Origin of the sequence: Candidatus Allofournierella excrementigallinarum (assembly GCF_944388085.1) — a bacterium.
GTDB classification, from domain to species: Bacteria; Bacillota; Clostridia; order Oscillospirales; family Ruminococcaceae; genus Allofournierella_A; species Allofournierella_A excrementigallinarum.
Genome location: NZ_CALXHK010000003.1, coordinates 1 through 57,671, shown reverse-complemented (window position 1 = coordinate 57,671; position 57,671 = coordinate 1). Strand labels below are relative to the sequence as shown.

52 protein-coding genes and 1 pseudogene (1 of these 53 running past the window's edge) are annotated in these 57,671 nt (G+C 64.7%); 32 read left to right on the top strand and 21 right to left on the bottom strand.

The genetic code is table 11. The features are described from left to right. The 17 genes from deoC to ACH2AT_RS00990 all read left to right on the top strand — a co-directional run. A protein-coding gene (gene deoC, locus ACH2AT_RS01070) for a deoxyribose-phosphate aldolase (RefSeq protein ID WP_394962840.1) crosses the window boundary here: on the top strand, positions 1–115 show its end. The gene continues 551 nt to the left of window position 1, outside the view; only the last 115 of its 666 coding nucleotides appear in the window; its start codon lies off the left edge, out of view; it ends in the stop codon at positions 113–115. A gap of 67 nt (positions 116–182) precedes the next feature. Beyond that, positions 183–938 carry a ZIP family metal transporter gene (locus tag ACH2AT_RS01065; protein WP_394962789.1) on the top strand — a complete coding sequence of 252 codons (756 nt, stop codon included), beginning with the start codon at positions 183–185 and terminating at the stop codon, positions 936–938. Between the two features lie 38 nt (positions 939–976). Then, positions 977–2,254, top strand: a complete 1,278-nt coding sequence (locus ACH2AT_RS01060) for a hypothetical protein (protein WP_394962787.1) — start codon at positions 977–979, stop codon at positions 2,252–2,254. A gap of 57 nt (positions 2,255–2,311) precedes the next feature. Next, positions 2,312–3,010: a response regulator transcription factor gene (locus ACH2AT_RS01055; RefSeq protein WP_394962785.1), complete on the top strand. Its 699-nt coding sequence runs from the start codon at positions 2,312–2,314 to the stop codon at positions 3,008–3,010. Between the two features lie 37 nt (positions 3,011–3,047). Next, positions 3,048–4,481, top strand: coding sequence for a sensor histidine kinase (locus ACH2AT_RS01050; protein ID WP_394962783.1), 1,434 nt, complete (start codon positions 3,048–3,050; stop codon positions 4,479–4,481). 46 nt (positions 4,482–4,527) lie between these two features. Continuing rightward, positions 4,528–6,414, top strand: a complete 1,887-nt coding sequence (locus tag ACH2AT_RS01045) for a hypothetical protein (RefSeq protein WP_394962781.1) — start codon at positions 4,528–4,530, stop codon at positions 6,412–6,414. 56 nt (positions 6,415–6,470) lie between these two features. Beyond that, positions 6,471–7,403, top strand: coding sequence for a DUF1385 domain-containing protein (locus ACH2AT_RS01040; protein ID WP_394962779.1), 933 nt, complete (start codon positions 6,471–6,473; stop codon positions 7,401–7,403). After that, complete coding sequence (gene prmC, locus ACH2AT_RS01035) at positions 7,400–8,266, top strand: peptide chain release factor N(5)-glutamine methyltransferase (protein ID WP_394962777.1); 867 nt, start codon at positions 7,400–7,402, stop codon at positions 8,264–8,266. Before ACH2AT_RS01040 ends, prmC begins: the two co-directional genes overlap by 4 nt. Positions 8,267–8,406: 140 nt before the next feature. Then, a complete protein-coding gene (recA, locus tag ACH2AT_RS01030) occupies positions 8,407–9,558 on the top strand; it encodes a recombinase RecA (protein WP_394962775.1) in 1,152 nt (383 codons plus the stop codon). Positions 9,559–9,567: 9 nt separating this feature from the next. After that, the gene (locus tag ACH2AT_RS01025; protein WP_394962773.1) at positions 9,568–10,227 is read left to right on the top strand and encodes a regulatory protein RecX; all 660 of its coding nucleotides are present in this window, start codon (positions 9,568–9,570) and stop codon (positions 10,225–10,227) included. Between the two features lie 31 nt (positions 10,228–10,258). Continuing rightward, complete coding sequence (gene rimO / locus ACH2AT_RS01020; RefSeq protein ID WP_394962771.1) at positions 10,259–11,608, top strand: 30S ribosomal protein S12 methylthiotransferase RimO; 1,350 nt, start codon at positions 10,259–10,261, stop codon at positions 11,606–11,608. Continuing rightward, complete coding sequence (gene pgsA, locus ACH2AT_RS01015) at positions 11,592–12,167, top strand: CDP-diacylglycerol--glycerol-3-phosphate 3-phosphatidyltransferase (protein ID WP_394962769.1); 576 nt, start codon at positions 11,592–11,594, stop codon at positions 12,165–12,167. The genes rimO and pgsA overlap by 17 nt, the downstream gene beginning before the upstream one ends. Positions 12,168–12,435: 268 nt before the next feature. Then, complete coding sequence (gene glgB, locus ACH2AT_RS01010; RefSeq protein WP_394962767.1) at positions 12,436–14,454, top strand: 1,4-alpha-glucan branching protein GlgB; 2,019 nt, start codon at positions 12,436–12,438, stop codon at positions 14,452–14,454. A 68-nt stretch (positions 14,455–14,522) separates the two neighbouring features. Beyond that, entirely contained in the window at positions 14,523–15,737 is a 1,215-nt protein-coding gene (locus ACH2AT_RS01005; RefSeq protein ID WP_394962765.1) for a glucose-1-phosphate adenylyltransferase, read from the top strand. After that, a complete protein-coding gene (gene glgD / locus ACH2AT_RS01000) occupies positions 15,731–16,855 on the top strand; it encodes a glucose-1-phosphate adenylyltransferase subunit GlgD (RefSeq protein ID WP_394962763.1) in 1,125 nt (374 codons plus the stop codon). The genes ACH2AT_RS01005 and glgD overlap by 7 nt, the downstream gene beginning before the upstream one ends. A 96-nt stretch (positions 16,856–16,951) precedes the next feature. After that, positions 16,952–18,370: a glycogen synthase gene (locus ACH2AT_RS00995; RefSeq protein ID WP_394962761.1), complete on the top strand. Its 1,419-nt coding sequence runs from the start codon at positions 16,952–16,954 to the stop codon at positions 18,368–18,370. A 215-nt stretch (positions 18,371–18,585) separates the two neighbouring features. Then, entirely contained in the window at positions 18,586–19,536 is a 951-nt protein-coding gene (locus ACH2AT_RS00990; RefSeq protein ID WP_394962759.1) for a serine hydrolase, read from the top strand. 68 nt (positions 19,537–19,604) lie between these two features. Here ACH2AT_RS00990 and udk read toward each other — a convergent pair whose 3' ends face one another. The 7 genes from udk to ACH2AT_RS00955 all read right to left on the bottom strand — a co-directional run bounded on the left by udk (position 19,605) and on the right by ACH2AT_RS00955 (position 24,979). Next, the gene (gene udk, locus ACH2AT_RS00985; RefSeq protein ID WP_394962757.1) at positions 19,605–20,231 is read right to left on the bottom strand and encodes a uridine kinase; all 627 of its coding nucleotides are present in this window, start codon (positions 20,229–20,231) and stop codon (positions 19,605–19,607) included. Positions 20,232–20,310: 79 nt separating this feature from the next. Next, positions 20,311–21,300, bottom strand: a complete 990-nt coding sequence (locus ACH2AT_RS00980; RefSeq protein WP_394962755.1) for a hypothetical protein — start codon at positions 21,298–21,300, stop codon at positions 20,311–20,313. Next, positions 21,297–22,028, bottom strand: a complete 732-nt coding sequence (locus ACH2AT_RS00975) for an SDR family NAD(P)-dependent oxidoreductase (RefSeq protein ID WP_394962753.1) — start codon at positions 22,026–22,028, stop codon at positions 21,297–21,299. Before ACH2AT_RS00975 ends, ACH2AT_RS00980 begins: the two co-directional genes overlap by 4 nt. A 9-nt stretch (positions 22,029–22,037) precedes the next feature. Continuing rightward, a complete protein-coding gene (locus ACH2AT_RS00970; RefSeq protein WP_394962751.1) occupies positions 22,038–22,454 on the bottom strand; it encodes a MaoC family dehydratase in 417 nt (138 codons plus the stop codon). 64 nt (positions 22,455–22,518) lie between these two features. Continuing rightward, positions 22,519–22,761, bottom strand: coding sequence for an acyl carrier protein (locus ACH2AT_RS00965; protein WP_177521839.1), 243 nt, complete (start codon positions 22,759–22,761; stop codon positions 22,519–22,521). 22 nt (positions 22,762–22,783) lie between these two features. After that, positions 22,784–24,562, bottom strand: coding sequence for an HAD-IIIC family phosphatase (locus tag ACH2AT_RS00960; protein ID WP_394962749.1), 1,779 nt, complete (start codon positions 24,560–24,562; stop codon positions 22,784–22,786). Between the two features lie 117 nt (positions 24,563–24,679). Next, complete coding sequence (locus ACH2AT_RS00955) at positions 24,680–24,979, bottom strand: BofC C-terminal domain-containing protein (protein WP_394962747.1); 300 nt, start codon at positions 24,977–24,979, stop codon at positions 24,680–24,682. Between the two features lie 90 nt (positions 24,980–25,069). Between ACH2AT_RS00955 and ACH2AT_RS00950 the strand changes: the two genes are divergently transcribed. The 12 genes from ACH2AT_RS00950 to glf all read left to right on the top strand — a co-directional run bounded on the left by ACH2AT_RS00950 (position 25,070) and on the right by glf (position 42,835). Then, positions 25,070–27,856 (top strand): transglycosylase domain-containing protein, encoded by a 2,787-nt coding sequence (locus ACH2AT_RS00950; protein ID WP_394962745.1) that lies wholly within the window; start codon positions 25,070–25,072, stop codon positions 27,854–27,856. Positions 27,857–28,105: 249 nt separating this feature from the next. Next, positions 28,106–28,531: an ACT domain-containing protein gene (locus ACH2AT_RS00945; RefSeq protein WP_177521897.1), complete on the top strand. Its 426-nt coding sequence runs from the start codon at positions 28,106–28,108 to the stop codon at positions 28,529–28,531. 48 nt (positions 28,532–28,579) lie between these two features. Next, a complete protein-coding gene (locus tag ACH2AT_RS00940; protein ID WP_394962742.1) occupies positions 28,580–29,809 on the top strand; it encodes a homoserine dehydrogenase in 1,230 nt (409 codons plus the stop codon). A gap of 15 nt (positions 29,810–29,824) precedes the next feature. Further along, the gene (gene thrB / locus ACH2AT_RS00935; protein ID WP_394962740.1) at positions 29,825–30,715 is read left to right on the top strand and encodes a homoserine kinase; all 891 of its coding nucleotides are present in this window, start codon (positions 29,825–29,827) and stop codon (positions 30,713–30,715) included. Between the two features lie 62 nt (positions 30,716–30,777). Further along, positions 30,778–31,986, top strand: a complete 1,209-nt coding sequence (locus ACH2AT_RS00930) for an aspartate kinase (protein WP_394962738.1) — start codon at positions 30,778–30,780, stop codon at positions 31,984–31,986. A 195-nt stretch (positions 31,987–32,181) separates the two neighbouring features. After that, positions 32,182–32,892 carry a LytR/AlgR family response regulator transcription factor gene (locus ACH2AT_RS00925; RefSeq protein ID WP_394962736.1) on the top strand — a complete coding sequence of 237 codons (711 nt, stop codon included), beginning with the start codon at positions 32,182–32,184 and terminating at the stop codon, positions 32,890–32,892. After that, a complete protein-coding gene (locus tag ACH2AT_RS00920) occupies positions 32,889–34,220 on the top strand; it encodes a GHKL domain-containing protein (protein WP_394962735.1) in 1,332 nt (443 codons plus the stop codon). The genes ACH2AT_RS00925 and ACH2AT_RS00920 overlap by 4 nt, the downstream gene beginning before the upstream one ends. 213 nt (positions 34,221–34,433) lie before the next feature. After that, a complete protein-coding gene (locus tag ACH2AT_RS00915) occupies positions 34,434–37,388 on the top strand; it encodes a glycoside hydrolase family 3 N-terminal domain-containing protein (RefSeq protein ID WP_394962733.1) in 2,955 nt (984 codons plus the stop codon). Between the two features lie 87 nt (positions 37,389–37,475). Then, positions 37,476–39,899, top strand: coding sequence for a glycoside hydrolase family 3 C-terminal domain-containing protein (locus ACH2AT_RS00910; protein WP_394962731.1), 2,424 nt, complete (start codon positions 37,476–37,478; stop codon positions 39,897–39,899). A gap of 67 nt (positions 39,900–39,966) precedes the next feature. Next, entirely contained in the window at positions 39,967–40,518 is a 552-nt protein-coding gene (locus ACH2AT_RS00905; RefSeq protein WP_394962729.1) for a GtrA family protein, read from the top strand. 191 nt (positions 40,519–40,709) lie between these two features. Continuing rightward, on the top strand, positions 40,710–41,723 hold the full coding sequence (locus ACH2AT_RS00900; protein ID WP_394962727.1) for a glycosyltransferase family 2 protein: 1,014 nt from the start codon (positions 40,710–40,712) through the stop codon (positions 41,721–41,723). Positions 41,724–41,734: 11 nt separating this feature from the next. After that, positions 41,735–42,835, top strand: a complete 1,101-nt coding sequence (glf, locus tag ACH2AT_RS00895; RefSeq protein ID WP_394962725.1) for a UDP-galactopyranose mutase — start codon at positions 41,735–41,737, stop codon at positions 42,833–42,835. Between the two features lie 85 nt (positions 42,836–42,920). On the opposite strand, the gene ACH2AT_RS00890 is transcribed toward glf, so the two are convergent. The 4 genes from ACH2AT_RS00890 to ACH2AT_RS00875 form a co-directional block, all read right to left on the bottom strand. Next, positions 42,921–44,816: a CvpA family protein gene (locus ACH2AT_RS00890; RefSeq protein WP_394962723.1), complete on the bottom strand. Its 1,896-nt coding sequence runs from the start codon at positions 44,814–44,816 to the stop codon at positions 42,921–42,923. Between the two features lie 97 nt (positions 44,817–44,913). Next, positions 44,914–45,744, bottom strand: coding sequence for a hypothetical protein (locus ACH2AT_RS00885; RefSeq protein WP_394962721.1), 831 nt, complete (start codon positions 45,742–45,744; stop codon positions 44,914–44,916). A gap of 4 nt (positions 45,745–45,748) precedes the next feature. Further along, a complete protein-coding gene (locus tag ACH2AT_RS00880; protein WP_394962719.1) occupies positions 45,749–46,273 on the bottom strand; it encodes a zf-HC2 domain-containing protein in 525 nt (174 codons plus the stop codon). Continuing rightward, entirely contained in the window at positions 46,263–46,766 is a 504-nt protein-coding gene (locus ACH2AT_RS00875) for an RNA polymerase sigma factor (RefSeq protein ID WP_394962717.1), read from the bottom strand. The genes ACH2AT_RS00880 and ACH2AT_RS00875 overlap by 11 nt, the downstream gene beginning before the upstream one ends. Positions 46,767–47,014: 248 nt before the next feature. Here ACH2AT_RS00875 and ACH2AT_RS00870 point away from each other — a divergent pair, with 248 nt between their 5' ends. Further along, positions 47,015–47,851, top strand: a complete 837-nt coding sequence (locus ACH2AT_RS00870; protein ID WP_394962715.1) for a glycosyltransferase family 8 protein — start codon at positions 47,015–47,017, stop codon at positions 47,849–47,851. 306 nt (positions 47,852–48,157) lie between these two features. Next, positions 48,158–49,969 (top strand): DUF975 family protein, encoded by a 1,812-nt coding sequence (locus ACH2AT_RS00865; protein WP_394962713.1) that lies wholly within the window; start codon positions 48,158–48,160, stop codon positions 49,967–49,969. 48 nt (positions 49,970–50,017) lie between these two features. Here the strand turns inward: ACH2AT_RS00865 and brnQ are convergent, their stop codons facing one another. The 10 genes from brnQ to ACH2AT_RS00815 all read right to left on the bottom strand — a co-directional run bounded on the left by brnQ (position 50,018) and on the right by ACH2AT_RS00815 (position 56,898). Next, positions 50,018–51,361, bottom strand: coding sequence for a branched-chain amino acid transport system II carrier protein (gene brnQ / locus ACH2AT_RS00860; protein WP_394962711.1), 1,344 nt, complete (start codon positions 51,359–51,361; stop codon positions 50,018–50,020). An 89-nt stretch (positions 51,362–51,450) separates the two neighbouring features. Then, on the bottom strand, positions 51,451–51,969 hold the full coding sequence (bilS, locus tag ACH2AT_RS00855; protein WP_394962709.1) for a flavodoxin family protein BilS: 519 nt from the start codon (positions 51,967–51,969) through the stop codon (positions 51,451–51,453). After that, positions 51,966–53,069 (bottom strand): bilirubin reductase, encoded by a 1,104-nt coding sequence (bilR, locus tag ACH2AT_RS00850; RefSeq protein ID WP_394962707.1) that lies wholly within the window; start codon positions 53,067–53,069, stop codon positions 51,966–51,968. The genes bilS and bilR overlap by 4 nt, the downstream gene beginning before the upstream one ends. Further along, a complete protein-coding gene (gene bilQ, locus ACH2AT_RS00845; protein WP_177522196.1) occupies positions 53,062–53,481 on the bottom strand; it encodes a bilirubin utilization transcriptional regulator BilQ in 420 nt (139 codons plus the stop codon). Before bilQ ends, bilR begins: the two co-directional genes overlap by 8 nt. A gap of 113 nt (positions 53,482–53,594) precedes the next feature. Then, positions 53,595–54,413: a MerR family transcriptional regulator gene (locus ACH2AT_RS00840; RefSeq protein ID WP_394962704.1), complete on the bottom strand. Its 819-nt coding sequence runs from the start codon at positions 54,411–54,413 to the stop codon at positions 53,595–53,597. A 330-nt stretch (positions 54,414–54,743) separates the two neighbouring features. Continuing rightward, positions 54,744–55,592, bottom strand: a complete 849-nt coding sequence (locus tag ACH2AT_RS00835) for a hypothetical protein (RefSeq protein WP_394962702.1) — start codon at positions 55,590–55,592, stop codon at positions 54,744–54,746. Positions 55,593–55,711: 119 nt separating this feature from the next. Next, positions 55,712–55,909, bottom strand: a complete 198-nt coding sequence (locus ACH2AT_RS00830; RefSeq protein ID WP_394962700.1) for a hypothetical protein — start codon at positions 55,907–55,909, stop codon at positions 55,712–55,714. 12 nt (positions 55,910–55,921) lie between these two features. Continuing rightward, on the bottom strand, positions 55,922–56,155 hold the full coding sequence (locus ACH2AT_RS00825; protein ID WP_394962699.1) for a hypothetical protein: 234 nt from the start codon (positions 56,153–56,155) through the stop codon (positions 55,922–55,924). 15 nt (positions 56,156–56,170) lie between these two features. Next, complete coding sequence (locus ACH2AT_RS00820) at positions 56,171–56,617, bottom strand: flavodoxin family protein (protein ID WP_394962698.1); 447 nt, start codon at positions 56,615–56,617, stop codon at positions 56,171–56,173. A gap of 155 nt (positions 56,618–56,772) precedes the next feature. Next, positions 56,773–56,898, bottom strand: coding sequence for a hypothetical protein (locus tag ACH2AT_RS00815; RefSeq protein WP_394962697.1), 126 nt, complete (start codon positions 56,896–56,898; stop codon positions 56,773–56,775). A 574-nt stretch (positions 56,899–57,472) separates the two neighbouring features. Between ACH2AT_RS00815 and ACH2AT_RS00810 the strand changes: the two are divergent. Continuing rightward, positions 57,473–57,601 (top strand): annotated as a pseudogene (locus tag ACH2AT_RS00810) (helix-turn-helix domain-containing protein); the annotation flags it as partial. Between the last annotated feature and the right edge of the window lie 70 nt (positions 57,602–57,671).

Sequence of the window (57,671 nt, the reverse complement as noted above, 5' to 3'; positions counted from 1 at the left end):
GGGCGGCATCTCCACCCTGGACGACGCGGTGCGCTTCATCCAGCTGGGCGCCGACCGCCTGGGCACCAGCCGCATGGTGAAGCTGGTGCAGGGGCTTTCCGGCGAGGGCTATTGACCGCCGGTTCATAAGGAAGGAACGCCTCCCATATCCTTGTAAAAAAGGGTATGGGAGGCGTTTTTGTATGCTGTACGCGATGGCGGCCACCACGCTGGCGGGCCTTGCCACCGCTCTGGGCGGGGCGCTGGGCGCGCTGCGCCGACCGGGGCGGCAGGGCATGGCCTTCGCCATGGGCTTCGGGGCGGGGGTGATGCTGGCGGTCAGCCTGATGGATATGCTGCCGGGGGCCCTGGGGCGGTATCTGGCGGCCTTTGCGCCCCTGCGGGCGGGGGCGATGGCGGCCAGCCTTGTGCTGCTGGGGCTGGCGGCGGGCTGGCTGCTGGAGCGGGCGCTGCCGGAGGAGGCGGCCTTCGCCGGCGGCGAGGAGGGCCGGGTGCTGCGCAGCGCCCTGGTCACCGCGATGGCGCTGGTGGGCCACAACCTGCCGGAAGGGGCGATGAGCCTGTTCGCCTCGCTGGACGACCCGGCGGTGGGGCTGCGGCTGGCGGTGGCCATCGGCCTGCACAACCTGCCGGAAGGGCTGGCAGTGGCGCTGCCGGTGCTGTACGCCACCAAAAGCCGGGGCCGGGCCTTCCTGGCGGCGCTGGCCTCCGGCCTCGCGGAACCTGCGGGGGCGCTGCTGGCCTTCGGGGCGCTGGGCGGGCGCATCACCGCAAGCCTCGTCACCGGCATGGCGGCGCTGGTGTGCGGCGTGATGTGCTGGGTGAGCGTGGCCGAGCTTCTGCCCACCGGCCTTTCCCTGGGCAGAAAAGAGGTGACGGCGGCGGGGTTCGGCGCCGGGCTTTTGGCGATGACCCTTGGAATCGCCCTGCTTTCGTGATATAATAAACTTCGCATATAAAAAAGGGGGTGGCAGCTGTGCGATGGTTCAAGGGGGCCGCCGCGCTGGCGGCGGCGTGCCTGCTGGCCGGGTGCGGCGCCGCGCCCGCCGGCGTGGAGGACCTGCTGCGCGCGCCCCAGCTGGACGGCCAGCAGAACGAGGTGGAAAAGGCGCTCATCGCCTATCTGGGCGAAACGCCCCAGATGAAGTACCCCACCACCGGCGGGAACCTTTCCCCCTTTGTGTTCGACGACTGGGACGGCGACGGCGCCACCGACGCGGCCGCCCTTTATGTGAGCACCGCCAAGGGCCAGAACGTCCATCTGGCGGTGCTGGAATCGGTGAACGGCGAGTGGGTGGTCACCCAGGAGCGGGAGGGCCTTTCCACCTCGGTGGAGAGCATCGAGACCGCCAGCCTGCGGGGGGCCGAGAGCACCCAGCTGCTGGTGGGCTACGCCGCCGCCTCGGGGGAGAAGTACCTGGCGGTCTACTCCTACCAGAACGAGACCCTGAACGAGGTGTTCCACCAGCCCTATTCCCAGTATGAACTGCGGGACATCAGCGGCAGCGGCGGCAACGACCTGGTCATCATCGGCCCCGAGCCGGAGAGCGGCCTGCAATTGCAGATGCTCACCGCCCAGGACGGCCAGTTCATCCCGGTGATGCCTCCGCTGGCGGTGGGCAACCAGTTCACCAGCTGCGAAGGGCTCTACACCAGCAAGGGCGACGACGGCAGCTATTACCTGATCCTGGACGGCCAGACCGGCAACGCCAACAGCCTGGCCAGCATGATCCTTTACTACGACGCGCGCCAGCAGCAGCTGGTGACCTACCACCCCATCACGGTGGACGACCTGTTCGCCGCCACCCAGCGGTATTCCAGCCTGCTCAAAAGTCAGGACATCGACTCCGACGGCACGGTGGAGATCCCCACCCAGCTGGACGGCGCAGGCATGGAGAACCTGGCGGTGAACCGGCTGAGCTTTGTGGCCTGGATGGACTACACCACCGAGTACGAGCAGGTGAAGAGCTTCGGCGTGGCCGACCTGGAATACGGCTACTATCTGGAACTGCCCGGCGAGTGGCAGGGCCAGATCATGCTCACCGACGGCGACGAGCCGGACAGCTGGCAGGTGCGCACCGCCGGCGGCGAGGACCTGCTGCTCACCGTGCGGGTGGTGAGCCCCAACGCCTCGCAGGGCGGCGGCTACTTCCTGCTGGGCAACCTGGGCGCGCAGAAGGTGCAGGCGCGGCTGGGCACCGCCGAGCCGCAGGCCCAGTCCGGCGACCTGATCCGGGGCTTCCGGCTGCTGTGAGCGCCCCCAAAAAGATGTGACGGCCCCTTTGGGGCCTGTTCAAAAGGAGGTCAAACCATGAGAAGAGTTCTGGTAGTGGAAGACGAGGACAGCATCCGCGAGCTCATCGCCCTCAACCTGCGCATGGCGGATTACGAGGTGCTGGAGGCGGAGAGCGCCGAAAAGGCGCTGGCGCTGCTGGGCAGCGAGGGCGGCTGCGACGCCGCGGTGCTGGATGTGATGCTGCCCGGCATGAACGGGTTTTCTCTGTGCGAGGCCATCCGCCGGGACGACGCCAACATCGGCATCATCATCCTCAGCGCCAAGAGCATGGAGCAGGACAAAATCCGCGGCCTGTCCATCGGGGCGGACGATTATATGACCAAGCCCTTCAGCGTGTCGGAGCTGCTGGCCCGCATCGACGCGCTCTGCCGCCGTGTGCAGCGCACCGGCCAGGCCGCCGCCGAGGCCGACGATTCCCGCCTTGTGAGCGGCCAGTTCGTGCTGGACCAGAAGAGCCGCGTGCTCTACAAAAAGGGCGAGCCCATCGACCTGACCCAGGTGGAGTTCCAGATCATGGAACTGTTCTTCCAGAACCCCGGCACCGCCCTGGTGCGGGAAAAGATCCTGGAAGGCGTGTGGGGCGAAAACTATTACGGCGACGTGAAGATCGTGGATGTGAACATCCGCCGCCTGCGCATGAAGATAGAGGACGAGCCCTCCAGCCCCAAGCACATCCTCACCGTCTGGGGCTACGGCTACCGCTGGAACGGCTGAAGGCCGCATCCCCATCCGCGCAGAAAGGAGGCGGGCTGTGAGCAGTATCACCCGACGCTGGCTGCGGGGCAGCCTGCTTGTGACCCTGCTGCTGGTGGCGGTGGCGGAAGGCCTTTTCATCTATGCCACCTGGTCCGGCTACTACAACGGCGCGCGGCAGGCCATCCTCAGCCGCATCTCCAGCATCAGCGGCCAGCTGAACATCGTGGCCGGCGCCAACCCCGCCCTCACCGCGGCGGGCCGCAGCCAGCTGCTGCACCGGGCGGTGGAGCAGTTCGACGCAAAGGATAAATTCGAGTTCATGCTGCTGGATTCCTCCGGCCAGCCGCTCATCACCTCCTCCGGCGCGCTCATCCGCTACGACGAGGCCCCGGCGGACTTCACCCAGGCCCTTTCCAGCGCCAGCGGCCAGGGCGAGATGATCTACACCGATTCGGGCGGCCACCGGGTGATGGCCATCACCGTGCTGGTGCCCTACGCCTGCGAGGACGCCGCCGCCATGCGCATGCTCACCAGCCTCTCGCTGGTGGACGAGGCGCTGACGCGGCAGGTGCTGCTGGCGCTGGGCGTGGGCGCGCTGATTTTGGTGTTCACCATCTGGAGCGGCCTGTTCTTCGTGGGCAGCATCGTCAAGCCGGTGCACCAGATCGAGGAGGCCGCCACCGCCATCGCCCGGGGCGACCTCTCGGTGCGGCTGCCCGCCACCCCCTACGACGACGAGATCGGCCGGCTGTGCCAGCGCATCAACGAGATGGCAGGCGAGTTGAGCAAGACCGAGCGGATGCAGAACGAGTTCATCAGCTCGGTGAGCCACGAGCTGCGCACCCCCCTCACCAGCATCCGGGGCTGGGTGGAGACCATCGCCGCCATCCGCGACCCCGAGGACGAGAACTACCGCAAGGGCCTGTCCATCATCGGCCAGGAGACCGACCGCCTTTACACCATGGTGGAGGAGCTGCTCAGCTTCTCCCGCCTGCAGAGCGGCGTCAAGCTGGAGTGCCAGCGGCTGGACCTGGTGGCGGAAGTCACCGACGCGGCGCTGTTCATGCAGCCCCGCATCGAAAAGGAGGGCCTGCGCCTCGTCTACGAGGAACCGGAGCTGCCCCTGCCCATCTGGGCGGACCCGGCCCGCCTGCGCCAGGTCTTCGTCAACGTGCTGGACAACGCTGTCAAATATTCCTGCCGGGGCGGGGCCATCACCATCGACCTCTTGCAGGAAGGCGAGAACGCCTATGTCACCATCGCCGACCAGGGCCGGGGCATCCTGCCCGAAGACCTGGAAAACGTCAAGCTCAAGTTCTTCAAGGGCAAGGGCGCGGTGCGGGGCAGCGGCATCGGCCTGGCGGTGGTGGACGAGATCATGACCGCCCTGGACGGCTCGGCGGACATCGATTCCCAGCCCGGCGTGGGCACCACCGTGACCCTGCGCCTGCCGCTCTACCGCCCCGGCGAGGAAAAAGAACGTTCATAAAGAAAGGAAGCGGCGCGGGCAAGGGCTGCGCGCCGGACGGAACCCTATGCTGATGTACCTTGCGCTGCTGTGCCTGCTGGCGTGCCTGGCGGGCCTGCTCACCCGGGCCATCCGGGCCCCCTTTGCCCAGACCCTGCCCCTGACGCTCACCGGCGTCTCGCTGGCGGCCTATCTGTTCACCGGGGCGGGGGAGAAGGAGTGGCTGCCCCTCTTCGTGCTGCCCGCCGCCGCGGCGGCGGCCTTCTTCGCCCTGCGCAGGGGCGCGGGGCCGCTGCGGCTGGGGCCGCCCTTTTTTGCCCTGCTGCTGGCCATGGGGCTGACCATGGCCCTCAGCGGCCAGATACAGCTCACCGTCTTTGACGATGTGGCCCACTGGGGCCTGTTCACCCGCCAGATCAGCGGCATGGACCAGTTCCCCACCGCGGCCCAGAGCGCCTCCGCCTTCAGCGATTATCCGCCGGGCCTGCAGATGCTCACGGCCTTTTTGCACCTCTACACCCCGCGGGTGACCGTGGCGGCGATGATTGACACCCAGATGCTCTGGTACATGGGCCTGACGCTGCCCCTGCTGGCGGACTTCGGCTGGCAAAAGCGCTGGTGGTCGAACCTGCTGCTGGTGGGGGGCGAGGCCGCCTTCCTGCTGGTGTTCCCCGCCTTCTACACCAAGTATCACCAGATGAGCCTTGTGGTGGAGCCGGTGATGACCCTGCTGCTGGGCTGGGCCCTGCTCACCGCATGGCGCAGCCCCCGCCCCGGCCTGTGGGACCTGGCGGCGGTGAGCGGCGCGCTCTCGCTGCTGGCCATCTCCAAGAGCACCGGCATCCTCTACGCGCTGTCAGGGATGGCGGCGGTGATGGCGCTGTGGGCCGGCCCTTTGCGGGAAACGGCGCGCCGGGGCGGCCCGTGGGCGCGCCTGACGGCGCTGGGGGCCGCGGCGGCGCCGCCGGCCTTCTGGCTCACCTGGCAGGTGCTCTGCCGCCTCAAGGGCACCAGCTCCTACTTCACCCAGGACGTGTCTGCCGGGGCCTTCGGCCCCGCCAACCTGCTGGAATTCTTCACCGGCGGGGGCCAGGCGGGCGAGGTCATCCCCCACTACCTGCAGTTCTTCTGCTTCGAACCCCTCAACCGCACCGGCGGGCTTTCGGCGCTGGGGGCGCTGCTGCTCTTCTGGGCGCTGGTGCTGGCGCTGCGCCGCCTTGCGCCGCGGCGGCGGGCGCTCACCGTGGCGGGGGCGGGGCTCACCGTGGTGTTTTTGGCCTACGCGGTGATGCTGTGCTACTCTTACCTTTATCTTTTCGATGCGGACGAAGCGGCCCAGCTGGCGGCCTACCACCGCTACATCGCGCCGCTGCCCATCGCCATGCTCTATCTGGCGCTGGGGGCGCTGGCCCCCTTCGCGGCGCGGCTGAACACGCCCAGGCGCCGGGGGCTGGCCCTTGCCTGCGCGGCGGCGGCCTTCGCCTTCGGCGTCAACTGGACGGCGGCCACCGAGCTTGTGCCCGGGTGGTTCCTGCAGCACCGGGCCCCCAACGTGGAGGAGGCGAACTGGGCCCGGGAGCAGACCGAGATGCAGCCGGTGTTCGACAGCTTCGTGCCGGAGATGTACAGCCGGGACGCCTCCACGCTGGTGCTCACCGAGGGGCCTCAGTGGGCCCACGACTGCCGGCTGTACAAGTTCGAGCTGGCGCCGGGCGGCACCCTGTCCCTGAACCCCGTGGAGTTCGGGGACGATGTGGCCGAAAAGTACGCGTGGTGGGCCGCCGGCGGCTGGCCGCTGAAGTATGTGTTCTGCACCTGGAACGGGCAGACCGTGGCGGACGTTTTGGCCCTCACCGACGCCGCCGGCGCGCCGCTGCGGGCGAACTGCCTCTACCGCATGGAGGCGGACGGCAGCCTCGTGTTTGAAAAGGAACTTGCCGCCCCGGCCCGCTGACCGGGCGGACAAAAGGCAAAAAGCCCCGGGCCGGCGGGCCCGGCAAAAGGAGAAATATGGAAAGACCCAAGGAATGTTTTAAGACCAGCGTGGGCGGGCAGGCCCTGATGGAGGGCATCATGATGCGCGGCCCCGAAAAGATCTGTGTGGCGGTGCGCAGGCCCGACGGCACGCTGGACATGACCTATGAAAACGTGAAGCATCACCGCTGGCAGAAGATACCGCTGGTGCGGGGCGCGGCGGCAATGATCGAGAACCTCGTGCTGGGCTACCGCTACCTGATGCACTCCGCCGAGGTGAGCATGCCCGAGGAGGCCGGGGAGGAGCCGGGCCGCTTTGAGACGTGGCTGGGCGAACATGCCGGCCCCGGGGCGCAGAACTTCTTCATGGCGCTGGCGGCGGTGTGCGGCGGCCTTCTGGCCATCGTGCTGTTCATGGTGCTGCCCACCGCCATCGTGGGTTTTGCCGACCGCTTCGTGCCTCTGGGCTGGGGCAAGGTGGTGCTGGAGGGCGCGCTCAAGATCGCCCTCTTCGTGGGCTACCTCTTCCTCTGCACCCGCATGAAGGAGATCCACCGGGTGTTCGAGTACCACGGCGCCGAGCACAAAACCATCGCCTGCTACGAGGCGGGGGAGGAGCTCACCGTGGAAAATGTGCGCCGCCACCGGCGGTTCCATCCCCGGTGCGGCACCAGCTTTATGATTTTGGTGCTCATCGTCAGCATCCTGCTGTTCAGCGTGCTGCCCTGGGGCAGCACCGGCCTGCGGGTGGTCCTCAAGCTCCTGCTCTTGCCGGTGGTGATGGGCGTCAGCTACGAGCTCATCAAGCTGGCGGGCCGCTACGACAACATTTTCACCCGCATCATCAGCGCGCCGGGCCTGTGGCTGCAGCGGCTGACCACCTTCGAGCCGGACGATTCCATGATCGAGGTGGCCATCGCCGCCGTGACTCCCGTTCTGCCCGACCACCCGGACGAGGCCAAGTGGTGAGAGCGCGGCAGGCGTTTGAGGCCGCCCGCCGGCGGCTGGAGGCCGCGGGCGTGGAGGACGCCGCCTTCGACGCGGCGGCGCTGGTGGCGGCTCAGGCGGGGGAAGGCTGGCGCTGGCAGGACCCGGCGCTGGACGAAAGCGCCCTGGCCCGGCTGGAGGAACTCACCGCCCGCCGCGCCGCCCGGGAGCCCCTGCAGTACATTCTGGGCCGCTGGCCCTTCCTGGACTTTGAGCTGGCGGTGGGGCCGGGGGTGCTCTGCCCCCGGGCGGACACCGAACTGCTGGTGGAGGAAGGCGCGAAACGGCTGGCGGGCTGGAGCAGCCCGGTGGTGCTGGACCTGTGCGCCGGCAGCGGCTGCGTGGGGCTGGGCGTCAAGCGCCTGTGCCCCGGCGCGCATGTCACCTGCCTGGAAAAAAGCCCCGAGGCCTTCCGCTACCTCAGGCAGAACGCCGCGTCGGCCCTGCCGGGCTTTGACGAGGCCCGCCCCGCCGCGGCCTGTGTGCTGGGGGATGTGTTCGGCTACCAGCGGCAGCTGGCCCCGGAAAGCCTGGACCTCGTCCTCGCAAACCCGCCCTATGTCACCGACGGCGAGATGGAGCGGCTGGCCCCGGAAGTGCGCCGGGAGCCCGCCATGGCCCTGCGTGCGGGCCACGAGGGCCTCGCCTTCTACGAGCACATCGCCCCGGCCTACCTGCCGGCCCTGCGGCCCGGCGGCTGGCTGGCGGTGGAGATAGGCTGGCGGCAGGCGGGGGCGGTGCAGGCTGTGCTTTGCGCGGCGGGCTACGAAAACGTGGCCTGCATCCCCGACCTTGAGGGCCGCGACCGGGTCGTGGTGGGTCAAAAACCGGAAAATGCGACATAAAAAGGATGATTTCCCGACATTTTACAACTGATGGTTGTAAAGGCCGGGGGCATCGTGTATAATAAGCACAGACGTTAGAACGAAGCGCGCCGCGGGGCCAAAAAAGCCCGGCGGGCGCGGGAACAAGGAGTTTTGAAGGTATGGCAGAGAAGAAGGCGGCAATGGCCTCCCCGGAGAAAAAGAGCGCGGCCAGCAAAAAAGACGCGCTGGAAACGGCGCTGGCCCAGATCGAAAAGCAGTTCGGCAAGGGCGCGGTGATGAAGCTGGGCGCCAACGTGGCCATGAAGGTGGACGCCATCAGCACCGGCAGCCTCTCGCTGGACATCGCCCTGGGCGTGGGCGGCGTGCCCCGCGGGCGTGTGGTGGAGGTTTACGGCCCCGAGTCCAGCGGCAAGACCACCCTGGCGCTGCACGTGCTGGCCGAGGCCCAGAAGCAGGGCGGCGAAGTGGCCTTCATCGACGTGGAGCACGCCCTTGACCCGGTCTATGCCCAGGCCCTGGGCGTGGACATCGACAGCCTGCTGGTCAGCCAGCCGGACACCGGCGAGCAGGCCCTGGAGATCTGCGAAGCGCTGGTGCGCAGCGGCGCCATCGACGTCATCGTCATCGACTCGGTGGCCGCCATGGTGCCCCGGGCGGAGATCGAGGGCGAGATGGGCGACTCCCACGTGGGCCTGCAGGCCCGCCTGATGAGCCAGGCCCTGCGCAAGCTCACCGGCGTCATCGGCAAGACCAACACCGTGGCCATCTTCATCAACCAGCTGCGGGAAAAGGTGGGCGTTACCTACGGCAACCCCGAGGTCACCACCGGCGGCCGCGCGCTGAAATACTATTCCAGCGTGCGCATCGACGTGCGCCGCATCGAGGGCCTGAAGGATTCCTCCGGCCAGTTCATCGGCAACCGCACCCGCGCCAAGGTGGTCAAGAACAAGGTGGCCCCGCCCTTCCGCGAGGCCGAGTTCGACATCATGTTCGGCGAGGGCATCAGCAAGGTGGGCGAGGTGCTGGACCTGGGCGTCAAGCTGGGCGCGGTGCAGAAAAGCGGCGCCTGGTTCAACTACGGCGAGACCCGCCTGGGCCAGGGGCGCGACAACGCCAAGACCTTCCTGAAAGAGAACCCCGCCGTCATGGCGGAGATCGAAGCGCTGGTGCGCGCCAACGCCGACAAGCTGCTGGCCGCCGGCAAAAAGCCGGTGAAGGGCGGCATCACCCCGGTGGCGGCTCCCGCCGCCCCTGCCGCCGCTGCCGCAAAGGTCAGCGAGGAGGACCTGGACATCATGGTGGAGGACTAAAGCCGCCCCATGGAGACCACCATCACCCGCATCAGCCGCACCAGAAAAGGGCGCTTTGCCCTGTTCTGCGAAGCCGGCTTTCTCTTCAGCGTGGACGAGGAGACCTTCTTCACCGGGCATCTGGCGGAGGGGATGACCCTGGACGACGGCCAGCTGGAGGAACTTGTGCGCAAAAGCGACGCCCAGCGCGCAAAGGACAAGGCCTTCGCTTATCTCGCCGCCCGGGAGCACGCCTCCGGCGAACTGTTCCAAAAGCTCTGCCGGGATTTTGACGAGCACACCGCCGCCGCGGCGGTGGCCAAGATGGACGAACTGGGCCTTTTAAACGACGGGGCTTTTGCCCGCCGCGCCGCCGCCTGGCTTTTGAGCAAAAGCAAATCCCGCAGCGAGATACTGCGCTGGATGGCCGCGCGGGGCGTGGACCGGGACCTTGCCCGGCAGGCGCTGGAAGAAGCGTATGAAGAACGTCAGGCGGACGCGCCGGAGGGCCTTGGGCCGGACGGCGCGGCCGCGCTGCGTCTTGTGGAAAAACAGTACGCCGCAAAACTGGCGGCGGGCAAAAAACAGAACGTGCTGGCGGCGCTGGCCCGCCGGGGCTTTTCCTCCGGCGACGCCCGCCGGGCGGTGGAGCTCTGGCTGGAGGAGCATCCCGCCGACGGGGAACTGTGAAGCCGGCACGGAAAACAAAAGGAGAACGCATTTGAAAATCGCCATCATCTCTCTGGGCTGCCCCAAAAACCAGGTGGACGCCGACGTATTCTGCCACAGCCTCATCAGCGCGGGCCACACCACCACGGCCGACCCCGCCGAGGCGGACGCCATCATCGTGAACACCTGCGGCTTCATCGAGAGCGCCAAGACCGAGGCCATCGAGAACATCCTGGACGCCTGCGCCCTCAAGGAGAAAAGGCCCGGCCTCAGGGTCATCGTCACCGGCTGCCTGGCCGAGCGCTACCGCCAGGAGATCCGCAGGGAGATGCCCGAGGTGGACGCGGTGGTGGGCATCGGCTGCAACGCCGCCCTGCCCGCCATTCTGGAGCGCCTTGCCGCCCCGGACGCCGCCCCGGAGGAGGACTTCGGCCCCAAGACCGGCCTGGCCCTGGGGGGCAAGCGGGTCATCAGCACCCCCAGCCACTACGCTTACTTAAAGATCGCCGAGGGCTGCAACAACCGCTGCCACTACTGCGCCATCCCCCTCATCCGGGGGCCGCTGCGCAGCCGCCCGCTGGAAGACTGCGTGGCCGAGGCCCGCTGGCTGGCCGGCGAGGGCATGAAGGAGCTGGTGGTGGTGGCCCAGGACCCCACCGCCTACGGCGAGGACTGGGGCAAAAACAGCATCTGCCAGCTGCTGGACGAGCTGAACGCCGTGGAGGGCATCCGCTGGATCCGCATCCTCTATGCCTATCCCGAACGCATCACCGATGAATTCATTGCTGCCATGCAGCGCAATGAAAAGGTGGTGCGCTATCTCGACCTGCCCATCCAGCACTGCAACACCCGCATTCTCAAGGCCATGAACCGCCGGGGCGACGGGGAAGTGGTGAAAAGCGCCATCCGCCGCCTGCGCACCGCCATGCCGGACATCACCCTGCGCACCACCCTCATCGCCGGCTACCCCGGCGAGACCGAGGCGGAGTTCGAGCAGCTGTGCGAATTTGTCAAGGAGACCCGCTTCGAACGGCTGGGCTGCTTTGCCTTCAGCCCCGAGGAGGGCACGCCGGCGGCCCGGATGGAGGGCCAGCTGCCCGAGGAGGAAAAACAGCGCCGGGCCGGCGTCATCATGGACCTTCAGGCCCGCATCAGCGCCCAGCTGCTGGAAAAGAAGGTGGGCAGCGTGCAGACCGTCATCTGCGACGGGGTGGACGAGGAGAGCGGCCTGTACCTCTGCCGCTCTGCCGCCGATGCGCCGGAGATCGACGGCAACGTCTGCGTCGCCAGCGAAACGCCCCTTTACCCCGGCCAGTTCTACCGGGTGAAGATCGACGAGAGCGACATGTACGACCTGTTCGGCTATGCAGTGGAGGAGAACGAGGATGAATCTGCCCAATAAGCTCACCCTTTTGCGCATCCTGCTGGTGCCGGTGTTCATGGTGCTGGCCGGCATGACCCAATACGGCGCGGCGGGCTGGCAGCCCGGCTGGTATCTGGCGGCGGGGGCGGTGTTCGCCCTGGCCAGCTTCACCGATTTCCTGGACGGGTATCTGGCCCGCAAATGGAAGATGGTCACCGACTTCGGCAAGTTTGCCGATCCTCTGGCCGACAAGCTGCTCACCACCGTGGCCTTTCTGTATATGATGCGGGATGGCGTTTGCAGCCTGTGGGTGGTGGCGCTGATTTTGGCCCGGGAGTTCGCGGTGTCCGGCGTGCGGATGCTGGCGGCCTCCTCCAGCACCGTCATCGCCGCCAACATGTGGGGCAAGGTGAAGACCGTGCTGCAGATGCTCACCATCCTGTTCTACTTCTTTGCCGCGGCCCTGGCCGGGCCCGCCGACGTGATGGCGGTGTCGCTCATCAGCAGCGCTTTGTGCTGGCTGGTGGCGCTGGCTACCGTGTTCAGCGGCGGCATCTATCTGTGGCAGAACCGCGCCTGCTTCATGCAGGCCAAATGAGCCTTTCGCCCGGGCGCCTGCGCGCCCGGGCATTTTTGTGCCCATCGCCGCGGCCGAATGTTAAAATGCGGCAAAAGGACCGGCGCTTTTTCAAAACTATGGTGAATATCCAAGGATTATTCAACAACACTGTTAAAACTGCATAAAACAAGGAAAAACAAAATTGCTTTTTTAGCAGTATATGACAGAAAACCCTTGAAAACTACCCCAAAAATGAGTAAGATTATATGTGAAAGTGAGGCGTAAGGCCCACAGGGAGGGAGACACCGTGAAAAAACAGAATCATCCGGCCGATCTGCCCATATACCTGTTCAAGCAGGGAAACAATTTTGAGGCATATCGGTTCTTCGGCGCTCATTTCGACTGCCGGGGCGGGGACGAAGGCGTGGTGTTCCGCGTCTGGGCGCCCCACGCCAAAGCCGTCAGCGTGGTGGGCGATTTCAACAGCTGGGTGCCGGGGTCCCACCCGATGGCCAGGCTGGACGAGGGCGTCTGGGAAGCGTTCATCCCCGGCATCCGCGAGTACGACGTCTACAAGTTCTGCCTGACCACCCGGCAGGACGAGCTGGTGTTCAAGGCGGACCCCTACGCCTTCCACGCCGAGACCAGGCCTTCCAACGCCAGCAAGGTCTACCGGCTGGAGGGCTATGAGTGGAACGACGGCGAATGGGAGGCGCGGCAGAAAAAGCGCGACCCCCTCACCGCCCCCATGAACATCTACGAGCTGCACGTGGGCAGCTGGCGGCTCAAGGAGAATGGCGACCCCTATAACTATTCCGAGCTGGCGGACGAGCTCATCCCGTACTTACTGGACATGCGCTACACCCATGTGGAACTGCTGCCCATCACCGAATACCCCTACGACGGCAGCTGGGGCTACCAGGTCACCGGTTACTTCGCCCCCACCAGCCGTTACGGCACCCCCAAGGACTTCATGAACTTTGTGGACAAGTGCCATCAGGCGGGCCTGGGCGTCATCATGGACTGGGTGCCCGCCCACTTCCCGAAGGACGGCTTCGGCCTGTACATGTTCGACGGCGAGCCCTGCTACGAGGACCCCAACCCCCGCCGGGGCGAGCACAAGGAATGGGGCACCATGGTGTTCAACTATGGGATGCCCGAGGTGGAGAGCTTCCTTGTGTCCAGCGCGCTGTACTGGGTGGAGCAGTTCCATGTGGACGGCCTGCGGGTGGACGCGGTGGCCAGCATGCTCTACCTCGACTACAACCGCCGCGACGGCGAGTGGGAGCCCAACCGCTATGGCGGCAAGGAGAACCTGGAGGCCATCGCCTTCCTGCGCAAGCTGAACAGCACCGTGCTGGGCCGCCATCCCCACAAGCTGATGATCGCCGAGGAGTCCACCGCATGGCCGATGGTCTCCAAGCCGGCGGAGGACGGGGGCCTGGGGTTCAATTTCAAGTGGAACATGGGCTGGATGAACGACATGCTCAGCTACATGAGCACCGACCCCCTCTTCCGCTCGGGCAACCACAACAAGGTCACCTTCAGCTTCTTCTACGCCTTCAGCGAGAACTTCATCCTGCCCATCAGCCACGACGAGGTGGTGCACGGCAAGTGCAGCCTCATCAACAAGATGCCCGGCGATTACGACGCCAAGTTCGCCAACCTGCGCACCTTCTACGGCTACATGATGGCTCACCCGGGCAAAAAGCTGCTGTTCATGGGCCAGGAGTTCGGCCAGTTCATCGAGTGGAACGAGGCCAAGGCGCTGGACTGGATGCTGCTGGACTACGACCGCCACCGCCAGCTGCGCCAGTATGTGAAGGACCTGAACAGCCTGTACCACGACCTGCCGGACTTGTGGCAGGTGGACTACAGCTGGGAGGGCTTCCAGTGGGTGGTGCCGGACGACAACGCCCAGTCGGTCATCGCGTTTTTGCGGCGCGATGCGGCGGGCCACACCACGCTGGTGGTCTGCAACTTCAATCCCGTTTTTCGGGAGGGCTATCAGATGGGGGTGCCGGCGGCCGGCACCTACCGGGAGCTGCTTTCCAGCGACGACGAGGCCTACGGCGGCGGCGGCGTGCACAACAAGCCTCTGCGCAGCCACAAAAAGCCGATGCACGGCTTTGACCAGAGCATCAGCGTCACCTTGCCGCCGCTGAGCGCCGTTTATTTCTCGGTGCCGCAGCCGAAGGAGCCCAAGCCCGCGGAAAAAAAGGCGGCGAAAAAAACGGCAAAGAAGCCCGCGGCAAAAAAGCCTGCCGCCAAAAAGCCCGCGGCAAAAAAGGCGGCCAAGCCCGCCAAGGGCGCCGAAAAGGCCTGAGGGCCGCTTCGGGGAACCGCAAAATGCACTAACGGCGGCCTCTGGCCGCCGATAAGGGGAGAAGTAGTATGAAAGAATGTATCGCTATGCTGCTGGCCGGCGGGCAGGGCTCACGCCTGTACGCCCTCACACAACGGCTGGCAAAACCCGCAGTTCCCTTCGGCGGAAAGTACCGCATCATCGACTTTCCGCTGTCCAACTGCGTCAACTCGGGGATCGACACGGTGGGCATCCTGACCCAGTACCAGCCGCTGGTGCTCAACGAGTACATCGGCAACGGCCAGCCCTGGGACCTGGACCGGCTGTACGGCGGCGTCCATGTGCTGCCCCCCTACCAGACGGCCACCGGCTCGGACTGGTACAAGGGCACCGCCAACGCCATCTATCAGAACATCAACTTTATCGACCGCTATGAGCCCAAGTATGTGGTCATCCTTTCCGGCGATCACATTTACAAGATGGACTACTCCAAAATGCTGGACTTCCACAAGGAAAAAGGCGCCGACTGCACCATCGCCGTGATGGAAGTGCCCTGGGAGGAGGCCAGCCGCTTCGGCATCATGACTGCCGACGCCGAGGGCACCATCACCAAGTTCGAGGAGAAACCCAAGGAGCCCAAGAGCAACCTGGCCTCCATGGGCATCTATGTCTTCTCCTGGGACAAACTGCGCAAGTTCCTCATCGAAGACGAGGCCAACCCCGCCTCCGACAACGACTTTGGCAAGAACATCATCCCCAACATGCTGGCCAGCAGGGAAAAGATGGTGGCCTATCCCTTCGAGGGCTACTGGAAGGACGTGGGCACCATCGACAGCCTGTGGGAGGCCAACATGGACCTCTTGAACCCCAAGATGCCGCTGGACGTCTGGAGCGACGAGTGGAAGATCTACTCCCGCAACTCCGGCATGCCCGGCCAGTGGGTGGGCGAAGCCGCCGAGATCGATAACTCCATGATCACCGAAGGCTGCAAGGTGGAAGGCAAGCTGGTGCAGAGCGTGCTGTTTGCCGGCGTCAAGGTGGGCGAGGGCGCCGTGGTGGAGGACTCCATCATCATGCCCGGCGCGGTGGTCGAGCCGGGTGCCAAGGTGCGCTATTCCATCATTGCCGAAAATGTGACCGTCAAGCGCGGCGCGGTGGTGGGCGAGCGCCCCGAGGACATGGACAACCTGGACAACTGGGGCGTCGCCGTTGTGGGCGAAGGCGTCACCATCGGTGTGAACGCCAAGGTGGGTCCCAAGGCCATGGTGGTCAAAGACGTAAAGGATGGTGAGGAGCAATGGTAAAGTCCAACACGGATGCCCTGGGCATCATTTTCCCCAATGCATACGACAGCCTGATCCCCGAGATGGTGACCCAGCGCGCGATGGCGTCCATCCCCTTCGGCGGGCGCTACCGCATGATCGATTTCGTGCTGTCCAGCTTCGCCAACGCGGGCATCAGCAACGTCTCCATCATCGTCAAGCAGAACTACCATTCCCTGATGGACCATCTGGGCTCCGGCCGTGAGTGGGACCTCACCCGCAAGCGGGGCGGCCTGAATCTGGTGCCCCCCTACGCCGAGGCCAACGTGAAGATGTACCGCGGCCGCGTGGAGGCCCTGGCCAGCATCGTGGATTTTCTGGCGGACCAGAAAGAGGAATACGTGGTGATGAGCGATTCCAACATCGCTTATAACTTTGATCTGAACAAGCTCATCGAGGCCCATGTGGCCACCGGCGCGGACGTGACCGTGATGTACGAAAAGCGGGAGATCCCCGCCGGCCTCAAGGACGACAACTACACCCTGCGCATCCAGGACGGCCGGGTCACCGAGCTGCTCTGCAACGACTACCGCCCCGGCGTGCAGAACCTGTCCATGAACGTTTACGTCATCCAGCGTGAGGCCCTCATCACCATGGTGAAGGACGCCACCATCCGCGGCCTGGTCTACTTCGAGAAGGACATCCTGGCCCGCAACCTGGAGCTGCTGAACGTGCAGGGCTACGAATACACCGGCTACACCGCCCGCATCGCCGACTGCCGTACTTACTTCGAGGAGAACATGCGCCTGCTGGACCCCGCGAACCTGGACGCGCTGTTCCCCGCCGAGCTGCCGGTCTACACCAAGGTGCACGACAACGCCCCCACCCGCTACGCCATGGACAGCCACGTGAAGAACAGCGTGGTGGCCGACGGCTGCATCATCGAGGGCGACGTGGAGAACTGCGTGCTGTTCCGCGGCGTGAAGGTGAAGAAGGGCGCCAAGGTGAGGAACTGCGTGCTGATGCAGAACACCATCGTGGAGCCCGGCGCCCATGTGGAGTATGTGGTCACCGACAAAAACGTGAAGATCACCACCGACAAATCCCTTGCCGGCAGTGACACCTTCCCGGTGTATGTGGCGAAGAACCGCACCGTATAACGCCAAAGGAGGGCGCAAGCCCTCTGACTCTCTCCCCAGGGGCGGGGGCCCTGCACAGGGCCCCCGCCCCCTCCCCATAACACAAGGAGGAATCGTATGAACGTTTTATTCTGTGCGAGCGAGGCCAACCCCTGGGCCGCCTCCGGCGGTCTTGGCGACGTGGCCGGCAGCCTGCCCAAGGCGCTGGTGCAAAACGGTGTGGACTGCCGGGTGGTCATGCCCCTCTACGGCGATCTGAAATACCGGGACGAACTGGAATACATCACCAACTTCAGCGTGCCTGTGGGCTGGCGCAGCCAGTACTGCGGGCTGTTCAGCGCCAGGCGGGACGGCGTGACCTTCTATTTTCTGGACAACGAGTATTACTTCAAGCGCACCGGCCTCTACGGCTTTTATGATGACGGCGAGCGCTTCGCCTTCTTCAGCCGCGCGGTGCTGGAGATGCTGTTCTACACCGACTTCACCCCCGACGTGATCAACGCCAACGACTGGCAGACCGCCCTGGTGCCGGTGTACCTGAACCTCTATTACCGCCATCTGGACAAATACAGCCACATCAAGACTGTGTTCACCATCCACAACATCCAGTACCAGGGCAAATACGGCCTGGACATCCTGGAGGACACCTGCGGCATCGGCCGGCGGGACGCCCACATCGTGGAGTACGACGGCTGCGCCAACTTCATGAAGGGCGCCATCGAGACCAGCGACAAGGTGAGCACCGTGAGCCCCACCTACGCCGGCGAGATCCTGGACCCCTGGTTCAGCCACGGGCTGGACGGCCTGCTGCGCCAGAAGCAGTACAAGCTGTGCGGCATCCTCAACGGCATCGACGTGGACAGCTATGACCCCGAGACCGACCCCAACATCCCCGCCCACTACAACGCCGACACCTTTGCCGAGGGCAAGGCGGAGTGCAAGCGCCGTCTGCAGGAGCAGTTCGGCCTGGCGCAGGACGGCAGCCCGGTGATGGCCATGGTCACCCGCCTGGTGGGCCACAAGGGCGTGGACCTGGTGCGGGATGTGGCCGAGGGCCTCATCGACCAGGGCGTCGAACTGGTCATCCTGGGCAACGGCGAGCACGCCTACGAAGCCTTCTTCAACGACCTGGCGGGCCGTCACCCGGGCCGTGTGGGCGTGTACATCGGCTTTGTGCCCCCGCTGGCGCGGCAGATCTACGCCGGCGCGGACATCTTCCTGATGCCCTCCAAGTCGGAGCCCTGCGGCCTTGCCCAGATGGTGGCCTGCCGCTACGGCACCATCCCCGTGGTGCGTGAGACCGGCGGTTTGAAGGATTCCATCCACGACTCCGGCGACGGCTGGGGCAACGGCTTCACCTTCCAGCAGTACAACGCCCACGACCTCTACGAGGCCTGCTGGCGCGCAAAGGAAGGCTATTGGCACAAGGACGGCTGGCCCGTGCTGGTGCGCCGCGCCATGTGCTGCGACTTCAGCTGGAACGTCTCCGCTCACTCCTACATCGACATGTACCAGCAGGTGATGAACCTCTGGTAAGGCCCATCGGCCGGTGGGGCCGGGCCGCCTGTTTTGGGCGGCCCGGCCCCTTTTTGCCCGCCGGGAACGCTGTTTCGGAGTTGTAAAAATGTTCGTGAAGAAATGGAAAAATTCGCGGGGAGGTCTGGAAAAGCGTCGAAACAGGTCTATAATAGGGGTATGCCCGCTGCCGTCGGGAAAGCGGCAGCGGGCAGGAAAGAGAGTTGAACTTTGGTATGGCAGGCAGAAAACATACTGCGAAAAAAAGCAATCCGGCGTTCACACTGGTGCTGCTGGCGCTGGCGGTGTTCGCCATGCTGGCGGCGCTGTGGTACTGGAGCGAAAGCGCGCTGCCGGTGAACGGCGAGGACGCGCAGGAGCCGTCCGCACCGGCGTCGCAGGCGGCAAGCGTGCCGCAGGCCACCCCGGCCCCCACGCCCAGCCCCGAGCCCACGCCGCTGCCCGAGGTGCTGCTCACCGACGAGGCCGCCGCCACGCTGGACGCTTTTCTGGACGCCCAGCCGAGCACCGTGTCGGTCTGGCTGCGGGACCTTTCCACCGGCGATACATACACCTATGGCGAATCGTCCGGCTTTTACTGCGCCAGCACCCTGAAAGCCCCCTACGCCCTGTGGCTGGCCCAGCGGGACGAGGCGGGGGAAATCGACCTGGACACCGAGTGGAACGGCTCCACCGGCTGGGACCGCATCTACAGCATGATCTCGGTGAGTTCCAACGACGCGGCCCACGGCCTTGCGGGCATGTGGCCCGCCACCGCCGACACCGGCTTCCAGGAGTTTTTGGCTCAGCTGGGCTTTGCCGCCCCCGAAGGCTGTGAGATCACCAAGGAGGAGGGCATCCACGGCTGGACCACCGCCCGGGACGGCGGCCTGTCCATGCTGGCCCTCTATGAGTACTTCGAAACCGGCACCGAGAACGCCCGGCAGCTGGAGCAGGCCTTCCTGGACGCCCAGCACGACTACCTGTGGTTCCCGGCGCCCGCCGCCAAGAAATACGGCAGCTGGGACAACGCCTTCCACGACATGGGCATCGTCTACTCTCAGCGGCCCTATATCCTGTCTGTGTTCACCAGCTATGGCACCCAGGACGAGCCTCCCGCCGAGGGCATCGAGATGATGCAGCAGCTGGGCCGTCTGGTGGCCGAGGTGCTGGGGCAGGGAGAATGACCCTCCGCGTTTTTGCGTAAAAAGCCGCCGCGCCCGGCAGCACCGGGCGCGGCGGCTTTTCCTTTGCGTTAATCCTTTTCGTCGCTGGCAAGATGGCTCTCCAGCCGGTGGATGAGCATCTCCACCGCCACCGGGTTCTTGCCGCCCTCGGGGATGATGAGGTCGGCCCGGCGCTTGCTGGGCTCCACGAACTGCTCGTGCATGGGCTTCACGGTGGTCAGGTACTGGGTGACCACGCTGTCCAGCGTGCGGCCCCGCTTTTTTACGTCCCGCACGATGCGGCGCAGAATGCGCACGTCGGCGTCGGTGTCCACAAACACCTTGATGTCCATCAGGTCGCACAGCTCCGGGCTGGCGAAGATGAGGATGCCCTCCACCAAAATCACCGGCGCAGGGTGGATCTGGATGAAGTCGTCCGAGCGGTTGTGCTGGGAAAAGTCATACACCGGGCACAGCACCGTCTCGCCCGCCTTCAGGGCCTTGATGTGCTCCACCATCAGTTCGGTCTCAAAGGCGTTGGGGTGGTCGTAGTTGGTCAGGCAGCGCTGCTCGTAGGTCAGTTCGTCCTGGCGCTTGTAGTAGTTGTCGTGGCTGATGACGCTGATCTGCTCGCCAAAGCGCTCCTTCAGCCGCCTGGTCAGCGTGGTCTTTCCGCTGCCGGTGCCGCCGGCAATGCCCAGTACCATCGTGTTCATAACCACAGCCTCCTTTTTCTATGTGTCCGCCGGCCCGCTGCCGGTGGGAAAAGACGGGGGGAACCCCCCTGGGAACCGCTCAATCCGCGGGCAGATTGGGCCGGTCCTGGTCGCCGTCGGCCTTGAACAGCACGAAACGGCCGGGGTCGCTGGTGAAATAATAGTATTCCGTGTTCTCAAACAGGGGCGGCTGCAGATAGTTGGGCAGGATGTTTGCGTCGCCCTCCCTGCGCTCGCAAAACCCCGCCGCCGCCATCACCGCCGGGCCCACCCCGGCGCAGTAGCACTCGGCGTATTCCGCGCCGCTGGCCTTCAAAAGGCGGTCGATGGCCGCCCCCAGCCGGGGCAGCAGGGAGGTGCCGCCCACGAAATCGGCGATGCGCAATGCCTTGCCCTGGCCGCTGTCCACCACGCGGCAGGCAAGATAGGCCAGCAGACGGCCCTGCTCCTTCGCGGCGTATACCTGATAGGTCAGGTGGGGGAAGGCGAAATAGCGCCGCTGCATGTACCACACGTCCTTGCGGGGGGTGTGGGGGCTTTGGGGCATGCCCAGCGCCGCCAGCGCTTCGGGGCCTTCCACCGGCTCCAGCGAAAGGTCCCCCCCGGCGGGCAGAACGGCAGGGTCCGCCACCCGGGCCAGCCGGTATTCCGAGAGGCCCGCCAGCCGGTAGAAGTGGCCCACCCGGCCGGCATGCCAGCCGAGAAAGCGGTAGAAGGCCATGGTCTTGGGGCGGATGTTGTTGCAGGCCACCACCCCGGCGCCGGTGAGCCGGGGCAGGGCGGCCATCAGCTCCAGGCCCACTCCGTTGCGGCCCTTTTCCGCCACCCACACCGACACCCAGACGTCCGCGCCGGGGGCGCTTGAAGCCCGGATGTAGCCGGCGGCGGCCACAAGGCGGCCCTCCTCCTCGGCCAGGGCGAATTGCAGCTGCCCGCCGCTGCGGTAATAAAAGTTGAAATATTCCTCTCTGTTGACAAGAGGCAGCCGCCAGTCGAAGTTGGCGTTGACGAAATCCACCACCCGTTCGGCCTCGTCCGGGCGGGCAAGGCGCAGCGCCGGGGCGCTCACAGGGCGCTGCCCCCGGTGATGGGCAGGGTGACGCCGGTGATGAAGCCGGCCTCGTCGCTTAAAAGGAAGGCCATGGCGGGCACCACGTCCGCGGGGGTGGCGTTGCGGCCCATGGGGTTCGATTCGGCGCTGGCCTGCACGATCAGGTCGCTGGTGTCGGCCAAAAACTTGGTCTCCATCATGCTGGGGGCCACGCAGTTCACCGTGACGCCATAAGGGGCGTAGTCTGCCGCGAGGCTCTTGGCAAGGCCGCCCAAAGCGCTCTTGACCATGATGTAGGCGGCGGTGTTCCTGGGGGGCAGGCCCAGCAGGTAGCTGGTGAGCATGAAGAGCACCCGGCCTTTTTTGGCCTTGGCCATGGCGGGCACAAAGGCCTTGCACAGCGCCACCGCGCTGCGCAGCTGCACGCTCATGTCCTTTTCAAAGCGCTCCTCGTCGAACTTTTTGAACTTGGCGTTCACCACCCGCAACGCGGGCAGATGCACGAAGTGGGTGGGGGCGGGGCAGCTGGCCTGCACGTCGGCGATGAAGGTTTCCAGCGCCTTTTCGTTCGTCAGGTCCACGTCGTAGGTGCGGATGGAGCCGGGGTGCTCTTTGCACAGCCCGGCAAGGCCCCCCAGGTCACCCGCGCCCTGGGCGATGAACACGTCCCCCGGCTGCCACAAGCGGCGGATAAGCGCGCAGCCCACGTCGCTGGACGCGCCGGTGATGAGATAAACGTTGCTCATATGTCCTCCTTATTTTGCCACGCCGGCCTTGATGAGCCCGCGGGTGACCTTCTGGCCGTTCTGGTTCTCGATGACCGCCTTGATGGTGATCTCGCCGAAGGTGTCGTTCACCTCGGTCACCCTGCCGGTGACGGTGAGGGTGTCGCCGATGAAGACGGGCTTGGCGAACCTGGCCTCCACGCTGTGGAGCAGGCAGTGCTCGCCGGGCAGGTAGACCCCCGCCAGGGTGGAGAAAAAGCTGGCCCCCAGCATGCCGTAGACCACCCGCCCGGGATAGCCCCGGCCGGCGGCATAGCCCGCATCCATGTGGATGGGGCTGTCATCGCCCGAGACGGCGTGGAAGGCGTCCATCATGGCCTCGGTCACGGTGACGGTGAAGCTCTCGGTCATGCCGGGGGTTATGTCGGCCAGGGTGTAGCTGTTCATGGGTGCAAAACTCCTTTTTTTCAAAAAAGGCCGGGCAGGTGCCCGGCCTTTTGGCTGCATAAGATCAGGCGGTGAGCCGCTCGATCAGGTCCAGCAGATCGCCCACGTTCTCCAGCCCGCGCACGTCCTCCAGCTTGAACTTGAGGCCGAATTTCTTCTCCATGGCGGTGAGCAGGTTGATCTGCTCCAGGCTGTCCCAGTCCTCGATGTCGTCGGCGCAGGTCTCGCGGGTGATGACCAGCTCCTCGTCGTCGAAGTTGTCGCGGAAAATCTCCTGCACGGCATCAAAAATGCTCTGCTTATCCATTGTTTGAACGCTCCTTTTCGGGTCAGACCCGTTTGATCTCCATCACGCCGCACTGGGGCTGGTAGCCCTCGAAGCCGGTGAACTCGAAGGTGCAGTTGCCGGCCTCGTCCTCGGCGGTTTTTACAAAGCCGATTGTAGCATAAAAATCCTTCACAAGCAAGTTTTTGGCGGTGGGGTAGTAGTGGCCCACGATGGTCTTGACCCCCGCGGCCCCGGCGCGGCGCACCAGCTCGTCGAACATGGCGTGCTCCAGCCGCCGCTTGAAGGTGCGGCAGCTCATGATCCACAGGTCCATCTCCAGCGTATCGCCCTGCCTGTGGCCGATCATGGCGGTGACAAGGCCGTTGTCGCCGAATTTGTCCACCAGGCGGCCATACTGGGTGATGTATTCATCATTCTCCAAAAGGGCCTCCACCTCGGCGGCGGTGTAGCGGCGGGTGGTGAGGTTGAACTGGTTGGTCTTGTTGATCAGCTGGGTGATGCGCTCGGCGTGGGGCGCGTCGAAGGCGCCGATCTCGCACACCATATCAAGGCTCTTAAGATAGTCGTCGTAGTTGCCGAAGCTCTGCTCCAAAGCGGCGCGCTGGGCGTTCTGCTTGTACATCTCGGCCCGCTTTTTGTCGTCCGCCGAGAGGGTGGTCACCTCAAAGTACCCCGCCCGGTCGATGGCGGCGATGTATTCCTCGGGGCAGGAAAGCTCCGGCACCGTGACCATCGGCAGTTCCCGGCGCACGATCTCCCGCTCGGCGGGGTTGTCGTCCACAAAGACGAAACTCTCGGGCAGGATGTTGATCTCCTTGGCCATGGCGGCGATGTTCAGGTGCTTGGGGTCCCAGTTGGCCTTGAAGCAGAGGAAGTCGTCCGCTTTCAGAACGCTGTCCGCCCGCTCGAAGCCGGCGCGGGCGATGGACTCCTCGTTCTTGCTGCACACGTTCAGCAGGATGCCCAGCCTGCCCAGGGCCTTCAGGTAGCCCTGGAACTCGGCGTAGGCCATGCCGGCGGGGGTCTCGTTGCCCATCACGATGCCCTCGGCCCCGTCATCGCCGATGATGCCGCCCCAGAGGGTGTTGTCCAGGTCCAGCGCCAGGGCTTTTTTATTCTTGCCCAAGAGGCTCTTGATGATGTTGGCCACGCTCTGGCACAGGTAGGGCAGGCACTCCAGGCTCACCGCGTACTTGTAGGCGTACCAGGCGGTGGGGTCGCTGAAGCGGTCCATGCCGTAAAGGGCCTGCAGATAGGCCAGGTCGTTGATATAAAGGTTCGGGGTGGCCTCGGCCAGGGCGGCCAGCTTCTCATTCAGCCGCCGCACAAAGCGCACCCGGCCGTGAACGTCCACGCCCTCCCGGTTGCCCATCACCCGGTAGAGAGGCAGGTCGAAGTTGTTGAGCACCACCGGGCAGCCGAAGCCCAGCGCCGCCCTGGCCGCCTGCTCGAAGCGGGCGTACTCGGCGTTCAGCTTCTCCTCGCAGGCCGCGGCGCCGTCCTCGGCCTCGGGCCAGAGCTTCAGGTTCCGCTGGCTGGTGTGGATGTAGATGAAGTCCGGCGCGAAGGCTTTCAGCGAACCGTCGTCGAACACCAGATTCTCGAAGAACAGGGAATAGCCGCCCTCGTAGAATTCCGGCCGGATGCCGTTGGCCAGCAGGAACAGCTCCAGGATGTTCTTGATCTCGCCGATGGTGCTGCCGCTCATCAGGGCCACTTTTTTGGGGATGAGGCCCGGCTTTTGCAGCAGTTCGCGCTTGATGCGGCGCTTCTGCTGCAAGATGAGGGCGGGGTCAAAATCGCTGCGTAAAAGGTCCACGGTGACGCCTCCGGTTTACAAATTTTTACAAAATCATTGTACCATAGCCCCCGTGCAAAAGCAACCGGAAAGGGGCGCGCCTCCCCCGAAAAGGGCGGCGGGGCCGCAGCCCCGCCGTCAGGCGCCGAAGTCCTCCAGCAGCCGGTCCAGCCGCTCCTCGCTCTCCACCGGGATGCCCTTTTGCAGGGCGGCCACGTCGCCCTCGGGCAGCAGATGGATGTAGACGTCGTAGACCTGCAGCGGCTCGCCGCCCTCCGAAGCGAACACCGCCAGCCTGCCGCCGTGGTCTTTCAGAATGTAGGGCGCGGCAAAAGCGCTCTCCGGACCGGTGCGGGCGGGCCGGGCCATCCAGAAAAGGCTCAGGCCCAGGCTCGCCGCGCACGCCACCGCCAGCAGCGACACCCAGACTTTGGTCATTGGCAAGACCCCCTTTCACGCCCAGTATGGACCCGGCGCGGGGGGCGCATACAAATTTCAAGGGGATTCCACTGTACTTGGCGGGGTGGGGTGTGGTATAATATCAGCATGGCGGTCCGCGGCCGTCTGTTTTCGTTTGCGCGAAAGCACGGGCCTGGCCGCCGAGTACACACCGATTTTTCCGCAAAGGAGGCGGTCCTCATAGACTCCAACGAGCATCGCAGCATCCGGCGGCCCGACGGTTCCGGCACCTCCGGCGCCCGCAGCGCCGGCTCCGCCGGCTCCGGCCAGGGCCGGAAACTCAACCGCGCCGGCACGCCCCACACCGGCAGCGCGCCCCACGCCGGCGGCGCCCACGCCCCGTCCCATTCCGGCGAGTCCCATTCCGGCGCCGCCCGCGGCGGCGCGGCTTCCGGCGCGCGCAGCAGCGCGCCCCGCGGCGCTTCCCGCGCCAACGCCAAGAACGGGCCTTCCCGCATCTCCTCTTCGCCCCGGCGCTCTTCCCGCCCGGCGGGGCAGGAGCCGGGGGAGGGCGGCGGTAAGAAGCAGTCCAAAGGCATGCGCATCTTCAAGGGCTTCATGAAATTCGTGGCCGCCTGCATCTGCCTGGGGGTGATGGTGGGCAGCGTGCTGGCCGTTCTGCTGAGCCTCTACGCCGTGGAGATCACCGCCAACGACGCCGAGCTGCTGGACCTGACCAACCTGGAGCTTGCCCAGACCAGCCAGCTGCTGGCGCGGGACCACGACACCGGCGAGTGGGTGGTCACCGAGGAATGGCACGACAGCAACGACCGCGAATGGGTGGACCTGCAGGAGATCGAGTCCAACCCCTATCTCAAGTGGGCCTTCATCTGCGTGGAGGACAAGGACTTCTACGAGCACAGCGGCGTGAACTTCAAGCGCACCTTCGCCGCCGGCGTCAACTACATCGCCACCAAGCTGGGCTTCCCCATCTACGACAGCATGCAGGGCGCTTCCACCCTGGACCAGCAGCTCATCAAGAACATTTTGGGCGACGACGACGTCTCGGTGGACCGCAAGCTGCGCGAGATCTTCCGCGCCCTGGGCCTGGACAAGCGCTACGACAAGGACACCATCCTGGAGGCGTATCTCAACACGGTGAGCCTGTCCGGCTCCATCGCCGGCGTCAAGGCGGGCGCGTCCAACTATTTCGGCCTTGAAAACCTGGCCGAGCTGTCCCCGGCGCAGTGCGCCAGCATCGCGGCCATCACCAAGAACCCCACCGGCTACAACCCCTACACCAACCCCGAGCAGCACCTGCAGCGCCGCAACTGGATCCTGCAGCTGATGCACGAGCAGGGCAAGCTGACCGACTCGGAATACGAGGACGCGGTGGCAAGCCCCCTGGTGCTGGCGGAGGAGAAGGAGGCCGAGGTCATCACCACCTCCTCCAACAACTCCTACTTTGCCGACGCGGTGTACAAGATACTGCAGCAGCAGCTGCAGGACGAGCTTGGCTACACCGCCGCCGAAGCCCACAACCTCATCTACAACGGCGGCCTGCGCATCTACACCACCATGGACCCCTTCCTCCAGGAGGAAATGGAGAAGATCATGCTCAACGCCGACGACGCCATCCCGGCGCTGTGGCATGAGGAGGAGATATTGCAAAGCCAGGTGCCCGAGCCCTCCGAGCTGGAAAACATCGTGGTGAACGACGACGGCACCTACAAGACCGGCACCAACGACGACGGCGAGCCGGTGTATTACTACAACGCCCGCACCCAGGCGGCCATGCTCACCATGGATTATTCCGGCCAGGTGCTGGCGCTGGTGGGGGGCCTGGGCGAAAAGACCACCGACCTGGGCCTCAACCGGGCGGTGGCCCCCGAGTACGGCGGCACCCAGCGGTCGGTGGGTTCCACCATGAAGCCGCTGGCGGCCTATTCCCTGGGCATCGACTCCGGCCTCATCAACTACTCCACCGCCCTGCCCGATATGGGCGTGGGCAAGATCGTCAAGGAAAACCTGCGTTCTTCCTACCCCCAGTACGGCTCCAAAATGTTTGAGAACGACGCCCCCGAGGTGCTGGCCAACCCCGACATCTGGCAGGACTGGCCCTCCAACTATGAAAGGACCTACGAACCGGGCCTGATCACCGTGAACACCGCCATCGCCAAGTCCAAGAACACCATCGCGGTGCAGGTGGGCCAGCGGGTGGGCAAGGACTATATGTACAGCTTCGCCCACGACACCCTGGGCATGACCCACCTCACCGAGGCGGACGCGGACTACGCCCCCATGGTGCTGGGCAGCCTTTCCAAAGGCATCAGCCTGATGGAGCTCACCGCCGCCTACCAGATGTTCGGCAACGGCGGCGAATATGTGACCCCTCACCTCTACACCATCGTGGAGGATGCGGTGACCGGCGAGGTCATTCTGGACAACACCGTCAACGTGGTGCACACCCAGGCCATCAAGCCCAGCACCGCCATGATCATGAACCGGCTGCTGCAGGGCGTCCTGGCCCCCGGCGGCACCGCCGGCACCGCCATCCACCCCGAGGGCGAGATGGAGGCCGCCGCCAAGACCGGCACCACCACCGACAACCACGACTTCACCTTCGTGGGCCTGACCCCCTATTATGTCACCGGCGTGTGGTGGGGCTACGACCAGCCCTACGACTTCACCGACGTGAAGAGGGGCCAGAACGCCAACCCCATCCGCTATGCCTGGAAGAACTATATGGACACTGTCCAGGCCGACCTGGAGACCAAGAGCTTCCCGGTGAGCGACGACGTGCAGACGGCGCGCTTTTGCGCGGAGAGCGGCGAACTGGCCGTGAACTGCCCCAACACGGCAGTGGGCTACTACACCGCCGACAACATGCCCGGCTACTGCACCCTGCATCCCTGATACGGACCGGCAAAGGCCCCTTCTGTGCGCGCCCAGCGCACAGAAGGGGCCTTTTGTGTATTGTGTGCAAACGAAATGTGCCAAAGGGCCCCAAACTGCTCCATTTGCCGAAAATCGCCCGCCGGCCGCGCCTGCCCTTGCGCTTTGGCATGGCAAAGTGGTATAGTATAAACATTGTAGCGTCTTTGAACACAAATGTGCTTTCATCGAGTACGGACGCGCCCTTTGCGGGGGATCAGGAGGAAGAGAATGGAACGTCGTTTTTTGCTGGTGGACGCAAGCGTGCTGCCGGACGTTTTCATCAAGGTGCTCAAGGCCAAGGAACTGCTGGCCAGCGGCGCGGTGCGCAACATCTCGTCGGCGGTGCGGCAGGCGGGCCTGTCCCGCAGCGCCTTCTATAAATATAAGGACTGCGTGTTCGACGCCCGCAACAGCCGCAAGGTCATCACCGTGCTGGCCACCCTGCTGGACGAGACCGGCGCGCTGCAGGCGCTGCTGGCGGGCATCAGCGCGGCGGGGGGCAGCGTGGTCACCATCAACCAGTCCACGCCGGAGAGCGGCGCGGCCCAGGTGGCGGTGAGCGTGCGCACCGACACCATGCAGATGAGCGTGGAGGAGATGCTCCAGAAGCTGCGCCGCCAGCGCACCGTGGTGGAGATCCGTCAGGGCGTGTGACGCGGGCGCGCAAAATCAGCATTGAAGAGGAAAGGAACGAAGGGACCTATGGCAAAGATCGCGATCCTGGGCTTCGGCACCGTGGGCGGCGGCGTGCTGGAGGTGCTGCGCCGCAATGCGGCCAGTGTCAGCCGCCGCGCGGGCCAGCCCGTGGAGGTCAAATACATCCTGGACATCCGGGACTTCAGCAATCACCCCGACGCGGCCCTGTTTGTGGACAACATCGACACCATCCTGGCCGACCCGGAGATAAAGGTGGTGGTGGAGACCATCGGCGGCACCAAATTCGCCTACCCCTATGTGCGAAAAGCGCTGGAGAGCGGGCGCAGCGTGGTGACCAGCAACAAGGAGATGGTGGCCACCTACGGCGCCGAGCTGCTGGCTCTGGCCAGAGAGCACAAGGTGGCCTTTCTGTTCGAGGCCAGCGTGGGCGGCGGCACCCCCATCATCACCCCCATGCACCAGTGCCTGGCGGCCAACGTCATCAGCCAGGTGCAGGGCATCGTGAACGGCACCACCAACTTCATGCTCACCAAGATGGCCCGGGAGGAGATGGGCTTTGAGGACGCGCTGAAGATCGCCCAGCAGCTGGGCTACGCCGAGACCAAGGACCCCGGCGACGATGTGGACGGCCCCGACGCCTGCCGCAAAATAGCCATTCTGGCCAGCATCGCCTTCGGGCGACATTTCTATCCCAGGAACATTCCCACCCGGGGCATCCGGGGCATCACGGTGGCGGACATCGCCGCCGCCGCCCGGCTGGACTGCGTCATCAAGCTCATCGCCTGGGCCAGGCGGGACGAGACCGGCCGGGTGACCGCCGCGGTGGAGCCCATGCTGGTGCCCAGATCCAACCAGCTGGCCGGCGTGGACGACGTGTTCAACGCGGTGCTGGTGAGGGGCGACATGCTGGGGGACGTGGTGTTCTACGGCAAGGGCGCGGGCCGCCTGCCCACCGCCAGCGCGGTGGTTGCGGACGTGATCGACGCCCTCAAGCACGGCGCAAAGGTGCACGACAGCCTGTTCTGGCAGCCCAGCGAGCCCTTCGACGGCCTGCTGGAGGACCCCACCCCCGCCACCTGCTATGTGCGGGTGAAGGGGCTGCCCGCCACCGTGCTGCCCGCGCTTTACGGCGAGGGCGAGCTGGTGAGCGACGACGGCAGCGAGGCGGCCTATCTCGTGACCTACATCGCCCCCCGCGGGCTGGAGGAAGCCGGGCGCAAGGCTGCGGCCCTGGGCGGCAGAGTGGAGCTGGTGCTGCGCCAGCTCACCGATTGAGGGAGGGAAGCGTTTATGGTAAAAGTCACCGTGCCCGCCACCAGCGCCAACGTGGGCGCAGGCTTTGACGCGCTGGGCCTTGCGGTCTCCATGCACAACACCGTCACCATGGAAGAGTGCGGCCGCATCGACATCCTGGCCAGCGACGGGACCCTCATCCCCACCGGCCCGGGCAACCTTGTCTACCGCTCGGCCAAGGCGGTGTTCGATCAGCTGGGCCAGCCCCTCAAGGGCATCCGCATCCGGCAGGAGAACCCCATCCCCATGGCCCGGGGCCTGGGCTCCAGCTCCGCCTGCATCGTGGCGGGCATCCTGGGGGCCAACGCCCTGCTGGGCTCGCCCCTCACCCGGCGGCAGATGCTCACCCTGGCCACCAGCATCGAGGGGCATCCGGACAACGTGGCCCCGGCCATGCTGGGCGGCTTTGTGACCAGCGTCTACGATGAGGGCCAGGTGTACAGCGTGCGCAAGCCCATCGACCAGGAGCTGGCCTTCGCGGCCTTCATCCCCAACTTCAAGCTGCTCACCGAAAAAGCCCGCGCGGCCCTGCCCAAAACGGTGGACCGGGCGGACGCGGTGTACAACCTTTCCCGGGCGGCGCTGGCCACCGCCGCCTTCTGCGACGGCGACTATGAGCTTTTGAAGGTGGCCACCAAGGACGCGCTGCACCAGCAGTACCGCCTGCCCCTGATCCCCGGCGGTGAACGGGTGTTTGAGATCGCCTGGGACCTGGGCGCCTACGCGGTGTACATCTCCGGCGCCGGCCCCACCATCATGGCGGTGGTCCACCGGGACAACAGCGACTTTTTCGGCCGCGCGGAGGAGCTTCTGGCCCAGACGCCGGAGACGCTGGCCTTTTCGCTGCGGCGGATGCTTGCGGACAACACCGGCGCTGTGGTAGAATAAGACCGTGCAGATGCATACACTTATGCCAGGAGGCATTTGTTGATAGAGGGAGTTGAGGAAATTTGGCCTTGATCGTGCAAAAATTCGGCGGCAGTTCCGTGGCCGATCGTGACCGGGTGTTCAACGTGGCCCGCATCGTGGCCGCCACCCGCAAGGCTGGCAACGACGTGGTGGTGGTGGTGTCCGCCCAGGGCGACACCACCGACGACCTGATCGCCAAGGCGGCCGAGATCTCGAGCGAGCCCAGCCGGCGTGAGATGGATATGCTGCTGGCTTCCGGCGAGCAGATCTCCATCGCGCTGCTGGCCATGGCCCTGAGCGTGCTGGGGGTGCAGGCGGTGAGCCTCACCGGCTGGCAGGCGGGCTTCATCACCGACCGCGCCTACTCCAAGGCGCGCATCCGCCGGCTGGACACCGAGCGGGTGGAGAGCGAGCTGGCCCGCAACCGCGTGGTGGTGGTGGCGGGCTTCCAGGGCATGAACCGCCTGGAGGACATCACCACCCTGGGCCGGGGCGGCTCCGACACCAGCGCCGTGGCGCTGGCCGCCGCGCTGCACGCCGACCGCTGCCAGATCTACACCGACGTGGAAGGCGTTTACACCGCCGACCCGCGCAAGGTGCCCGGCGCGCGCAAGCTGGAGCAGATCACCTTTGACGAGATGCTGGAGCTGGCCAGCCTGGGCGCCCAGGTGCTGAACAACCGCAGCGTCGAACTTGCAAAAAAATACGGCGTGGAGCTGGAGGTGCTCTCCAGCCTGAACCCGGCGCCGGGCACCATCGTGAAGGAGGTAGCAGAAGATATGGAAGGAATGCTCATCAAGGGCGTTGCCAAGGACACCGACGTGGCGGTGATCTCCATCATGGAGGTGCCGGACGTGCCGGGCATGTCCTTTAAAGTGTTCGGGGCCCTGGCCAGCCGCAACATCAACGTGGACATCATTTTGCAGTCCACCGGCCGCGGCGACAACAAGGACCTGATCTTCACCGTGCCCCTGGGCGAGGCCGAGAACGCGGTGGAGGTGCTGAAGGAGAACCAGCCCCGCTTCGGCGGCAAGGAGATCAGGGTGGAAAAGAACTACGCCAAGGTCAGCGTGGTGGGCGCGGGCATGCAGTCCAACCCCGGCGTTGCCAGCCGCATGTTCGAGGCCCTGTTCGAGGCAAACGTCAACATCCACATGATCAGCACCAGCGAGATCAAGATCAGCGTCATCATTGACGAAAGCGAGGCCGACCGGGCGGTGAGCGCCATCCACAGCGTGTTCATCCCCTGACAGAGGCCCAAGAAGAATCGTCCTTCGCGGCGCGGCTGCTTGGCCGGGGCGGGCAGCCTTGGCTTTGCTGCCGCGCCATTTGCCGCCTTTTCCGGCAGTTTGACCATCGCCTGGCGCGCTGCCCTGTTCACTTGTTCCAAAAGATGTTTGGCCGGTCCGCCGGCCCAAAAGCATTTCAGGAAAGGAGAGAAGCCCATGATCAGCATCGCCATTGTGGAGGACGAGGACTCCTGCGCGAAGCAGATGGAGGAGTATCTGGCGCGCTTTGCTGCCGAGAGCGGCGAGGCGTTTGAGACGGCGCGCTTTTGCGACGGCGACGAGATTTTGGAGAACTACCGCGCCCAGTACGACATCATCCTGATGGATGTGCAGATGAAGTTCATGGACGGCATGACCGCCGCCGAGGAGATACGCAAGGTGGACCCGGAGGTGGTGATCATCTTCATCACCAACATGGCCCAGTATGCCATTCGGGGCTACGCGGTGGACGCGCTGGACTATGTGCTGAAACCCGTGAGCTACTTTGCCTTCAGCCAGCGGCTGGAGCGGGCCATCGGCCGGATGAAGCGGCGGGCAAGGCGCTACATGACCATCGCCATCCGGGGCGGGGCCCGCAAGCTGGACATCTCCCGCATCCTCTATGTGGAAAGCCAGGGCCACAGCCTGGTGTTCGTCACCGACGGGGAGGAGCACACCACCACCGGCACCATCCGGGAGGTGGAGGAAAAGCTGGAAAGCTACGGCTTTTTCCGCTGCAACAAGGGCTGCCTTGTGAACCTGGAACATGTGGACGGCGTGCGGGACGGCTGCGCCATCGTGGGCGGGCATGCCCTGCCCATCAGCCGGGGGCGCAAGAATGAGTTCCTGGCGGCGCTGACCGACTATGTGGGCGAGGTGGTCAAATGAACCCGGGCGGACTGGCGGACATCCCCCGCCTGTACACGGCGCTGGCGGAGTGGCTGGCCTGCCTTGTCTACATCCTCTCGCTGCTGCCCGCCAAGCGGGGCAGCCTGCGCTTCTGGGGCCTTGCGGCGGCCATGCTGGCGGTGCAGAGCGCCTTTCTGGTGGCCACCGACGATGTGCCTCTGCCCCTGTGGATCCCCTGCATGCTGGCGGCCATCGGGCTGATGTTCCTGTTTTTGCTCCTGGCGTGCGGCCGGGGCGCGCTGAACGCCGGCTACTACACCGTGCGGGCCTTCATCCTGGCGGAGTTCGGCGCTTCGCTGGAGTGGCAGCTGTACTATCACTTTGCCAATCTGGCGGGGCAGGACAGCTTCCTTGCCCGGCTGGCCTGCCTGGCGGTGGTCTACGCCGTGGTGTTCGGCCTGATGTTCCTGCTGGAAGCCCGCAGCCACACGGCGGAGCACCCCATCGCCATCACCCCGCGGGAGCTGGCCAACGCCGCCATCATCGGCGCGTCTGCCTTCCTCATCAGCAACCTGAGCTACACCCAGGCGGACACCCCCTTCAGCAGCCAGTACGTGAGCGACATCTTCAACATCCGCACGCTGGTGGACCTGGGAGGCATCGCCATCCTCTATGCCTACCACCTGCAGCGGGCGGAGCTGCAGATGCGCCATGAGCTGGAGACCATCGACAGCATCCTGCGCAGCCAGTACGCCCAGTACCAGCAGTCGCGGGAGAGCATCGACCTCATCAACCGCAAATACCACGACCTCAAGCACCAGATCGCCGCGTTGCGGGCCGAGCCGGACGCCGAGCGCCGCAGCGCCTGGCTGGACGAGATGGAGAGCGACATCAACGCCTACGAGGCCCAGAACAAGACCGGCAACCAGGTGCTGGACGTGCTGCTCACCGGCAAGAGCCTTTACTGCCAGAAGCACGGCATCCACCTCACCACGGTGGCCGACGGCACGGTGCTGGCGGGGGTGAGTCCCATGGATCTGTGCACCCTGGTGGGCAACGCGCTGGACAACGCCATCGAGAGCGTGAAGAAGATAGAAGACAGGGAAAAGCGCCTCATCCACGTGGCGGTGTCCCGCCAGAAGAACTTCGCGCTGCTGCGCTTCGAGAACTGCTTTGAGGGGGAGCTGACCTTCGAAAACGGCCTGCCCCGCACCACCAAGGGCAACACCGACTACCACGGCTACGGCCTCAAGAGCATCCGGCGCACCGCCCAGAAATACGGCGGCACCGTGACGGTGAACACCCGGAAGAACTGGTTCGAACTCAAGATCCTGCTGCCGCTGGCGGAAGCGGCGCAGGAAGAATAAAAAAGAAAGAAAAAAGCCCGGCTTGTGCGTGTTACACAAACAAGCCGGGCTTTTCGTTGCAAATTTGCACAAAGCGTTTTCCCGTTTGTGCCGTAAAAATGGCAGTTTGTACCTTTGGCGGCTTCAATGATAAAATCTGTGTTAAAGTATAAACCGTGACAACGCGCGGGCAAAAAGGCGCCCGGCGGAAGATACACAAGGAGGAATCGCAACATGTTAGCCATCAACATTCAAGACGTGATCAACGTTTTGGCCAGCGTCAAGACCCACTTGATCGTGCTGGGCGTTGCTCTCGTCGTCGCGCTGGCGGTGATCATTGCCTGCAAGGCACTGCCCGCCGCGAAGAAGAAACTCGTCCGCAGCAGCGCCCTGGTGGCGCTGGGCCTGGCGGTCATCATCGTGGTGAACGCCATCTGCTTCGGGCCCATGTTCACCATGATCAACCTGGCCATGGGCGGCGGCTCCATCACCGAGGAGAGCATGGCCGAGGCCTACGAGGTCAACACCGAGCTGGTGAGCGAAGGCGTGACCCTGCTGGAGAACAACGGCGCCCTGCCCCTGGCCGGCGGCGCCAACGTGAACGTCTTCGGCTGGGCTTCCACCGCCCCCGTTTACGGCGGCGTGGGTTCCGGCGCGCTGAACGACCAGTACGCCGTGACCGACCTCATCACCGGCCTGACCAACGCCGGCCTGAACGTCAACCAGGACCTGGTGGACTTCTACGAGGCGTATCAGGCCGAGCGCCCCAGCGTGGGCATGTGGGCCCAGGACTGGACCCTGCCCGAGCCCAACGTCAGCGCCTACACCGATGAACTGATGGCCTCCGCCAAGGAGTTTTCCGACACCGCGCTGGTGGTCATCTCCCGGCCCGGCGGCGAGAACGCCGACATGCCCACCGACATGGCCGCCGTCGTGGACGGCAGCTGGCTGGAACGGGACGCCACCACCGGCAACTCCTACTTCAACGGCGTGTATGACGACACCCTGAACGAGGGCAACGACTGGGACGAGGGCGACCATTACCTGCAGCTGAGCAACCGCGAGGAAGAGATGCTGCAGATGGTGTGCGACAACTTCGACAAGGTCATCGTGCTCATCAACACCAACAACGCCATGGAACTGGGCTTTTTGGAAGAGTACGGCGTGGACGCCGCTGTCTACGCTCCCTGCCCCGGCCAGAACGGCTTTGACGCCGTGGGCCTGGTGCTGGCCGGTGCGGTGAACCCCTCCGGCAAGACCGTGGACACCTTCCTCTACGACCTGTTCAACACCCCCATCGTCAACAACTTCGGCCAGTTCATGTACGACAACATGGACGAGCACGCCGTAATCTCCACCAACTTCTCCACCGGTGAGGAAACCACCGCCCTGCCCAGCTTCGTGAACTACGTTGAGGGCATCTACGTGGGCTACAAGTTCTACGAGACCGCCGCCGCCGAGGGCCTGATCGACTACGACTCCACCGTCATGTACCCCTTCGGCTACGGCCTTTCCTACACCACCTTTGAACAGACCATGGGCGACATCACCGTGGACGGCGATACCATCAGCTTTGATGTGACCGTCACCAACACCGGCAGCGTGGCCGGCAAGAACGTGGTGGAGGTCTTCTATAATCCGCCCTACACCAACGGCGGCATCGAGAAAGCCACCGCCAACCTGGTGGCCTTTGACAAGACCGACATCCTGGAGCCCGGCGCTTCCCAGACCCTGACCATCAGCTTCAAGGCGGAGGACATGGCTTCCTACGACACCTACGGCGAGGCCGCTTACGTGCTGGAGGCCGGCGACTACGTCATCAGCATCAACTCCGACTCTCACACCGTGCTGGACAGCCGCGTGTACAATGTGCCCGAGACCATCGTTTACGATGAGGGCCGTTCCAACGACCTGACCGCTCCCACCAACCAGTTCGAGAACGTGGAGGGCGACGTTACCTACCTGTCCCGCGCCGACCACTTCGCCAACTACGCCGAGGCCACTGCCGCTCCCGCCAGCATGTCCATGAGCGAGGAGGACAAGGCTACCTTCCTGAACAACGCCAACTACGACCCCAACAACTACAACAACGCCGACGACGTGATGCCCACCACCGGCGCCTCCAACGGCATCCAGCTGGTCCAGATGCGGGGCGTTGCCTATGACGATCCCCAGTGGGATACTTTCCTGGATCAGCTCACCGTCTCCGAGATGAGCGAGCTCATCGCCATGGGCGGCTACCAGACTGCTCCCATCAACAGCATCGGCAAGGTGCAGACCTACGACTGCGACGGCCCTGCTTCCATCAACAACAACTTCACCCAGCAGGGCTCCATCGGCTTTGCCGGCACCGTGATGATGGCTTCCACCTGGAACACCGACACCGTTTACAAGTTCGGCGCTTCCATCGGCCGCATGGCCGACGACCTGGATGTGTCCGGCTGGTACGCTCCTGCCATGAACATCCACCGCTCCGCGTTCAGCGGCCGTAACTTCGAGTACTACTCTGAGGACGGCGTGCTCAGCGGCAAGCTGGCCGCCCAGGCCGTGCAGGGCGCCGAGAGCCACGGCGTGTACTCCTACATCAAGCACTACGCCCTGAACGACCAGGAGACCAACCGCAACACCATGCTCTGCACCTGGGCGAGCGAGCAGTCCATCCGCGAGATCTACCTCAAGCCCTTTGAGCTGGCCGTGAAGGAAGGCGGCGCCGACGCGGTGATGTCCTCCTTCAACTATATCGGCACCGAGTGGGCCGGCGCTTCCAACGCCCTGTGCAACACCGTCCTGCGGGACGAGTGGGGCTTCGTGGGCATGGTCCTCACCGACTACTTCGGCGTCTACGGCTACATGGACGCTGACCAGGCCATCCGCAATGGCACCGACTTCTGCCTGGTGAACTACCCCACCGAGACCAACTACCTGACCGACACCACCAGCGCCACCGGCGTGCTGGCCGCCCGTCAGGCCTGCAAGAACATCCTCTACACCGTGGTCAACAGCCGCGCCTACGCGGAGGAGAACCTGAACCCCGGCCTGCCCACCTGGCAGCTGATCGGCTACGGCATCGACGCCGTGCTGGTGCTGGTGCTGGCGGCCCTGGAGATCAAGGCGGTCAAGAACTACAAGCGCCGCGTTTCCGAGCAGCCCGTTGTGACCGTGTCTGAGGGCGAGGGCGCCGCCGAATAACAACCTTTCGCTTTTACGGTCTTTCCGGGGCGGGGCCTTCGGGCTCCGCCCCCTGGCCGTAAAGCCCGGCAGAGCAAGGAGCGAACAATGAAACACAAGGAACTCATCGAGCAGATGACTCTGGAGGAGAAGTGCGGCCTTCTGTCCGGCCGGGATATCTGGAGCACCCGCCCCGTCCAGCGGCTGGGCGTGCCCGCCATCTACCTGTCCGACGGCCCCACCGGCATGCGCAGGCAGATGGGCGAGGGCGACCATCTGGGCCTGAACGCCAGCCTGCCCGCCACCTGCTGGCCCACCGCCGTCACCGTGGCCTGCACCTGGGACCCCGCCCTGGGCGAGGAACTGGGCGCGGCCCTGGGCGAGGAGGCGGTGGCGCAGGGGGTGAGCGTGGTGCTGGGCCCCGGCCTCAACATCCAGCGCAGCCCTTTGTGCGGGCGCAACTTTGAGTACTTCTCCGAGGACCCCATCCTGGCGGGAAAGCTGGCCGCAGGCTACATCCGGGGCATCCAGAGCCGGGGCATCGCCGCCTGCCCCAAGCACTTTGCCGCCAACAGCCAGGAGACCCTGCGCATGGTAAGCGACAGCGTGGTGGACGGGCGTACCTTCCGGGAGATCTATCTCACCAACTTCGAGATCGCCGTCAAGGAAGGCAAGCCCAAATTCATCATGTCCTCCTACAACCGGATCAACGGGACCTACGCCAACGAGGACAAGGCCCTGCTCAGCGACATCCTGCGGAACGAGTGGGGCTTTGAGGGCGCCGTGGTCACCGACTGGGGCGGTTCCAACGACCATGTGGAGGGTGTGCGCGCGGGCAGCCATCTGGAGATGCCCGGCACCGCCGGCGACTCCGACCGCCAGCTGGCCGCCGCCGTGAAGGCGGGCGTCATCGGCGAGGAGGTGGTGGACCAGCGGGTGGACGAACTGCTGGACGTCATCCTGGCGGTGGCCCCGAAGGAAAAGGCCGACGGCAGCTTTGACAAGGAAGGCCATCACGCCCTGGCCGCCAGGGTGGCGGAAGAGGCCGTGGTGCTGCTGAAGAACGAGGAGAACATCCTGCCCCTGGCCGCCGGCGCGAAGGTGGCCGTCATCGGCGACTTTGCCGCCATCCCCCGCTACCAGGGCGCGGGCAGCAGCCTGGTGAACCCCACCAAACTGGAGTGCGCCCTGGACGTGCTGGACAAGATGCCCCTGGAGAGCGTGGGCTACGCCCAGGGCTTTACCCGGGCGGACGCGGCGGACAAGGCCCTCACCGAGCAGGCCGTGGCCCTGGCGGGGCAGGCGGACACCGTGCTGCTCTACATGGGCCTGCCCGAGATCAGCGAGACCGAGGGCCTGGACCGGGAGCATATGCGCCTGCCGGACAATCAGGTCCAGCTGCTGAAGGCTGTGGCCGCTGCCAACCCCAACGTGGTGGTGGTCCTGGCCGCCGGCAGCCCGGTGGAGACCCCCTGGCTGGAGCACTGCAAGGCCCTGGTCTACACCGGCCTGTGCGGGCAGGCGGGCGCTTCGGCCGCCCTGCGGGTCATCACCGGGCAGGTGTGCCCGGGCGGCCGCCTGAGCCAGACCTGGCCGCTGGAATGGGCCGACGAGCCGGTGAGCCACTACTGGCCCGGCCGCCAGCGCACCGCCGAATACCGGGAGGGCCCCTTCGTGGGCTACCGCTGGTTTGAAACGGCGAACAAGCCCGTGCGGTTTGCCTTCGGTTACGGCCTTTCTTACACCACCTTCGCTTACAGCGACCTTGCGGTGAGCGAGACCGAGGTCAGCTTCACCCTCACCAACACCGGCAGTGTGGAGGGCGCCGAAGTGGCGCAGGTCTACATCGGCAAGCCCGGCAGCGCCATCCTGCGGCCGGCCAAGGAACTCAAGGCGTTTGCCAAGGTGCGCCTGGCGGAAGGGGAGAGCCGCCGGGTCACCATCCCCCTGGACGACAAGGCCTTCCGCTGGTACGATGCGCAGGCCGGGGCCTGGAAGGTGGAGGGCGGCGAGTACACCGTGATGGTGGGCTCCAGCTGCGCCGACATCCGCCTGTCCGGCAGCGTGAACGTGGCGGGCGAGGCCGTGCAGGCCACCGCGGACAAGGAAGCGCTGGCCTGCTATTATGACCTCAAGCTGGACGATGTGCCCGACGAGGCCTTTGCCGCCCTGCTGGGCCGCCAAGTGCCCGAAGGCAAATGGGACGAGACCAGGCTGCTGGAGATGAACGACGCCATCTGCCAGATGTACTACGCCAAAAACCCCATCGCCCGGCTGGCGGGCCGCATCCTGACCAATATGAAGGAAAAGAGCATCGCCCAGGGAAAACCCGACCTGAACATCCTGTTCATCTACAACATGCCCTTCCGCGGCATCGCCAAGATGATGAACGGCATGGTGAGCATGGAGATGGCCGAGGGCATCCTGGTGATGGTCAACGGCCACTTCTTCAAGGGCCTGGGGCAGGTCTGGCGCGGCTGGCGAAGCCTTTCCCGCATCGCCAAGGCCGAGAAAAAGTCCGCGCAGGGCTGAGCCCCTCGCCGCGGCAAGGCGCAGAACAGCCTGGAAGAACGCCTGGTACAAGGAGGAAACACCAACAATGAAGCTTTGGAACGACTTTGCGGATCAACACCCCGCCGCCGCCAAATGGGTGCGGGAGGGCGGCCTGTTTGTCATCGTCAGCAACCTGATCACCGTGTTCAAGTATCTGATGCTGCAATTTCTGCCCGCGGCCTTCGCGGGCCTGGGCGACACCGCCTTCGGCTGGCCGGGCATCCCGGTCACCCTCTTCGGCGAGACCTTCGAGTGGAACATCCTGGGCTACGACCAGGCCCACGGCGGCCTTGCCTACTTCTGCGCCTACATGGTGGCCATGGTCATCGGCGAGATGATCAACTTCCCCATCCAGCGCAGCTTCGTCTTCCGCTCCAAGGGCAAGATCGGCCCTCAGATCGCCTGGTATGTGGCGGCGTTTATCGTCATCACCTGCATCGTCAACTCCATCAACTGTGTCTGGGTGGCGGTGGCCGGCCTGCTGGTGCCCGACTTCATCTACAACATCGGCACCACCGTGCTCAACGGCGGCATCTCGATGGTGGTGTTCTTCTTCGTGAACAAGAAGATCTTCCCCGAGAGCGCAAAGGCTGCCTGAGCGCCGTTCGGGCCTGGAATGAAAAAACGGGCGCCCCTGCATCGTTATAGGTGCAGGGGCGCCCGTTCCTTTTTTTGCCCGGCAGGAAAAAGTGCAAATTTTGTGCCCCATTTTTCCAAAAATCGTGTATAATATCTGTGTGCAGCCTTTTGGCGCGCACGGCAACAACAAATCGAAGGAGGACGAAAAGCGTGAAGCTTCTGTCCATTGCAGTCCCCTGCTACAACTCCCAGGACTACATGCGCCACTGCGTGGAGACGCTGCTGCCCGGCGGCGACGAGGTGGAGATCCTGGTGGTGGACGACGGTTCCAAGGACGGCACCGCCGCCATCGCTGACGAGCTGGAAGCGAAGTATCCCGGCATCGTCCGGGCCATCCATCAGGAGAACGGCGGCCACGGCGCGGCGGTGATGGCCGGCCTGAAAAACGCCACCGGCCTCTACTTCAAGGTGGTGGACTCCGACGACTGGCTGGACGAAGAGGCCTACCCACGGGTGCTGGACGCCCTGCGCGGCTTTGCCCAGGGCGAGCCGGTGGACCTGCTGGTCTGCAACTACATCTACGACAAGGTGGGCGCAAAGCACAAAAAGGTGATGGAGTACCGGGGCGTGCTGCCCGAGGGCAAGCCCTTCACCTGGGCCGAGGCGGGCCACTTCCGCAAGGGCCAGTACATCCTGATGCACTCGGTCATCTACCGCACCCAGCTGCTGCGCGACTGCAAGCTGGACCTGCCCCGCCACACCTTCTATGTGGATAACCTCTATGTCTATGTGCCCATGCGCTGGGTCAAGACCCTCTACTACCTGGATGTGGACCTCTACCACTACTACATCGGCCGCAACGACCAGTCGGTGAACGAGACGGTGATGATCCGCCGCATCGACCAGCAGCTGCGGGTGAACAAGCTGATGCTGGAGCAGGTGGACCTGAAGGCGGTGAAGGAGCCCCGGCTGCGCAAGTATCTGTTCAACTATCTGGAGATCATCACCACCGTCTCCTCCATCCTGCTCATCCGGGGCGGCGAGGCGGAGCATCTGGAGAAAAAACGCCAGCTGTGGCAGTACATCCGTTCTTCTGACCCCTGGGTCTACAAAAAGCTGCGCTGGGGGCTCTTTGGCATCGTGATGAACCTGCCCGGCGCGGCGGGCCGCGCCATCGCTGTGGCGGCCTACAAGATCAGCCAGAAATTGGTCGGCTTCAACTAAGGAGGAGCAGGATGAAAGAGCACTACGACTATCTCATCGTGGGCGCGGGCCTTTACGGCGCGGTGTTCGCCCAGAAAGCCATGGAGGCGGGAAAGACCTGCCTCGTGCTCGAAAAGCGGGACCACATCGCCGGCAACATCTACACCGAGGCGGTGGAGGGCATCCAGGTGCACCGCTATGGCGCGCACATCTTCCACACGAGCAACAGCGAGGTGTGGGAGTATGTGAACCGCTTTGCCACCTTCAACCGCTATACCAACAGCCCGGTGGCCAACTACAAGGGCGAAATTTACAACATGCCCTTCAACATGAACACCTTCAACAAGATGTGGGGCGTCATCACCCCCGCCGAGGCCCGGGCCGAGATCGAGCGCCAGCGGGCCGCCCGCTATGTGGCCGAGCCCAAAAACCTGGAGGAGCAGGCCATCAATCTGGTGGGCACCGACATCTACGAGAAGCTGGTCAAGCACTACACCGAAAAGCAGTGGGGCCGCCCCTGCACCGAACTGCCCGCCTTCATCATCAAGCGGCTGCCGGTGCGTTTTGTCTACGACAACAACTACTTCAACGCCCTGTACCAGGGCATCCCCGTGGGCGGCTACACCGCCATGGTGGAGAAGATGCTGGCGGGCGCCCAGGTGCGCCTGGGCGTGGACTATCTGGCGGACAAGGCCGCCTGGGACGCTTTGGCCGGCAAGGTGGTCTACACCGGCCCCATCGACGCCTACTTTGGCTACAGGCTGGGGGCGCTGGCCTACCGCAGCGTGCGCTTTGAGACCGAGACGCTGGACATGGAGAACTACCAGGGCAACGCGGTGGTGAACTATACCGACGCGGAGACCCCCTACACCCGCATCATCGAGCACAAGCACTTCGAGTTCGGCGCCCAGCCCAAGACGGTCATCAGCCGGGAGTACAGCGCCGAATGGAAGGTGGGGGACGAACCCTATTACCCCGTGAACGACGAGGCCAACGGCGCGCTGTACCAGCAGTACAAGGCGCTGGCCGAGGGCGAGGAGAAGGTGATCTTCGGCGGCCGGCTGGGCGAGTACAAGTATTACGACATGGACCGGGTCATCGAGGCCGCCCTGGCCGCCTGGAAGGCGCAATAAGTTTTTTTGGCAAGAGAAAAGGCCGCTTCGGGAATTTCCCGAAGCGGCCTTTTTGCTGTGTTTGCGCGGCCCTGCGCCCTTGCTCTCAGGCGGCGGGGGCCGCTTGCGGCTGGGCGGCCTCTTCCTGCCTGGGGGCATCTTCCTGCCCGGAGGCATCGCCGCCGGTCTCGCCCTCGCCGGCGGGCAGCGCCGGGCTGGTGCTCACGGCGGCGCGTTCCACCGACGTGCCGGAGAGGATGCTGCCCTCCTCGCCGGGGGCGTAGGTGATGGTGACTTCATCGCCCACGTTCAGGATGACGGCGACGGGGCTGTCGGCGGCGCTGACGGCGTAGAACACGTCCCCGCCTTCAAGGCGCAGGAAGTAGTAGCTGTTGCCGTCCATCACGGCGGTGCGGATCTCGGCAAGAACGCCGGAGACCTCGCTGTGCTCTGCATCGGGCACCTCGGCCTCGCCGCCCGCGATGAGGCCGTTCTCCGCCAGCGCGCGGCGGTAGTTGGCCTCGCAGTCCGCCACCGTCTGCCCGGTCTCCACGATCTGATACTGCTGCACGTTCACCATGGCGTACATCTTCACCAGCCCGTCGTCGCCCTTCAAAGACATGAAATAGGTGGGCTGGTCGGCGATGTTCAAAAGCAGGGGGAAGGTGGCCACATAGCGCATCTGCTGCACCTGGCTTTGGGCGGAGGCCTGGGCCGAGGCCTCGGTGGCGCCCGCCACCGGGTAGAAGAAGGTCTCCTTGGTGCGCTGGTTGCTCAAAAGGAAGCCGATGTTGGACTGGTCGCTGGTGACCGAGGTCACGCCGGTGTACATATACACGTCGTCGTTGATGGCGATGTAGTTATAGCCCTCGGTGGTCTGGGTCACGTCCCGCTGGCCGAAGATGGAGTTCAAAAAGCCGTTCTGATACAGGCCGTAGTAATCGTACTGCTGCATGATGAGGTCGGAGGCATACACCCGGTCCACCCAGCTGGGCACGTCCTCATAGGCGTAATAGGTGCTTTCACCGGTGATGGCGTTCACCAGCACCGCGCCCTGGATGTCGGTGCCGCCGAACAGGCCGATGGTCTTGACCACCCGGCTGCACACCCAGTAAGGGGTGCCTTCGTCGTCGATCTCAAACACCGGCTGGGCGAACATCATGGTGGGGAAGTGGAACCGCAGGTGGCGGTAGAGGTTGCGCCCGAAGTGCTCGGCGGTGGTGTATTTCATGCCTTCGTCCAGGCGCACCACCTCCGCCTCCTGGGTCACCATGTCGATGATGAGGTAGGCGGGCAGGCCCTCGGCGCGGTTGGTGAACCATTTGATGAGGTCGCCGTAGGCAAGGCTGGTCACCCGCACCGGGCGGCCCTGGTAGTTGATCTGGGTGTAGGTGGGCAGAATTTCAAACTGGCTCACCATGTCTGCCAGTTCGCCCAGCTTGCGGCTGCCCAGGCGCTGGGCGCTGTCGGCGTCCAGCATGGGGATCTGGTCGTAGCGGATCTCGTCCACCTCGCTGGCAAAGTCGCCGGTCTTGACCGTGAGCAGCTTGGAATAGCTGCCGGCGCGGAGCACCTCCCAGGAGAGCAGCGAGCCCACCAGCGCCACCGCCACCAGACCCACCACCACAAAGAAGGGCAGGGTGCACTGCTTTTTCACAAAGGTGAAGTAGCCCTTGGGGTTGCCGCTCTCAAAGCCGGAGGTGAAGATGGCCATGCCGCAGTACACCGCGCAGAGCAAAAAGACGAAAACATAGAACTCCCTCGCCTGGAGGTTCAACGCCGGCAGCTCCAGATAAAAATAAACAAGGCCGAAGGCCAGCGTCACCAGCAGGTTCACCAGCACCCGCGCCACCGGGCTTTTCACCAAAACGCGCCGGGGCTTGCGGGGGGCGCGGCGGGGCTGGCCGCCGGGGGAGCCGCCGGGGCCGCCCATGCCGCCCATCGAAAAGCCGAAGATGCTGCCGAAGGGGTTGTCGGAATTGAACTGAAACGGAGAAGCCAAATGATTCCCGCCTTTCTTCAAAAAAATAATGCTTATCATACAGCATACCCGAAAACCGCCCCCAAATCAAGAAGGGGGCGGCGGGGGGATGGTAAACTTATTGTAAATTCTCCTCGTTGCGCTTGGCGTTTTCCGCGTCCTTGGCGGCGTAGTAGGCTTTCGCCTCGGCGTCCGCCGCCTCCACCCGCTCCACAAGGCCCTCCTCCCGGATGTCTTCACAGGCAAAGTACCGCAGCTGCACGTCGCCCTCGGGCAGGCGGCCGTCCTCGGTGAGGGGGTGCTCCAGCACGAAGTCGATGCAGTAGAAGGGGATGTTTGCCTCGTCCAGCGCCCGGCGGGTATCCAAAAGAATTTGGGCCGCCTCTTCCACGCTCACCTCCTCCTGCCGCACATACAGGGTCAGCCGCCCGCAGGCTTTGCCCAGCTGGCGAATGTCGTAGTCGCCGTCCAGCTCCAGGTCGCTGTAAAGGATATAGGGCGGCCAGGGCTCGCCGTACTCATGTTCCATCCAAAGGTCGCCAAAGCCGATGAACACGTTGTAGCCAAAGTCCGGGTCGTCCAGCACCGTATCCACCAGGGCGCGGTATTCGCCGTTCAGCCGCTCCCAGGTGTTCCAGCCGCTCTCCACCGAGTGGTAGCCGTCCCACAAAATGCGCCCGGTCATGGAAAGGCCCAGGGTGAAGTGGCTGTCGATGCTGGTGGGGGAGACGACGGCGGCGGTGTAGCCGCCGAATTTGAAGCTGTAATTCACCGACTCCACTTGATAATCCGCGCCGGGGTACTGGCCGGCAAGATACTCCCGGGCGGCGCGGGCAGCCAGAAATTTGGACACCGGGTTGCCCAGCAAGCCGTTCGAGAACCACAGCACCCCCGCCAGCAGAGCCAGGGCGGCGGCGAAGGCCGTCAGTTTGAGAATGTGTTTTTTCATGGCGTCAGCCCTCCTTTTTCAGCGCGAAGTGGAACAGCCCCGCGATGGCCACCCCCACCAGCGCCAGAACGCAGTAGATGGCGGCCCAGATGAGATAACCCGGCAGGGGCGCGGCCTCCACGCCCCAGCCCCAGCACAGCACCCAGCAGACGAGGCTCATGCCCGCCAGCAGGGGCGGCAGCACCGCCGCCGCCTTCCAGTGCCAGACGTAATAGGCCGCCGCGCCCATGGCGGGCATCAGCAGACTGTTGTAGAACATGTTCATGCTGCCGGAAAGCCCCATGCCGAACAGGGCCCCGGCCAGCAGCACCACCAGAGCAAAGCCCCGCAGGGTGCGGCGCACCCGCCGCAGAAGGGCGTCGCCGTCCGGGGCGGGGGGCGGCGGCACGGCCCCGGCGGCCAGGGCGCGGCAGTCCGGGCAGCGCTCCAGATGGGCGGCCACGGCGGTGCGGCTGGCCTCGCTGGCCACACCGTCCTCCACCAGGGGCAGAAGGTCCTTGCAGATTTCGCAGCCGATGTCACCGTTCATAGTATCCCTCCTGTTCCAGCGCGGCGCGGATGCGCTTTTTCACCCGAAAATCAATGACCCGGGCGGAGGATTCGCTCACGCCGCAGGCAAGGCCGATCTCATAAAAGGAGTATCCCTCCAGGCGCATGGACGCGATCTTCTGGGACCGGGGCGGCTCGGCGGCCAGCAGCGACCGCACCCGGGCGAAGAGTTCGGCGGCGTCCGCCCGGGCCGCGGGCCCCGGCTCGCCGCACTCCAGAAATTCGCTCAGCGCCTCGGTCTCCGGGCGGCGTTTTTTCCGTTTCAGCCAGGCGAACCACCGGCGGCGGGCGATGGCGAACAGCCAGGTCTTGCAGTCCGCCTCGCCCCGGAAGGAGGCGAAGGAGCGCACCGCCTCCAGAAAGGTCTCGCCCGTCAGGTCCTCCGCCAGGGCGGCGTCGCGGCACAGGCTGAAAAGATAGGTGTAAACATCCCGGTGAAAGGCGCTGAACAGTTCTTCCAGCGGTGTGCCCATGCCGCCCGCCCCCTTTCACCCCATTTGTGGCCCGAGCGGGCCGTTTCGTTACACATGCCTTTGAAACTATTATAATTTGCCGTGCAAAGCCGCGCAACCGAAAGAAAAGCGCGCCGGCCGGGGGCGGCGCGCGGCTGCATGAACAGGGCAGGGCGGGCATAGAGTTTTGAATGGGTGGTGGAAACGGCGGCCAAAATGGAGTACTATTAAAAAAGGGCGGCAAGCCGCCCACAGGAGGACTGAGCAAAATGAACGAGATCAACATCCTTGTGACCTTGAATGAGCGTTACCTGCCGCCGCTGCAGGTGCTTTTGACCTCGCTGCGCACCGCCCACCCAAACGAGCCGCTGACGGTGTGGCTGCTGCACAGCGGCATCAGGCCCGGCGCGCTGGAAACGGTGGAGCGCCAGTGCGGGCGGCTGGGGCTGACCCTGCGCTGCCTGACGGTGGACCGGACGGTGTTCGGCGCGGCCCCCGTGACCCGGCAGTATCCCCAGGAGATGTATTACCGGCTGCTGGCGGGATGCTTTTTGCCCAAGGAGCTGGACCGGGTGCTCTATATCGACCCGGACACCCTGGCGCTCAACTCCCTGCGCCCTCTGTGGGAAACGCCGCTGGAGGGCAGGCTGTTCGCCGCCGCCTCCCACACCGGCAAGACCGGCCTGATGAACAACATCAACCAGGTGCGCCTGGGCACCGACTGCAAATACTTCAATTCCGGCGTGCTGCTCATCGACCTGAACGCCGCCCGGGCGCAGGTGCGCCCCCAGGACATCTTCCGCTATGCCGGGGAGAAGGGCAAAGCGCTGCTGCTGCCGGACCAGGACATCCTCAACGCCCTTTACGGCGACAGGACCCTGGAACTGGACGACACCCTCTGGAACTACGACGCCCGCAACTACAACGCCTATCTGCTGCGCAGCGGCGGCGTGTGCGACATGGACTGGGTGATGCGCAACACCGGCATCCTGCACTTCTGCGGCAAATCCAAGCCCTGGAGGCCCGGCTATGTGCGTCGGTTCGGCATCCTCTACAAGCACTACATGCAGCTGACAAGGCGCACCGGGGCATATCTGGGCAGCTGAGCGGCAGTGAAAAACAAAGAGCAGGCCCCCTGCCGCACATTGCGGCAGGGGGCCTGCTTTATTCCGCGTTCAGGGCCGCATTTGAGAATGATTCCGGCCAAGCAGCTCATTGCACCATGGCTTTCAGGGCGCTTTACCCCCTTTATGAAAATTTCATTGGACGGGCGGCCGGATTTTTCCTGCGGATGGATGGCGGACCGCTTGCCTTTTGGCGCGGCATATCATATACTGTCTATACTGATTTGGAAGGGGAGGAGAGCGGGCGTCTGCCCGCCCGGTGCTGCGGCAATGAGCGAGAGAAAGAAAATGAAAAGCCAGGCAAAGACCTGCCTGAAAAAACACTGGTTCATCTTTGCAGCCGCCTGCCTGATCGCGGCCTTCCTGGGCTCGGAGTTCTCCGGCGCGCTGGGTTTTTCCACGGTCCGAAGCCTGGGGGCGGCCGGCCAGAGCAGCGCGCCCAAGACTCAGGTGACGGAAAACTCCTGGGAGGGCATCCTGGCCACCATCGCGGAAAACGACCTGCAGGCCGGGCGGGACGCGGCGGACCGGGCCCAGCAGGCGGCGGTGGAGGCCGCCCGAAAGGGCGACCCGGCCTTTGGGCGCACCCGGGGCGTGCTGTCCGAGGTGGTCAACCAGATCACCTCCGGCTCCATCGTGGTCACGGCAGCGGCGGCGGCCGCCTCCATCACCGGCTCGGAGAGCGGCGGCGTGGCGCTGCTGGTGGCGGCGTTCGCGCTGGGCCTGGCGGTGTTCTGGTTCTTCATCCAGAACGTGTTCCCGGTGGTGATGCGCCGGGTCTTTCTGGAGGGCATGCTCTACGACCGGGTGACCCCCCAGCGGTTTCTGTTCCTCATCCGGGTGCGCCGCTGGCGGCGGGCCGCCTGGACCATGTGCGTGAGATACGTGCTGTACCTGCTGTGGTGCCTCACGGTGGTGGGGGGCGTGGTGAAGCGCTATTCCTACTTCCTGGTGCCCTACATCGTGGCGGAAAACCCGGACATGAGCGCCCGGCAGGCCATCGGCCTCTCCCGCCGGATGATGCGGGGCCACAAGTGGGAGTGCTTTGTGCTCGAACTGTCCTTCATCGGATGGGACTTGCTGGGCATTCTCACCCTGGGGGTGAGCGACGTGCTGTTCACCAACCCTTACAAAGTGGCCTGCTTCACCCGCTACTACGCCCGGCTGCGGGCCCTGGCCATCCTGAATGGCCTGCAGGACGCGAAGCTTTTGAACGACGACTATCTCTATGAAAAAGCGCCTGCCGGCGCCATCGCCAAAAAATACGGCGACGTCATCCGGGTGATGAACGCCCCCGATGGCGAGCGGCACAGCCTTTCCGGCTGGCGGGGCGTGCTGGCGGACGACTTCGGCGTGCTGCTGTTCCCCCGGGAGCAGGACCGGGTGGCCGAGGCCAGGCGGGCGGACCGGGTGCGGCTGTTCGCGCTGATGGACGACGTGGAGGGCACGGCCTATCCCGTGCGGCTCTATCCCCTGCCGGAAGAGGAGCGGCAGAAGCTGGTGGAATCGCTGAACTACATGCGGCGCTATTCCGTCTGGTCGCTGCTGGCCATCTTTTTGAGCCTCTCGGTCTTCGGCTGGCTGTGGGAGGTGGGCCTGCATCTGGTGTCCACCGGCGAGCTGGTGAACCGGGGCGTGCTTCACGGGCCCTGGCTGCCCATCTACGGCACCGGCGCGGTGCTCATGCTCACGGTGCTTTACCGGCTGCGGGGCCGGCCTGGGCTGGAATTCCTGGCCACCATCCTGCTGTGCGGCACGCTGGAGTACGTGACGTCGCTGGTGCTGGAACTGGCCACCGGCGGCACCCAGTGGTGGGACTACAGCGGCTATTTCCTCAACCTGAACGGGCGCATCTGCGCCGAGGGCCTGCTGGTGTTCGGCGTGGGGGGCCTGGCGGTGGTGTACATGGCGGCCCCGCTGCTGGACGCGGCCCTTGCCCGCGTGGACCGAAAACTGCTGGTGACGGTGTGCACCGTGGCGGCTGCGGCCTTTTTCTGCGACGCGGTCTGGTCCCAGTTCGAGCCCAACACCGGACGGGGCGTCACCGACATCGAGGGCGGCCCCCCGGCCTCCGGCTATGTGCAGCAGGCGGAAAACTGACAGAACGAAAAACTTCCCGGTGGGTCCCACCGGGAAGTTTTTTGTGTCTCAGGCCGCGCGCCGGGGGCGTTTGGCCAGCGCAAGGCCGATCAGAAGGCCCGCCAGCGCAGGCGTCACCCAGCCGAAGCCCTTGTCTGCCAGGGGCAGCCACCGGGCAAGGCCCGCTACCGGAGCCAGCAGCCGGGCCGCCGCCGAACCCTGGGGCAGCGCGCAGACCAGGTCCAGCACCGCCGCCGGGATGGTGAAGCCCACCGTCCAGGCCAGCACGGTGCGGTGGCTGCCGAACAGGCGGCCGAACAGCGTCAGCAGGATGAGCACGATGGACAGGGGATAAAGGAACATCAGCACCGGGGCGGTCCAGGCCAGGATGGCGTCCAGCCCCAGGTTGGCAATGGCAAAGGAGAACAGGCAGAAGCCCGTGGCCCAAACCGGGTAGCGGGGCCCGCGGGGGAACATCTGCACAAAGGCCTCGCCGCAGCTGCTCACCAGCCCCACCGCGGTCTTGAGGCAGGCCACCGTGACCGTGGCCGCCAAAATCAGCGCGCCCGCGCTGCCGAAATAGTGCCGGGCGATCTGGGCCAGGGCCTCGCCGCCGTTGGCCGCGGGCTCGAAAAGCCCGCGGCTCTGGGCGGCCATCACCGCCACCAGAACGTAGATGAGGCCCATCAGCAGCGCGCTGAACACCCCCGCGCCCACGGTGCTTCTGGCCACCTGGCCGGGCTCGGCGACCCCCAGCCGGCGGATGGCGTCCACCACGATGATGCCGAAGGCAAGCCCCGCCAGCGCGTCCATGGTGTTGTAGCCCTCCAGAAAACCGGCGGCAAAGGCGTCTGCCGCATAGGCGCCCACGGGGGCCGCGGCGCTCACCGCGCCCAGGGGCGAAATCAGCGCCCGCACCACCAGCACCGCCAGAAAACACAGAAACAGCGGATTGAGCACCTTGCCGATCCAGGTGAGCAGCTCGCCCGGGCGAAGCGAGAAAAACAGCACCGCGCCGAAGAATGCAAGGGAGAAGAGCGCCAGCGCCGCCCGCTGGCCCGCCCCCGGCAGCAGCTGCTGCACGCCCACCGTGTAGGAGACGGTGGCGCAGCGGGGAATGGCGAACAGCGGCCCGATGGTGAGATACAAAGCGCAGGTGAAGAACAGGCCGTAGCGGCGGCCCACCCGGCTGCTCAGCTCCAGCAGGCCGTCCGCCCGGCTGACGCCCAGGGCGGCCACCCCCAGCAGGGGCAGGCCCACGCCGGTGATGAGCAGGCCGGCGCAGGCCAGCCACACGCTGCTGCCCGCCAGCTGGCCCATGGCGGCGGGGAAGATAAGGTTCCCGGCGCCGAAAAACATACCGAACAGCATGCTGGCCACCGCCAGCAGCTGCCGCATCGTGAGCTTTTTCATGTTCCACCGCCTTGTGCCGTTTTTTGTCGGATACAAGGAGAGTATACCGCATCCGCCCCCGCTTGGCAAATCCGTACCCTTCTGAAAATTCAATGCTGACGTTCATTCCCGCCGGCGGCCAGAACGGCCTTTTTCAGCCCATCCAGGTCCGCCGTGTCGGGGTGGGAGAGGGCATGGTCGAAGTTCTCGATCATGGCCTCCAGATTGGGGGCGTGGTCCGGGGCGGCCAGCATCGCCTCGTAGCGCCGGCGCACCGCCTGGGGCATCTTGCCCTGGCACATGTAGCTGCCCACCAGGGTGCAGCCCTGGCCCAGGTTCGCCTGCACCCGCTTCAGCACCGCCTGGAAATAGGCGGGCTGGCTGCCGAACCCGGCGGTGCCGAACAGGAACACTTCCTTGTGCTCCACAGTGGCGAGAAAAGCCGCCAGCGCTTCGTCGCAGCTGCCCTTGTCGGTCCAGAAGCCGACGTACAGCCGGTCGGCCACCAGCGCCGCCGCGTCGGGGCCGCCGAAGTAAAGGCAGTCCTCCGCAGGCAGAGCGCTTTGGATGGCACGGGCAAGCAGTTCGGTGTTGCCGGTGCGGCTGGAATAAACGATGGCATAACTCATTTTCTGTTGCCTCCTTGAAAAATGCAGCGAACGCCCTTGCGCTCCATCAGGCCGCTCAGGCAGCCCTTGTTGCGCCGCACGCAGCGGCGCGCCCCGGTGGCACGGCCGCCGAGCACCTTGTTGGGCCAGTCGGGGTCGGCGATGAGCTGGCGGCTCATGGCGGCGCAGTCGATGCGGCCTTCGGCCAGCTGCCGCTCCACGAAGTCCGGGTCGGTCAGCCCGCCCACGCCGCACACCGGCAGGCGGGTGTACTGCCGCACCATGTCGCACAGGAACAAAAAGCAGCCTTCCTCCCCAAAGTCCGGGTGGTTCGCCGGGGGGATGGTGTCCGTCAGGGCGCTGTGGTTCGCCAGCGTCACATGGAAGCTGGTCACGCCCGCGGCCTCCAGCATCGGCACGGCCACCGCCAGCTCGTCGGGCAGAAGGCCCGCCCGGCCGTAGTTTTCCAGCCGCACCACCAGCTTGAAGTCGATGGGCAGGTCCGGCTGGCTGGCCCGCACCGCCTCCACCGCCTCCCGGGCAAAGCGCAGGCGGTTTTCCAGGCTGCCGCCGTAAGCGTCGGTGCGCCGGTTGAACAGGGAGGAGGCGAAGCTGCCGCACATCCTGTCGCCGTGCACCTGCACCAGGTCGAAGCCCGCCCGGCGGGCCTGGGCGGCCGCGTCGCCGAAGGCGGCGGTGATGCGCTTCACCTTTTCGGCGGGCAGGCCGGTGATGTAGGGACCGGCCGCGTCGTTCAGCTTTTGCCGCAGCTCGTCCGGGCTGATGCGCCGGGTCAGCAGGGCGGGCAGGTATTTCACCATCGCTCCCAGGTCCGAATCCGACTGATGCAGCTGCGCCCCCGCCAGGCACCCCTCGCTGTGCAGCGCGCCGGTGAGCCGCCGGTAGTGCTCAAACCCTTTTTTCGAAAACAGGCTGCCGAAGCCCTTCTTACCAACCGGCACGTCGCCCACCCAGGCCAGGGCGCAGCCTCCGGCGGCGATGCGCCGCAGCAGTTCCTCCTGCTGCGGTTCCGCAAGGCCCAGGGTGGTGGGGGCGAACACGATGCGGTTTTTCAGCCGCAGGCCCCCCAGCTCCAGCGGCCGCCCGATGGCCTCATACATGGCGCGGGACCTCCCGGCCCGGGGTCAGCTTGCGCAGCAGGGCGAACAGGGTCTGCCGCTCCTCTTCGGTGAGAACGGCCAGCCGCTTTTCGTCCCAGTCGAAGAACACCTGATGGCTGATGGCAAAGGCCTCCCGGCCCTTCTCGGTCAGGTCCAGCTGGTAGCGGCGGCCCGCCTTCTCCTTGGTGAGAAAACCGTTCTCAACCAGCTTGGTGATGCACCGCTGGGAGTGGCCCCAGTCCAGATGCAGCGCCTCGGTCAGGTCCGAAGGCGTGGTGCCCGGGTGCTTGCCCACATAGATCAGAAAGAACAGCAGGCCGAAGTGCAGGCCCAGTTTTTCCAGCTTCTCGCTGGTGTAGGCGGTGAAATCCCGGTAGAACACCGAGGAATGATAAGCCAGTGTGTCAAACATTGTTCCCGCTCCTTTCGTCACTTGACAAGGTCAAGTATACACCGTCATTTGACTTTGTCAAGTGAAATCTGCAAAAAAATTTTGCCCCGCCGCAAAGGACAGGGCAAAAGGGGTCAGCGGATGTAGAACATGATCTTGGTGATATACTCGTTCTCGTCGTAGGACGAAAGGTAGTCGTTGATGCAGAACTCATAGGAATCGGAGACGATCTCCAGCCCGTTTTCGTCGCAGAAGCGCAGCAGCTCCTGATAGGAGCGGCCCATGGAGGCGTAGTCGCCGAAGTGGTACAAACTGACGCACCGCCCGGCGGGCAGCTGGCGGATGTTGCTGGCCAGCGGGGTGTTCTCGGTGAGCAGGAACGCCAGCGACGCCTGGATGAAATCGCCCCGGCGCACCCGCTCCAGCGGGACCGACACGCCGCACTGAAAGAAGATGGGCAGCTGCTTTTCAAAGGAGGCGGCAAAGCACTTTTTGGTGGCGATGCTCACTTCCCGGGGGCTGTAAGGGGGCTGCACCGGCTCGTAGAGGATATACTGGCCCTCCGCCCGCCCCACATGCACCGCCGCGCGCTGCTGGCGGAAGGAGTTGGCGCGCTCCATCTGGTCGCAGCGGTGGGCCAGCCGGCTGCGGATGAGGTTCAGTTCGGCGATCTGCTGGTCGATGCGGGTCAGCTGGCTGCGCAGAAGCACCAGACTGCTGTCGATGGTGTAGTGCTTCATGTGCTCCTGGATCTCCTTCAGCGAGAAGCCGATTTTTTTCATGATGAGGATGGTGTCCAGAAAATCCAGCTGGGCGGCGCTGTAGTAGCGGTAGCCGTTGTCCGGGTCCACCCAGGCCGGGCGGAACAGGCCGATCTTGTCGTAAAAGATCAGGGTCTGCTTGGAGATGTTCTGATACTTCGCAAGTTCGCCGATCGAAAAAAGATTTTCCATACAGCCTCCTTGACATTATAGTTACTATATCCTTTATTATAGCCCCGGAGGACCCCGGCATCAAGAAGGTTATATCGTGACCCAGGCGTTTTCAAGGCCAATGGGCTTGCGGGCGGCATCTGAAACGCCTGCTGCCCGGCGTTCTGGCCATGCCCTTCTCCGAAGCGGCGGCCGTTCTTGTGACGGCGAGGCTTTTCTGCATGCAGGGCAGGCCGCCGGCGGCCACGGCGCAAAGCGCGCCGCAGGAAAAGCAGGAAAGCCCGCAGAGCCTTGGAAACACCGGCCCTGCGGGCTTTTGTGACGGGGGAAGCGGCGGGGACACGCCTGCTTTCAGTCTGCCGCCGCGGGGGAAAACCAGCGGCGGGCAAAGGCGCCCGCCGGGCCTTCCTGGCCTGGGAGAAGATGGAAATACAGATGCTCCCCGTCCTCCAGGGCGCGCAGATAAAGGCCGCTGCCCTTGCCGCGGGGCAGGGGCTTGACCCGGAGGGAACAGGGGGAGGACTTCGGCATATAGAGCGCGGAGGTGCCGTAAAAGTCGGTGAGGATGCACACAAGCCCCGCGTCCGTCATGGCGCAGAAGCACTCGGGGTCAGGCCGGCGCTGGAGAAGGTAGAGCAGGTTTTGGTGTTTGCCCCGCAGGAAGATATGATCCAGGATCCGGCCGCCGAAGCGATAGGCCAGCAGAGAGGTGTAGTACATGGCGTAGCTCTCCTGCAAAAGCTGCGCAAACGCAGAGGCGTCGGGATGCCGCAGGGGCGGCCGGCGGCCGGCGGGCTGGCCCAGCAGGAGGCTGAGGACAGGGTAGAGCTGGTCCTCTTTTGTCTTGTTGTAGGAAAAGCCGGCCCGTCCGCCCTCTTTGAGCCGGACGGTGACCGTGCATTTTATCAGCTGAACGGAATAACCGACCTGCGCCACGTCGCCGGGCCGGATGCGCCACACATCCAGTCTGCCGCCGGCCATGCGCTGGAGACAGACCTCGCCATCGAACCAGGCGGCGGCATATTCCGGCGCGCCGGAGTACTGATGGATGCGGGGGATGAGGGTGACGTTGCCCGGCGGCATGCCCGCGGCGTTCCAGCCCGCCAGCGCGGCCTGGAAGGGGACGGGCACCTCGCTCCAATCGTACATCCGCCTGGGCCAGGAAGCGAGGGTCGGCCGGCGGTCTTCGAGCATATTCATGGGGGCTCCTTCCGTGTGTTTACCGGGGCATAAACTGGGCTTTTATGGCATCCAGAATTTTTGGAATGGCCGCAGACAAGCGATTCGTGAAAGGCACATGCGGGCACAGCGGCTCCACTTCAAAGCGTCCCCTCATGTGCAAGCACATGCCCGGTGATGAACGGCTGCAATTTTTTTGAGTGCTGCCAGCTGCTGTGCGAGATCGTGCCGCAGCCGATCAGTATAGACGCCGCTGGAAGCAAGCTGAAAAACCGTCTGAAAAACTTCGGGTAAAAAACAAGCTTCTCATGGTTTGCAAACGATTTGGCAGGAATCATTTTCCTTCCACCTCAGTCCGCCGGCAGATACACCCCGAACACGCCGTTTGAAAACTCCCCGCCGGCAAAGCGGCGGACGACGCCGTCGATCTCCACCTCATAAACATGGAACACCTTTTCCACGCCGTGGCGGGAGTCGGTGACGGTGGCGGTCTCTTTGCAATTCCGCCAGGGATATTTGAAAATATTCACGCCAAAAGCTCTGCACTCCCCGGTGGGGCCGGCGGTCTCAAATTTCCAGTCCATCCTTTTCCCCCTGTGTCACGTCGTCTCAAGCCCCCGGAAAAACGCCCGCGCATTTTCCAGATCTTCCGCGCTGGGCCGGCCCTTGGCAAGGCCGCCCACCAGCTTGAAGGGGCCGAAGGTGTCGTAGCCCTTGCAGCTGAATTCGCCCAGCACCGGGCAGCTTTTTTCCGCGGCGATCTGAGCCAGCACTTTTGCGCCGGTGCCCTTTGCGCCGCCGTAGGTGTAGACGAAGAACACCGGCTTGCCCGCGGGCAGATACTGCCGGGCGAAAGCGGCCACCGATTCGTGCATCTCAAAGCCGTAGATGCCGGAGGCAAAGCCGATGAGGTCGTATTCTTCCAGCCGCACCGCCTGCCGGGTGCGCACGTCGATGAGGTCGGCATTTCCCGCCTCGGCCATGGCCTCCACCACCTTGCGGGTGTTGCCATGGTGGCAGGAAAGATAGCAAATTGCCGTTTTCATTGTTCATTTCCTCCTTGATGGGTCCAGTTGAAGTCGTTGCGATAGATCATCCAGCGGCTCATGCCTCCATTTCGGTCCTCCTTATGGCGTTGAATGGCGGCCGCGACGGGCTCAGTCCGGCTGCTGGCCGTCGTGGGCCTGCCACTGGCACTCGGTCATCTCCATCTGCGAGAACACCGCAGGCCGGTGTAGGGCTGCGTGGTCATTCCGATCCGGTCCGCCGCGATGCGGTACTGCTTCGGCGGCCGGGTCCAGACCAGCTTGTTGACATCAAAATTCATAACAGAGGTCCCCCTTATCATGATTCTATTGTATCACGATCACCCAGAACGGTGCTATTCAATGCACAACCATTGAATGCCCTCCGCCGCCCGTTCTGCAGGGTGATCATGGTGGCCGCCGCGGTTCAGCCGGAAGGTGGTGCAAAGCCCCTTGTCACGGTAAAAGCCGCAAATTGCCTCGGTGTTTTCCTGCACCGTTTGCAGCACAGGGTTCTTTGTCCGGCTTTCTCTGTCGCCCACGGAAAAGAAAACACGGCCTGGCTGACCCTTGAGCTCATGGGAGAAAACATACTCCCGGAACCCGGGGAACCAGAGCGAGCCGGAAACGCTTGCCGCGCGGGAAAACACATCCGTTCCATAAAGGGCATACAGCGCGAACAGCCCCGCCAGGGAATAAACGCTTCTCCTTTTCATCCTCTCGTATATATCCTATTGTAGTATGAAATCCGAAGCACAACAAGCGTCACCCGCAAAAAAAGTCGCGTCAGGGCGGCAAGGGCATACTCAACCACCGGTTGGGTGCAGGAACGGCGGCGCGGCGTTATAATAGAGAGGCAAAAGGGAGGGACAAGCGATGAACAACCAAGCCACCGGCGCGCTGATACGGGAACTGCGCAAAGAAAAAGGACTGACCCAGAAGGAGCTGGCCCAGCGCCTGCATGTGACGGACCGGGCGGTCTCCAAATGGGAACGGGGAGTTTCCCATAGTTAAGGATACCACACCACAAACCCACGCTTACATTACTTCCAGAACATTAAATTTTGGAGGTACA

Excerpts from the sequence above, each read along its gene's own strand:
- ACH2AT_RS00955 (WP_394962747.1), bottom strand. The coding sequence starts at position 24,979 with ATGACCAAAGTCTGGGTGTCGCTGCTGGCGGTGGCGTGCGCGGCGAGC.
- ACH2AT_RS00965 (WP_177521839.1), bottom strand. The coding sequence starts at position 22,761 with ATGGATAAGCAGAGCATTTTTGATGCCGTGCAGGAGATTTTCCGCGAC.
- ACH2AT_RS00880 (WP_394962719.1), bottom strand. The coding sequence starts at position 46,273 with ATGAACGGTGACATCGGCTGCGAAATCTGCAAGGACCTTCTGCCCCTG.
- ACH2AT_RS01005 (WP_394962765.1), top strand. The coding sequence starts at position 14,523 with ATGAAAGAATGTATCGCTATGCTGCTGGCCGGCGGGCAGGGCTCACGC.
- glf (WP_394962725.1), top strand. The coding sequence starts at position 41,735 with ATGAAAGAGCACTACGACTATCTCATCGTGGGCGCGGGCCTTTACGGC.
- ACH2AT_RS00920 (WP_394962735.1), top strand. The coding sequence starts at position 32,889 with ATGAACCCGGGCGGACTGGCGGACATCCCCCGCCTGTACACGGCGCTG.
- ACH2AT_RS00905 (WP_394962729.1), top strand. The coding sequence starts at position 39,967 with ATGAAGCTTTGGAACGACTTTGCGGATCAACACCCCGCCGCCGCCAAA.
- ACH2AT_RS00835 (WP_394962702.1), bottom strand. The coding sequence starts at position 55,592 with ATGAATATGCTCGAAGACCGCCGGCCGACCCTCGCTTCCTGGCCCAGG.
- ACH2AT_RS00830 (WP_394962700.1), bottom strand. The coding sequence starts at position 55,909 with ATGATTCCTGCCAAATCGTTTGCAAACCATGAGAAGCTTGTTTTTTAC.
- ACH2AT_RS01040 (WP_394962779.1), top strand. The coding sequence starts at position 6,471 with ATGGAAAGACCCAAGGAATGTTTTAAGACCAGCGTGGGCGGGCAGGCC.
- ACH2AT_RS00815 (WP_394962697.1), bottom strand. The coding sequence starts at position 56,898 with ATGAATTTTGATGTCAACAAGCTGGTCTGGACCCGGCCGCCGAAGCAG.
- bilS (WP_394962709.1), bottom strand. The coding sequence starts at position 51,969 with ATGAGTTATGCCATCGTTTATTCCAGCCGCACCGGCAACACCGAACTG.
- brnQ (WP_394962711.1), bottom strand. The coding sequence starts at position 51,361 with ATGAAAAAGCTCACGATGCGGCAGCTGCTGGCGGTGGCCAGCATGCTG.
- pgsA (WP_394962769.1), top strand. The coding sequence starts at position 11,592 with ATGAATCTGCCCAATAAGCTCACCCTTTTGCGCATCCTGCTGGTGCCG.
- ACH2AT_RS00915 (WP_394962733.1), top strand. The coding sequence starts at position 34,434 with ATGTTAGCCATCAACATTCAAGACGTGATCAACGTTTTGGCCAGCGTC.
- bilQ (WP_177522196.1), bottom strand. The coding sequence starts at position 53,481 with ATGTTTGACACACTGGCTTATCATTCCTCGGTGTTCTACCGGGATTTC.
- ACH2AT_RS01045 (WP_394962781.1), top strand. The coding sequence starts at position 4,528 with ATGCTGATGTACCTTGCGCTGCTGTGCCTGCTGGCGTGCCTGGCGGGC.
- ACH2AT_RS00820 (WP_394962698.1), bottom strand. The coding sequence starts at position 56,617 with ATGAAAACGGCAATTTGCTATCTTTCCTGCCACCATGGCAACACCCGC.
- ACH2AT_RS00870 (WP_394962715.1), top strand. The coding sequence starts at position 47,015 with ATGAACGAGATCAACATCCTTGTGACCTTGAATGAGCGTTACCTGCCG.
- ACH2AT_RS00925 (WP_394962736.1), top strand. The coding sequence starts at position 32,182 with ATGATCAGCATCGCCATTGTGGAGGACGAGGACTCCTGCGCGAAGCAG.
- ACH2AT_RS00910 (WP_394962731.1), top strand. The coding sequence starts at position 37,476 with ATGAAACACAAGGAACTCATCGAGCAGATGACTCTGGAGGAGAAGTGC.
- ACH2AT_RS00995 (WP_394962761.1), top strand. The coding sequence starts at position 16,952 with ATGAACGTTTTATTCTGTGCGAGCGAGGCCAACCCCTGGGCCGCCTCC.
- bilR (WP_394962707.1), bottom strand. The coding sequence starts at position 53,069 with ATGTATGAGGCCATCGGGCGGCCGCTGGAGCTGGGGGGCCTGCGGCTG.
- ACH2AT_RS00975 (WP_394962753.1), bottom strand. The coding sequence starts at position 22,028 with ATGAGCAACGTTTATCTCATCACCGGCGCGTCCAGCGACGTGGGCTGC.
- ACH2AT_RS00945 (WP_177521897.1), top strand. The coding sequence starts at position 28,106 with ATGGAACGTCGTTTTTTGCTGGTGGACGCAAGCGTGCTGCCGGACGTT.
- thrB (WP_394962740.1), top strand. The coding sequence starts at position 29,825 with ATGGTAAAAGTCACCGTGCCCGCCACCAGCGCCAACGTGGGCGCAGGC.
- ACH2AT_RS00970 (WP_394962751.1), bottom strand. The coding sequence starts at position 22,454 with ATGAACAGCTACACCCTGGCCGACATAACCCCCGGCATGACCGAGAGC.
- ACH2AT_RS00990 (WP_394962759.1), top strand. The coding sequence starts at position 18,586 with ATGGCAGGCAGAAAACATACTGCGAAAAAAAGCAATCCGGCGTTCACA.
- ACH2AT_RS00825 (WP_394962699.1), bottom strand. The coding sequence starts at position 56,155 with ATGGACTGGAAATTTGAGACCGCCGGCCCCACCGGGGAGTGCAGAGCT.
- ACH2AT_RS01025 (WP_394962773.1), top strand. The coding sequence starts at position 9,568 with ATGGAGACCACCATCACCCGCATCAGCCGCACCAGAAAAGGGCGCTTT.
- ACH2AT_RS00875 (WP_394962717.1), bottom strand. The coding sequence starts at position 46,766 with ATGGGCACACCGCTGGAAGAACTGTTCAGCGCCTTTCACCGGGATGTT.
- ACH2AT_RS00885 (WP_394962721.1), bottom strand. The coding sequence starts at position 45,744 with ATGAAAAAACACATTCTCAAACTGACGGCCTTCGCCGCCGCCCTGGCT.
- glgD (WP_394962763.1), top strand. The coding sequence starts at position 15,731 with ATGGTAAAGTCCAACACGGATGCCCTGGGCATCATTTTCCCCAATGCA.
- ACH2AT_RS00865 (WP_394962713.1), top strand. The coding sequence starts at position 48,158 with ATGAAAAGCCAGGCAAAGACCTGCCTGAAAAAACACTGGTTCATCTTT.
- recA (WP_394962775.1), top strand. The coding sequence starts at position 8,407 with ATGGCAGAGAAGAAGGCGGCAATGGCCTCCCCGGAGAAAAAGAGCGCG.
- ACH2AT_RS01065 (WP_394962789.1), top strand. The coding sequence starts at position 183 with ATGCTGTACGCGATGGCGGCCACCACGCTGGCGGGCCTTGCCACCGCT.
- udk (WP_394962757.1), bottom strand. The coding sequence starts at position 20,231 with ATGAACACGATGGTACTGGGCATTGCCGGCGGCACCGGCAGCGGAAAG.
- ACH2AT_RS01055 (WP_394962785.1), top strand. The coding sequence starts at position 2,312 with ATGAGAAGAGTTCTGGTAGTGGAAGACGAGGACAGCATCCGCGAGCTC.
- ACH2AT_RS00940 (WP_394962742.1), top strand. The coding sequence starts at position 28,580 with ATGGCAAAGATCGCGATCCTGGGCTTCGGCACCGTGGGCGGCGGCGTG.
- ACH2AT_RS00840 (WP_394962704.1), bottom strand. The coding sequence starts at position 54,413 with ATGGAAAATCTTTTTTCGATCGGCGAACTTGCGAAGTATCAGAACATC.